This window comes from Oribacterium sp. C9, assembly GCF_002007235.1.
Lineage (GTDB): Bacteria > Bacillota > Clostridia > Lachnospirales > Lachnospiraceae > Oribacterium.
Genome location: NZ_MUHW01000026.1, coordinates 1 through 48,813, shown reverse-complemented (window position 1 = coordinate 48,813; position 48,813 = coordinate 1). Strand labels below are relative to the sequence as shown.

General features: G+C 43.2%; 33 protein-coding genes. 5 read left to right on the top strand and 28 right to left on the bottom strand.

Translation table 11 applies throughout. The features are described 5' to 3' along the window. From BXO88_RS16585 to BXO88_RS14110, 3 genes are all read left to right on the top strand, one after another. A partial coding sequence (locus BXO88_RS16585; protein WP_168171726.1) for a hypothetical protein occupies window positions 1–2,918 on the top strand: 2,918 nt, incomplete at its 5' end. Between the two features lie 1,195 nt (window positions 2,919–4,113). Then, a complete protein-coding gene (locus BXO88_RS14115; RefSeq protein WP_078038371.1) occupies window positions 4,114–4,863 on the top strand; it encodes a hypothetical protein in 750 nt (249 codons plus the stop codon). A 370-nt stretch (window positions 4,864–5,233) separates the two neighbouring features. After that, window positions 5,234–7,465, top strand: a complete 2,232-nt coding sequence (locus BXO88_RS14110) for a hypothetical protein (protein WP_168171725.1) — start codon at window positions 5,234–5,236, stop codon at window positions 7,463–7,465. Window positions 7,466–7,497: 32 nt separating this feature from the next. Here BXO88_RS14110 and BXO88_RS14105 read toward each other — a convergent pair whose 3' ends face one another. The 4 genes from BXO88_RS14105 to BXO88_RS14090 all read right to left on the bottom strand — a co-directional run bounded on the left by BXO88_RS14105 (window position 7,498) and on the right by BXO88_RS14090 (window position 9,324). Continuing rightward, window positions 7,498–7,899, bottom strand: a complete 402-nt coding sequence (locus BXO88_RS14105; RefSeq protein WP_078038369.1) for a PD-(D/E)XK nuclease domain-containing protein — start codon at window positions 7,897–7,899, stop codon at window positions 7,498–7,500. A 359-nt stretch (window positions 7,900–8,258) separates the two neighbouring features. Continuing rightward, on the bottom strand, window positions 8,259–8,666 hold the full coding sequence (locus BXO88_RS14100) for a GNAT family N-acetyltransferase (protein ID WP_078038368.1): 408 nt from the start codon (window positions 8,664–8,666) through the stop codon (window positions 8,259–8,261). A gap of 17 nt (window positions 8,667–8,683) precedes the next feature. Continuing rightward, complete coding sequence (locus tag BXO88_RS14095) at window positions 8,684–8,971, bottom strand: helix-turn-helix domain-containing protein (RefSeq protein WP_078038367.1); 288 nt, start codon at window positions 8,969–8,971, stop codon at window positions 8,684–8,686. After that, a complete protein-coding gene (locus tag BXO88_RS14090) occupies window positions 8,968–9,324 on the bottom strand; it encodes a type II toxin-antitoxin system RelE/ParE family toxin (RefSeq protein ID WP_078038366.1) in 357 nt (118 codons plus the stop codon). Before BXO88_RS14090 ends, BXO88_RS14095 begins: the two co-directional genes overlap by 4 nt. A gap of 720 nt (window positions 9,325–10,044) precedes the next feature. Here BXO88_RS14090 and BXO88_RS14085 point away from each other — a divergent pair. Beyond that, complete coding sequence (locus BXO88_RS14085) at window positions 10,045–11,799, top strand: ammonium transporter (RefSeq protein ID WP_078038365.1); 1,755 nt, start codon at window positions 10,045–10,047, stop codon at window positions 11,797–11,799. Window positions 11,800–11,930: 131 nt separating this feature from the next. Here the strand turns inward: BXO88_RS14085 and BXO88_RS14080 are convergent, their stop codons facing one another. The 24 genes from BXO88_RS14080 to BXO88_RS13955 all read right to left on the bottom strand — a co-directional run bounded on the left by BXO88_RS14080 (window position 11,931) and on the right by BXO88_RS13955 (window position 47,417). Continuing rightward, the gene (locus BXO88_RS14080; RefSeq protein WP_078038364.1) at window positions 11,931–12,785 is read right to left on the bottom strand and encodes a DUF5688 family protein; all 855 of its coding nucleotides are present in this window, start codon (window positions 12,783–12,785) and stop codon (window positions 11,931–11,933) included. A 708-nt stretch (window positions 12,786–13,493) separates the two neighbouring features. Then, complete coding sequence (gene lgt / locus BXO88_RS14070; RefSeq protein WP_078038374.1) at window positions 13,494–14,489, bottom strand: prolipoprotein diacylglyceryl transferase; 996 nt, start codon at window positions 14,487–14,489, stop codon at window positions 13,494–13,496. Window positions 14,490–14,509: 20 nt separating this feature from the next. After that, window positions 14,510–15,880 carry a hypothetical protein gene (locus BXO88_RS14065; RefSeq protein ID WP_078038362.1) on the bottom strand — a complete coding sequence of 457 codons (1,371 nt, stop codon included), beginning with the start codon at window positions 15,878–15,880 and terminating at the stop codon, window positions 14,510–14,512. Window positions 15,881–15,966: 86 nt separating this feature from the next. Beyond that, window positions 15,967–17,850, bottom strand: coding sequence for an MBOAT family O-acyltransferase (locus BXO88_RS14060; RefSeq protein ID WP_078038361.1), 1,884 nt, complete (start codon window positions 17,848–17,850; stop codon window positions 15,967–15,969). Window positions 17,851–17,947: 97 nt separating this feature from the next. Beyond that, window positions 17,948–19,963: an NAD-dependent DNA ligase LigA gene (gene ligA / locus BXO88_RS14055; RefSeq protein ID WP_242945234.1), complete on the bottom strand. Its 2,016-nt coding sequence runs from the start codon at window positions 19,961–19,963 to the stop codon at window positions 17,948–17,950. Window positions 19,964–20,034: 71 nt separating this feature from the next. Next, the gene (locus BXO88_RS14050; protein ID WP_078038360.1) at window positions 20,035–20,868 is read right to left on the bottom strand and encodes a pseudouridine synthase; all 834 of its coding nucleotides are present in this window, start codon (window positions 20,866–20,868) and stop codon (window positions 20,035–20,037) included. A 14-nt stretch (window positions 20,869–20,882) separates the two neighbouring features. After that, window positions 20,883–21,923, bottom strand: coding sequence for a tRNA preQ1(34) S-adenosylmethionine ribosyltransferase-isomerase QueA (gene queA, locus BXO88_RS14045; RefSeq protein WP_078038359.1), 1,041 nt, complete (start codon window positions 21,921–21,923; stop codon window positions 20,883–20,885). Window positions 21,924–22,244: 321 nt separating this feature from the next. After that, a complete protein-coding gene (locus BXO88_RS14040) occupies window positions 22,245–23,618 on the bottom strand; it encodes an HD-GYP domain-containing protein (RefSeq protein WP_078038358.1) in 1,374 nt (457 codons plus the stop codon). A 209-nt stretch (window positions 23,619–23,827) separates the two neighbouring features. After that, a complete protein-coding gene (locus BXO88_RS14035) occupies window positions 23,828–24,838 on the bottom strand; it encodes a hypothetical protein (protein ID WP_078038357.1) in 1,011 nt (336 codons plus the stop codon). Beyond that, on the bottom strand, window positions 24,831–25,841 hold the full coding sequence (locus BXO88_RS14030; RefSeq protein ID WP_078038356.1) for a hypothetical protein: 1,011 nt from the start codon (window positions 25,839–25,841) through the stop codon (window positions 24,831–24,833). The genes BXO88_RS14035 and BXO88_RS14030 overlap by 8 nt, the downstream gene beginning before the upstream one ends. Before the next feature lie 346 nt (window positions 25,842–26,187). Then, a complete protein-coding gene (gene tuf / locus BXO88_RS14025; protein ID WP_044995083.1) occupies window positions 26,188–27,381 on the bottom strand; it encodes an elongation factor Tu in 1,194 nt (397 codons plus the stop codon). A gap of 233 nt (window positions 27,382–27,614) precedes the next feature. Then, window positions 27,615–29,735: an elongation factor G gene (gene fusA, locus BXO88_RS14020; RefSeq protein WP_078038355.1), complete on the bottom strand. Its 2,121-nt coding sequence runs from the start codon at window positions 29,733–29,735 to the stop codon at window positions 27,615–27,617. Between the two features lie 15 nt (window positions 29,736–29,750). Next, window positions 29,751–30,221: a 30S ribosomal protein S7 gene (gene rpsG / locus BXO88_RS14015; protein WP_036608683.1), complete on the bottom strand. Its 471-nt coding sequence runs from the start codon at window positions 30,219–30,221 to the stop codon at window positions 29,751–29,753. Window positions 30,222–30,392: 171 nt separating this feature from the next. Continuing rightward, on the bottom strand, window positions 30,393–30,812 hold the full coding sequence (gene rpsL, locus BXO88_RS14010; protein WP_029200263.1) for a 30S ribosomal protein S12: 420 nt from the start codon (window positions 30,810–30,812) through the stop codon (window positions 30,393–30,395). Window positions 30,813–31,180: 368 nt separating this feature from the next. Next, window positions 31,181–34,861 (bottom strand): DNA-directed RNA polymerase subunit beta', encoded by a 3,681-nt coding sequence (rpoC, locus tag BXO88_RS14005; protein ID WP_078038354.1) that lies wholly within the window; start codon window positions 34,859–34,861, stop codon window positions 31,181–31,183. Window positions 34,862–34,876: 15 nt separating this feature from the next. Beyond that, window positions 34,877–38,998, bottom strand: coding sequence for a DNA-directed RNA polymerase subunit beta (gene rpoB / locus BXO88_RS14000; protein WP_139355605.1), 4,122 nt, complete (start codon window positions 38,996–38,998; stop codon window positions 34,877–34,879). A gap of 686 nt (window positions 38,999–39,684) precedes the next feature. Further along, complete coding sequence (locus BXO88_RS13990; RefSeq protein ID WP_078038353.1) at window positions 39,685–40,173, bottom strand: hypothetical protein; 489 nt, start codon at window positions 40,171–40,173, stop codon at window positions 39,685–39,687. A gap of 208 nt (window positions 40,174–40,381) precedes the next feature. Beyond that, window positions 40,382–40,792: a DUF1934 domain-containing protein gene (locus BXO88_RS13985; RefSeq protein ID WP_078038352.1), complete on the bottom strand. Its 411-nt coding sequence runs from the start codon at window positions 40,790–40,792 to the stop codon at window positions 40,382–40,384. Between the two features lie 2 nt (window positions 40,793–40,794). Continuing rightward, entirely contained in the window at window positions 40,795–41,883 is a 1,089-nt protein-coding gene (locus BXO88_RS13980) for a D-alanine--D-alanine ligase family protein (protein ID WP_078038351.1), read from the bottom strand. Between the two features lie 185 nt (window positions 41,884–42,068). After that, the gene (locus BXO88_RS13975) at window positions 42,069–43,634 is read right to left on the bottom strand and encodes an XRE family transcriptional regulator (protein WP_168171724.1); all 1,566 of its coding nucleotides are present in this window, start codon (window positions 43,632–43,634) and stop codon (window positions 42,069–42,071) included. Then, window positions 43,624–43,914 (bottom strand): preprotein translocase subunit YajC, encoded by a 291-nt coding sequence (gene yajC, locus BXO88_RS13970; RefSeq protein ID WP_078038349.1) that lies wholly within the window; start codon window positions 43,912–43,914, stop codon window positions 43,624–43,626. Before yajC ends, BXO88_RS13975 begins: the two co-directional genes overlap by 11 nt. Window positions 43,915–44,353: 439 nt before the next feature. Beyond that, entirely contained in the window at window positions 44,354–45,064 is a 711-nt protein-coding gene (locus BXO88_RS13965; protein WP_078038348.1) for a hypothetical protein, read from the bottom strand. A gap of 146 nt (window positions 45,065–45,210) precedes the next feature. Next, window positions 45,211–46,404, bottom strand: coding sequence for a UDP-galactopyranose/dTDP-fucopyranose mutase family protein (locus BXO88_RS13960; RefSeq protein WP_078038347.1), 1,194 nt, complete (start codon window positions 46,402–46,404; stop codon window positions 45,211–45,213). Window positions 46,405–46,628: 224 nt separating this feature from the next. Then, window positions 46,629–47,417 (bottom strand): hypothetical protein, encoded by a 789-nt coding sequence (locus tag BXO88_RS13955; RefSeq protein ID WP_078038346.1) that lies wholly within the window; start codon window positions 47,415–47,417, stop codon window positions 46,629–46,631. 266 nt (window positions 47,418–47,683) lie between these two features. Between BXO88_RS13955 and BXO88_RS13950 the strand changes: the two genes are divergently transcribed. Beyond that, a complete protein-coding gene (locus tag BXO88_RS13950; protein ID WP_078038345.1) occupies window positions 47,684–48,670 on the top strand; it encodes a diacylglycerol/lipid kinase family protein in 987 nt (328 codons plus the stop codon). Window positions 48,671–48,813 lie beyond the last annotated feature (143 nt).

Genomic DNA, 48,813 nt, shown 5'->3' with positions numbered 1-48,813 from the left:
TTAAATTTAATCAATTAGCAATGGTGGGGTTACCCACTATAAATGACGAAAGGCCCATTTTTTCTGTTACCAATGCAGCTAGATTCGTCAATATCATGGCATCCCCCAACGTATCCCAGGTCCTCCAGAATAATAAGAAGTATCGACTTAACGGAGTCGTTGGAAAGAACCACAAAAACATCAAGGTATATAATGATGCCGTTGGTTCAAATATTATTTATGACAAGCTTTATGAGGAAGTTTCGAAGATCTGCAAAGCTGAGACCAGAAATAACATTACTGATATGAGTAAAGTGCTCCTTGTAATAGATGAAGCTCATCAGCTCGTAGACGCTACTTACAGACAGGATATTATAGATGATGTCAAGAAAGCCTGCCGACTTGTAGCTGATAATGGCGGTATCGTTATTTATACAACTGCCACTCCTCTCCATATCTGTATGGAAGCTCCCAGCCGGACCGGCCGTATCCTTGTTGATGGAATTTTTGAAAGTGCGAGAGACTACTCTTCAATTATTGAATTCAGAAAAAATAACGATAAGCCCAACTTTGAGAATATAGAAGTTGAGCTTTTTAATGATATCCGGAATTTCCCTTATGAGATTCTGAAAGGTGTTGAAGCAGGAAAGTATTTCCTAATCCAGAACAACGACAAAGACTACAATCTCCACATCGTTAAATACCTTGAGGCAAACGGTATTGCTGCAGTAGCCATGTCTTCTGACGATACAAATTACAGCGTCAAGGCAGACAGTTACACAAACATTGCCTATAACGATATCGTTAAGGATGGCCTTGCTAACCTTGGTCCTGATGGAATAGGTTATCAGGTTATCCTTACTACTTGTCTCCTCAACAACGGAACATCTATTGATGGTCTTGTCTATGAAGATGAGGATGTCCGTAAAAACACGGAATGTGTTTTTGTCTGCAATAAAGCTGAAGATCTTAATATTGAAGATATGAACCAATTCTTTGTCCGTATCAGATACAATCATTCTCAGAACAGACTTTTCCTCCCTGTAAAGACTTTTGAAAAAGGCGAGGATAAGGCATATGTAACTCTGGAATCATTTGTCCATGGATTTATAGATGGTGATTTAAGACCTAAACATATCTCTGTCGAAGAGAAAAATATCCTTGTAAAGAAAGCTGGAGAAGCTTACTGCACAAGAATCTGTAAAAATGAAGACTACCTTGTAAGAGCCCTTAGGGAATATCTTAGGACTCCTGTTTCTGTTGTCCATAATTTAGATGAGCGTAAGAATGGAATTTACGACAGTGAGACCGTTGACTGGACATACAGTAAAAATGACGTTGACTCTATATGCTCTACCATCTTGTCATTAACATCTGATAAAAGCGAAGGGAAACTCTTCTCTTTTTGTAACTGGGAGGTAAATCCGGAAACCGGATATAACGAGACAAGAGAACAGATCAATGCAGTTGATCCGGCTCTGTCAAAGCATTTTGCAGATATCCTTACATTATATGTTGGTGGCTCTAACACTGTTAATACTACAGAGCTTAAAGATGATATACGAGGTGTATTTAAGACAGCTGACTATGAGTATAAAAATCTTCGGAAGTCTCTCTCTGCACTTGAAGACCGTTATAGAAAACTATTCTTTGTAAAAGCAAAGGATGATCTTATTATAAAAAAAGCTGTCGAGGATTACGGGATGATTGAGTCCTGCGCACAGAGAGCCAAGTTTAAAAATAGCCGTGGTAAGATATTTTTACGCTATAAAAACAATATCAGTACTATGATAAGTGATATCATGAACTCTAAGTTCTGTAAAAAACAGGGCTTATTTCTTCATGCCCAGGATCATAAAAATTTCTATCATAAGTGGCTTCAGCTCGTGTTCAACGACCGATTCATGCTCAGTTGGCTCGACTTCGTGGTTGCCGGAACTGGTAACGGATATGGTATCCTTATTTCCTGGGAGAGAAAGTGCCTTATCGGAGCTTTAATGTCTACAGTTGCCAGCATGGAATCTTTTACTGATTACATTAAGGTTAATACAGCTATTAATTTTACTGTTAACAGTATTGGCGACGGTCAGCATACAGACAGTCTGGTTTGGAAAATTGCCAATACACTGCTCCAGAAGCCTTTTGCTCAGATATTTGGAGCTTACGACGAATCAACAAATACTATTAGCTGGAAAAATACAAAGATCACATACGAAGGATGCACTGAAGCTGTTGGATTACTCAGATCCGAGTTGAAAGCTCAGGGGATCTTTATTCATGAAACCGATGAATGTCTCAGAAGAAAAATTCTGAGACTCTACGGCTATATGTTCACATACAAAGAAAGACCAAGAGCTCTCCGTATCAAGAGAGGTAATGGTACTGTGATGCATGTAGACGCAAATGATATCTACATTACCGGAATCCGTAAGGATACCTCATCTATCTACCCTATCTTCCTTTCTTTTGTTGCGAAAAATTTGAAGAAAAAGAAGAATGAATGTAAAACAGCTCTGGAAACTCTGAAGGAAGTATTTAAGGGCTCTTCTTCATCTGACAGCGATATTACAGAAACCGTGAAGCGTTCAAAATACGCTGGAATGGTAGTGACCTGTGATTTAGCAGGTCTGGGAACAACAAAGATGTACGACCTTGCAAAGATTGTAGCTGTAGATGGTTCTCTTGCTCCTTTCGTTGGAACAGTAGCTTTATACGATAAGATTCTCTTTAACGGACTTGAGCCGGTAGCTGTAGCATCTGTTGACTGTAATGGCGTCCTCGTGGGACCTATCAGAACGGTTTCTGATTTCAATGCTGATGCTTATACAAGTGAAAACTCTTCATGGCTCACTATCCCAAGCGGTAAGAGCTTATATAAGAATGTCAAAAATGGTCAGGTGGTCTTCGATACTTTAAAGATCCAGACACTTTTGAAATAAGGTCTGTTTAAAGCTTCTCTGGATTTAAATCTATGTGTGACCTCATAGTTACCTGTAACCTCACAGGTACCGTATACCTATATAAGAGTTTCCTATTCCAGAAGAAGCTTCTCTAATTCAATATCCAGCAGCTTTTTAAAATTCAAAAAAGCTGTTCTTATTAGGTTTCTTGTATACACAAGAGGCCTATTTGTCGTATGAGTTTTTATTTTTTATTAAAGAAGCTTCTGGGATTTAAAGAGGTTTTCGATGATAAGAGGCTTTATTTTATATAAAAAAGCTCTTAAATTCAGATACTTTTGTACCCACCTTATTAGGGAAGTTATATATAAATAAACACATGTGCTCACCCACCAAACATCAACTGCCGCAAGGCTCCGAAAGGTATCACTTTGTCTTGAAGGCTGTGGAATCCAGAACAGATTATTTCTTCCGGTAAAACCCATATTAACAGTGTATTAATTGTTAATTTTAACCTAAGGTAGCAAGACTCCCCCGCCTTTAGGCATGGGGAGTATCAAAAGCAATATAAAGAAAGCTATTGTTTTTTAAGTTGCCGGAGCAATGTTGGGGTTAATTTCAAAGTGTATTTGGGTCGAAACTGCGAGATTGTTCCACGCTCCCGCAGATCCAGGTCTATATAAACCTATCTGCTTCGCAACTATATTAGTGATTAGGTTTATAAAAATTCTCAGGAATGAAAGCCACTTTTCTTATAATATCTCGCCTAAAGATGCTAATAGTGCAATCAACATAAAAGAATAGGCTTAAGCTTACTCACAGAGCAAGTAACCTAAATCTTAAATGCACATATAGTAGAGCGGGCACACCCAAAATAGGCAAAAGCCTTACGCTTGTGGAGATCGACGAGAACACTGCTTATTTGGATAGGTGTGACAATAACCGTATTCCTTAAAGCAAGAATCACTGTAGCTTTAGCTTGTGGGAGTGTCAAAACTCTCTACTCCTAAAGCCACTGGTTCTAAAAACAGGTCAAGTATTACTTAAAATTATCACACATACATCATGTATTTACGTTGCATCTTAAAAAATGCACTTTTTTTGTTCCTAATTCCTCAGAATCTAAGGCAGACCAGTAATGGAACTGTTATAATGCTCGAAATGAGAAATGAAAGAAAGGATGCTTTCATTTCTGAAATTATTTTATATGTATTTATAAAGGAGAAAGAAAAGAATGAGAAAGACATTTTTCGCTGCATTTGTCGCAGCTTTATCTATATTTAGTGCTATACCTTCATATGCTAGAGTTTTAGAAGGTCTTTCAATAGATTTTCTTAGTGGAATTGATACAGTTGGATGGTACCATGATGGTACCGGATGGAAGTATCGAAATACATCAGGACAAGATACATATGGCTGGATATGGGTCAATGGAAGACTATATCATATCGATGAAAAAACACGTTACTGCGATCTCGACACCACAGTGATAGAAACCCGGAATAATCATGAAGGTCGTTTCACTGTTGATAAAACTGGAGCCTTAACTGAAAATGGGGTAGTTGTAGACTTAGGTCATAAAGATGGTGAATTTACCTTTTTGACATTTGACCTGAATCTAAATTCGGATCAGGGACCAATACTGGATAAAAACTATTTTCAGGAGCTCGAAAAAAAAGCACTCAAATATAGCCTCAGACCAACGGGCGAAAAGATTTATTGGGGTGAGGTTTCAGACTACAATTATCATGGATGGGTTATAGCAGGACCCGGTTTTGCAAATACTAGCTGTGTTACATTTTTCGATGAAACCGCATGCCGCGACACAACTTGGGGAAAAATGAAGGAGCACCCTGAACATACATACAGTCTCAAACTTATGGCCGTATTTGATGACCCCGGTTCTATGCGTTTGAACTTTTTCGGCGGTATTATATCACCTACATCATCGCTTGTTCCTGCCGGATATCTCCCCACTCCATAAATAACCATATTAATTGTGTCACAATAAACCGTGGATTTTCTGCGGTTTATTTTTTTGCATAAAAAATTAGCCCATATTACCAATATAAAGTATACCCCCTGCATTTATGCTTAACGGTTCCATTAAAACCGCAAACCATGAGTGCGGAACAATAAAATGAAAGGATGGTAATATGCGGAATAAAAAGAAAAACTTTTTAAGATGCGCAGCTCTTTCTTTATCTATATTATCAGGATTAAACACGATACCAATGCCTGTATATGCATATACATTTGGTAATGTCAAATCAATCAACAGGCTTAATGAGGTTAGTAGTAATAATGTCCCTATTTGGCAATCAATATTTTATGCAACTCCAGAAACCAATGAGGTGTATATCTGGGGAGCAAGGGAAATAAACCAATTACATTACACTGGAACCAATGGAAAGTTCGAACCACTTTCCGAAGACTACAAAGAGGATGAACAAGATGAAGAACTGTATAAACAATATTACGGTCTCAGCGTTAAATCAACAGCTTCAACTGCAGCCGGTACCAATCATAGATACGCCACCGTTGCATATGCGGTCACTTGCGGATACGAAACAGTAATTGTTGGTTTTGACCCGATTTTTGCTCCGGGACCAAACGGTGCTAAACAGAAGGAACTCAACTTTATCAAAAAGGAAGATCTTCGTAAAGCGGCAGAAAACCAGGGCGTTAAAGATCCTGATGATTTTGTGAGCATCGTTTTTGAGGAGAGACATAAGGATGGAACACCTATCAAAACATTCGTCAGTACACATGCTCTCTTTGTTGTCACCCACAACGGAACTCAGGGAATCAACAAAAGATATGCAAATGGCAGGATCACCTATAGCCCATCGGGAGAAACACTTGTGGATGGGGAACCACTTAAGGCACTTGTCATGGAAAAAGGTATAGAAGGTGCTAACAAGATTCTTAGCCTCACATTCCATGATCAGATTCTAACAGAAGAAATGAAGCAGTATGCTGGTGGTCAGATAGGTTTAAACACAACCAACACTCTTCCTCCATTATTGGCAGACGGCTTCAGCAGTACTGCCCAAAATGATATAAAAAGAAATGCGAACAGAGCAGCTAATCGTATCCGGACAACACAGGAAATTATCATTCCCCCTGTTCCTAAGCGCGGTGATCCCGGTATCTTCACAACATATCATACCTGGGACAACACAACTAAGGACAGAACTCAGGCGCATCCTTATTATGTTACCTATAATGATTCCCGTACTTACGAAGATGCTGATGGTCATCATGACGCATTTACAGAAGAGGATGGTCACGGAATCGTTATTCCTTCAGGAGAAAAACTGATAAACGGTGCAGAAAATGATGCATACTGGGGTTCTCTGTCATTTGAGATAAAAGAGAGCAGGAAAACATTCTCTGCTACCTACGAATATGACTGGACCTATATGTATTGGGAACCTCACCACGAGTGGGTCAGCACCAAAAATGGCGGTCACTGGCGCGGGGGATGGGAATATCAACTGATCACCAACAGTAAAGTTCCTACCTCTACAACAAGACAGGCGTATACTTATGCCCTTGCTGCACAGGACAGTGATCTTTATACATTCGAATCTACCAAGACATACAACGATGCTTTCACGGCTGGGTCAAAGATGTACACATCGAAGAATCATCACACAATAAACAGTCCTATTGCACCAAGCAACACAGGTCCTGTCAATGATGGAGTTACAACAACTGTTGAGCAGCCTCAGTACATCATGACAACCGGAAACATTACCTGGCAGGATGTAAATCCTAAAGGAAACGACCTTGAACTTGGACATATCGGTACATTCAAGAGAAATCCTTTATCTAAAGCTCGCGAATTAGCTGAGGAGAACATGATGTATCATGTAGGTGATGGTATAAACGAATCCCACCTCGGAGGAACCGATATCCCGGTACAGTCATTTGCATCAGTAACCACTGATAGAGCAAGCATCATATACGGAGGTCAGGAAAAGAACTTCCTCGAAGGTAAGACTACCTGGGCAAGATTCGATAATTCCAATTACACCTATAAAGATGTCTTTGGAAAAAACAACGCAGAACAGGTTCCATATCTGACACCTCTTTACCCTCCAAATAAATTCCTGGAGAGCACAGGCGGTGGTGTTGATGTGAATACCTTTGAAGCTTCTCCGGCTTTCAAGGATGAACAAATAAAAATACCTGAAAATCAGGCGAACGGTGACTACCCTACTTCAGTTGATGCAAAATATATAAGAGCTATCACAACAGGAAACGTAGTTCTCGGAAAGAACGACAAGAAGGATTTTGGAAAGGAAGGGAAAATCAAGGCTGACTACAAGCACAACGAGCCCGTCAGAGTACAGACCCCTGTTATTGCTCCTGTGGAAATATATAGAGACAATGGTGAGAATCTTGATAGTTCGAACCCTAAGGTTTCGTCTGCAGAACGTGATGCTGTTTATACTGGTGGTGCAGTAAATAAAAAGATCGGAACACAGCTTGTTGCCGGAAAAGAGCATTCGAATATCCCACAGCTCAGACTTGACGAGACTTATTGGTTTAAGTTCTCTACGAGATCACATGCCTAAAGGCAGAGGTATCACGCTACACATCGATATAATTAACGTTTTTTTATAAGAAGTTCTTTTCCTTTAAATGCAAAGGCAAGTTTTATTATCTTCTCTTTGGAGAATCCTGCTGTCAGCAGCTCAGTTTCGTACTTTTTATCTTCGATCTGTTTCAGTACCATATCACAAAGTTCCTCCAGAGTCCTACCATTATCGATCCGACGCTTGGACTTAAACTCGATAATTATAGCATTATCCTTTTTATCTTTCGGACGGAGCATGACATCATAACGGCCAAGGCCGCTCTCGCGATTTGACTTTATCTCATATCTGTCACGAAGCTCCACAATGAGCCCAATCACAAGACCGTGATAGAAGTTTTCCGGAGCTGCTTTACCACTTCCGTCAAAAGTACTGATCATACTTTCGCAGATTTCTGATAATGTATCAGTCATATCATCTATGTTGCCTTCCAGAAGTGCTTTTACGAAATAACTATAATGACTTATATCTGATATCAATATACTGAAAACCTAGCATTTATGTGGATTCAAAGTCCCGCCATTTCATGAAATATACGCACAACGGCAAATTACATATATTTTGCCGTTGTGCGTCAAGGTCTAAATCTATTTATCGCCACAAAAAAGCAACCAGGACTATTCCCGATTGCTTTGCCAAATATTTAATTTATCATCAAATTAGTCAGGTATAAAAGTGTACCACAGAACTTCTGAAGACATATCAAATGTAAGATCATTGCTAACATCCTTTATAAGAACTGCCTCCATATTATAACAATGTTTTTACTAATCTATAAAACCTTGAGCAACTGAACCAGTTTATGACCTTGCTCTCTTTCGGTCTCTCTGACATCAAACCGTTTAAAGCCATTTTTCTTTTCATAGAACTCGAGTACCTTTTCCTCATTTTCTGCCTCAAGAAAGCAAACCATTCCGCCTGCCATATACTGTAAGTCCTTTATCGTCTCTATAGCTGCCTGGAGTAACTGGGTTCCGGTTATTCTCTCATTAGCTCCATCCGTAAAGTTCTTACCAAGCTGAGCCACAAGATATGCTGATAATGTATAGGTATTGCTCTCCTCATCAAGTTGACTGACTCTGGCAATCCTTCTCTTTATTGTGTTACTGAACTTATCTGCACTCACATTTATGGGCTTAACCGCCAATGTAAAGTAGCCTACAAGGGAAATGTGATTCATTGGCTACGATAAGCCAATTATGCTCTTTGTTTCGGAACAAATTCTATTTTAAGAGCCATTCCCATGCCATCGGCAAGCCTCTTCAAAAGATTAAGCGATGGATTTCTGGTTCCATTCTCGATTTTGCTGATATCTGCCTGATTGATACCGGTGCGCTCAGCAAGTTCCTTCTGAGTAAGATTCTGTGAATTTCTGGCATCTACTATTGCCCTGATCACATCCATTTCAGGCTTAATAGCTTCATACTCTTTTCTAAATTCCTCATCTTGCATTTGTTTTTCAAGCATATCATTAAATGTTCTCATGATTTATTCATCCTTTCTATGTAATCTGATCTTCGCTGCTTTGCCAGCTCTATCTCACCCGGCGGTGTCTTCTGAGTCTTCTTTACAAATCCATTGGTAAGTATAATCTGTCCTTCATAATAAAAGAAATAAAGGACTCTGGTAATATTGCTTCCAACCTTACATCTAAGTTCAAATATTCCATCATCAAGATGTTTGCTATATGGTTCTCTGAGCTGATTACCTTTTTCCTGCAAAAGTCCGATCATACCATACATCTTAGCTCTCATCTTGACGTCTAGCGCATTTAAGAAATTCTCAACCGGAACTTCTCCATTTTCTTTCTCATATGCTATTACGGTAAATTCATTCATAGCTTTCCTCTTGCTTAAATTGTATGGCATATATGCCATATTGTCAAATGGTTCTAATTTGGGGATTCCTAACTTGCAAACTTAACGCTAGTTTCACAAAAATGGTGCCCGACCTCTATATTTCTAAAAATGAAATTATAATTTGCCATGAAATGGGCTTTCCAAACCGGGCACCATTTCGGGCACCAATTTTTTACAAAATATATGAATCTATAACAACTATTATCTGAGATGAATATACTGAGAACCCAGTATTTATGCGGTTTTAGAGAGTTTTAAGGATTTTTATGGAGATATATGAAAAAGGTACTCAAATAACGATTCCTAATTTCATTTTTTATATTTCTCCTTCTAAAAAGCTTGATCTTACGTGCTTTGTTTGACTCATAAATCATACCGGGCACCGCAACGGATACTACGATACAGAAATCGTTGCTACTATATCATATATTTCCGTAAGATAAAAGCATGTATAAGCTGACATTCTTTATGGTTATGTGAGTTTTTCCAAAATCGAAATTGACAAAGTTCTTAAAAGGGTATATATTTTCTGACCATAAGGGGCAAGGGTGCTTCGGTATGACAACCGAAGCACCTTTTTTCTTTACTAATACTTCTGCGCAAGGGTGCGTTTCTTTCGAGAAACGCGCTCTTTTTTTGGCGGTAAAACCACGCAGAATATAAAAAGGCAGGATGCCTAAAAGCTTAAGGGGGTAAAATATGACAACTGAAATTTTGGAAGCCATCCACAGTGAAGTGTATGGCGTTTGGTTCCTGATCGGTGCCGCACTGGTATTCTGGATGCAGGCAGGCTTTGCGATGTGTGAGGCAGGCTTCACCAGAGCAAAGAACTCTGGAAATATCATCATGAAGAACCTGATGGATTTCTGTATAGGTACCGTAATGTGGTTCATCTGCGGCGCATCTCTGATGCTTGGCGAGAACATGCTGGGCGGCTTTGCCGGAAAGTTCTCTTTTGACGTATTCAGCAATTACGGTAGCTTCGACTATTCAGGCTTCGTTTTCAACCTTGTATTCTGTGCCACAACAGCAACCATCGTTTCCGGTTCCATGGCAGAGAGAACAAAGTTCTCATCCTACTGTATCTACTCAGCAGTTATCTCCGCCATCATCTATCCTATCGAGGCTCACTGGACATGGGGTGGCGGATTCCTTGCACAGTGGGGCTTCCACGATTATGCCGGTTCAAACTGCATTCACATGGTCGGAGGCATTTGCGCCCTCATCGGTGCCTGGATGCTGGGACCACGTATCGGAAAGTTCGTAAAGGATAAGGATGGCAAGATCACCAAGGTCAACGCTTTCCCGGGACACAATCTCGTAATCGCCGCTCTCGGTGTATTCATCCTCTGGCTCGGCTGGTACGGCTTCAACGGTGCTGCTGCCACAGATGTAAGCACACTTGGCTCAGTTTTCCTTACAACTACAGTCGCCCCGGCAGTCGCAACCGTTGTTTGTATGATCTTCACATGGGTCAAGTATGGTAAGCCAGATGTTTCCATGTGTCTCAATGCTTCTCTCGCAGGTCTTGTGGCCATCACCGCACCTTGCGACGTAACAGACTGTGCAGGCGCAGCAATAATCGGTGTAGTTTCCGGAATGCTCGTAGTCTTCGGTGTATGGTTCTGTGATAATGTCATCCACGTTGACGATCCTGTCGGTGCCGTTGCAGTTCATATGTTCAACGGTATCTGGGGAACTCTTGCTGTAGGTCTTTTTGCAACAGCTTCAGCTCCGGGATTTGAACTTGCCGGTATCAAGGAAGGTCTTTTCTACGGCGGCGGATTCTATCAGCTCGGAAAGCAGATCGGCGGTATGGCAGTAACCATCGCATGGACAGTAGTTACTATCATCATTACTTATTCACTCATCAAAAAGTTCAACGGACTCAGAGTTTCCGAAGAGGAAGAGATCGTTGGTCTCGACCGTAAGGAGCATGGTCTCACAAGTGCTTATGCAGGTTTCTCCATCATGGATATTTCAAACACCATGACTATGGAAGTAAACGAGAACACAAGTCTCGGTTCAGATGATTATGAAGAAGCAAGCGACACTCTTAAAGATGCAGCCGTAAAGGTTGTCAATGCTTTCCCTGATACAGGAATAAGCAAGGTTGTAATCATCGCACGACTCTCACGTTATGACACTCTCCGTAAGGCCATGAATGACCTCGGTGTTACGGGTATGACTGTTACTCAGGTAATGGGCTGCGGCATCCAGAAGGGCGCCGGCGAGAAATATCGAGGCGTTGAAGTCGATGCTACTCTTCTTCCTAAGGTTAAGGTCGAAGTCGTAGTGGGAAATATCCCTGTAGAGTCAGTCATCGAAGCTGCGAAGAAGGCATTGTACACAGGTCATATAGGAGACGGAAAGATCTTCGTATACCCTGTTGAGAAGGTAGTCAAGATAAGAACAGGCGAAGAGGATCTCGCCGCCTTACAGGATGTAGAGTGATTCCAAGGGACATCCGTTAATAAAAGACCATATTAAAAAACATAAGACAGTAGCGTATATAAAAACTGTAAATCAATCCTCCCTGATTTAAAAGTTTGCCGGATAGCCGAAAAAGCTATCCGGCTTTTTTATCAGGCCGTCATCCTGTATGCTCTGTCCGTGAGCCTGTCTTCAGGAGAAACCATTGTCTCATTGATCTCCTTCACCATATCGCAGATAAGATTCAAATCGAACTCCACCCTGCCCGGTACCAGTATCATCTCATGCTTAGACGAAGGTATGACTATGAAATCCTTCACACCGCATTTTTCTGCCAGAGACTTAATATTCTCCCTGTCAAGAATGGCGCTGGCGCCATAATATTTCGCCTTATTTGTGATGACATACATAGCCCTGTCACTTTCTTCCATCATTTCCTGCCTTTTCTCTTCGCTGAGTAAAGGATCCCTGCCGGACTCCTTCATCAAATCACAAACCATATCATAGACAGGAGCGATAACAGTTTCTTTCCTAAGATTCTCTTCTGCCTTCTCCCAAACCTCGCTCTCAGACAGACCGGTGCGTTTCAGGATCATATCGCTTAGCTTAATGCTTCCTTCTGTACCTTCCACCTTCACTCTGAGATACAGATAACTCTCCAGTCCTTCAAATTCACAGTTTCTTTTTATGAGCTTTTCCGTGCTTTCCCTTTGAACAGCGATACATACATGAGACAGTATATATTCACGGGTCAAGGTATTTTCAATGTCAAAGTTCAAGCCGTCGTGCTGATCCGCAATACAGAGTATCTCATCTGTAATGGACTTGATATCCACTCCATTCTCCACATCCTTCATGAACTTATCCAGATAGATATTGGGAGAGCAATTGCCCTTTCCTCTTATGGCTATAGCCTTTCTTACAACACCGTTTTTAACGACATCGTTGAGCCTGGCATCGCGACCTCTCTTCACGATCTCCTCCAGTAACATTTCTTCAGTTGTCATAGTATTTCTCCTTTTGAAGTTATTACGAGCAACAGCCACCTTTTGGTATCCGATGTTTTTCCGAGAACTGCCATAATAGATGCAAACAGGGATAAAAAAATTTTCCTACTGCACTTTACGGTCTGTATAACATAAATTGATTTTGGAATAAAAATTGAACTTTTGAAAAAATTGAACTATTAAAAGACAGGACATCGAACGATGCCTCAGACCGGATTTACTGTTCCGAAAAATGTGTCACTTTATAGTCTGTACCTGCACACTACGTACTGAGTATCCGATATTCTCATCAGCCCGCTTACGAAACCTGAATAATACATGCATAATTTCGCTATGCTGATATAAATAATAAAATTGTTGGAATCCGCATCAGAAACCTGCGAAAATAAAAGATAATTCTCAAAGATAGATGTTGAAGATATATGAACCATCTTCATGATATGACGATCTGTTCCCTCAGATCGCATCAACTCGTAACTGCATTATACGTAATGATCCTTATTTCGGCAACCAAAAAATAAGAAAATCTGAAACTATTTAAAGTTGTGTCATAGCCTTTTCCACAGCATTTTCCTATACATCGATAAAAGGGGAATCCTTATCCGATAAAAAAGTCCGAGAGACAGATCGACTCCCGGACTTTTCCACATATTCTATAAAAAATTATACATATTAACCGTCTACTGTATCAACAGCAGAAACTTCGTCTTAGTCTACAGGACTTTCAACCACTTCTTCAGCAGTTGTCTCTGCAGCCTTCTCACCATTTTCCTGACGAAGCCCATCTGCATTCTTTGCTGCCAAGGCTTCAAGCTCCGCTTTAAGTGCCTCATCCGGTCCGTTCTTTCTCACCTTATTAAGGTTATAAATAATAAGTCCTGCACCCGCTACTGCAAGAAGTGCTGACAGTGCCTGAGATACAGCGATATTGGTACCCCAGAGATACAGAGAGTCGGTACGTAGTCCCTCTATCCAGAAACGACCAACTCCATAGAACAGGAGGTACTGGAAAAAAATCTGACCTGTAAACTTCTTTTTTGGTGCCATCAGGTAAAAGATGATCAACGTGCAGAGATTCCACATTGACTCATAGAAGAAGGTAGGATGGACCTGAATGAACAGATTCTCTCCGATCTTAAATGAGTTCATAAGAACCTCATCATTCAGCATATTTGGATTTACCAATGCTTCCTTTATACGCATGGCAAGGAATGAATCTGTAGGACCTCCAAAGGCTTCCGTATTAAAGAAATTGCCCCATCTTCCTACGCTCTGCCCTATGAGAAGTCCAAGAATGCCTGAATCCATCATGGAAAGAACATTGATCTTTTTCACTCGACAGAAGATCGTACAGCCTATGACACTCACGATGATTCCGCCGTAAATGGCGAGACCTCCCTGACGTATATTCAGTATTTCATCAAGATGCTGTGAATAGTAATCCCACTCAAATATGACGTAATAGGCTCTCGCTCCAAGTATGGCAAAAATCACCGTATAGAGTCCCATATCCTGGATATCGTCTACCTTCAGTCCTCTTCTCTTATAATCCATGCTTGCTATCAAAAATCCCAGCAGCATGCCGATTCCTATAATGATTCCATAGTACGCTATCCTAAAACCGAAAATAGAGATGCTGTTCTTAAGATGCTCTACCCCCACCCCAAGATGCGGAAAATAAATGTCAAAATTGTCAGTATTCATCCAAAAACTGTCCTTTCTATTTATGATATCCCTTTTGATGAGCAAAATACCTTATCCAAAACCACTTCACCATTGTCCCTGAGTTTCACTGTCATCCTGATAACAGGTACATCATGTTCCGTAATGACCACTCCTGGAGCCATGGGCTCACCATCCATATCGAAATTCACCCTGTCCTGAGCTATGCCCTGATCGATACTTTCTGCTTCCGTGATCTTCAGTCTGCTTCCGTGAAGCTTATAAAGCATTTCTGAGACCTCATCCGGTTCATAGTCCTTTGTCACAGTCATTTCTGTCTCATACTCCGGATATGACGCAAACATCAGCAGAGTTTTGAAATCCGTCTGTGCCGCCATTTCCGCAGAGATAACAGGAACATAATAATGTTTAAAATCTTCATTCCAGTTGCTGTACTCTGCATTTTCTCGCTTGTCAGTAAATCCATAGTACTGCTTTAAAAGAGCACCGAGATACATGGTGACCTTGTAAGCACCTACTGCATTGAGATGAGCATTGGCATCAACAAAATCCGTATTCCAATTGATGACCTTTGAGTCAAGCATCTTATCCAGCTCTGCTCCCCTCATAAGGTCAATGACTCTTACCCCAAGCTCCGAAGCCAGCCTCATGACCCTGTTCTCTGCCATCTGATTTTCCGGACATGCAGGATACGGCACTCTTATAAAACAAACTTCAACCCCTGCATCACGACAGGTACTGACAAAGTTTCTGATATAAGTATCCGCGCCCTCTGATCCCTCCATGGTTATCTCAGGATCGACTCTCTCATATTCGTGAGGAACAGCTACACCATATCTTATCTCAGAGCCGCAGTTTGAATTGAATATTTCAGTATCAAAGGCCGCCTTTGCGGACTCCTCAGTCACCTCATCCCATCTGCTGTGATAAACAGAAAATGGGAAAAACAGCTCTGCCTTTTCCGCTGTGCTCCGCCCCTTGAGAAGATCCTGTACCGCCATGAATTTGGTTACTCCCATAGGATAAGCATCCATGGAATAGTGCATGAAACTTATATCCATATATGGCTGATCATATGCATACATATCGTATATGTCGAGTATGGCGAGCTTAGGCTTATGGTAATTCAATGACTGTCGGAGAACCCAGTAGGACATTCCGATAGACGCTGCATGACCTCCCAGATTGAAGCTTGTGATACCGTAATTGTTCCATAGCTCCATAGGCTGTATGCCGCTGAGAACATGACTGGAGCCGTAGAATATCACATCATAATCCTTTTTTTCCTCAAAAAACTTCACATATTTTCTTTGACTCACTCCGCGAGTCGTAAGCTTGTCTCCGATATAGATCCCGCCTGCCACCATGACCAGAATCAACAGTACAGAGACTATTCTTTTCCATATTTTCATTTATTCATCCCACTCATCTGTAATCCTTTTTGTTTATATACCACATGCTACAAAGACATAATGTTTCACTTCCGACACTATGCTCCTTAATACTGAAAATATATAAAACTCGATGCATCGTAGGAATTTCCCCAGATACCAAAGATGAGGATCACCAGGATCGACACTGCTATGATAAACTCCCGGAGAAGCATTGGCCTCTGAAGTATCCATTTGCGAATGTTTCCACCGTGATATTTCACATAATCACTGAGAAAAAGTATGGCGATACAGATCAAAAGAAGCCAGAAATTTCTTTCATTAAGTCCAAGCTCATATACTTTAGACAGACTGATATCACTGAGCCCGAAATTTGTTCTGACTTTTTCTATCATCAAGACAGCATCGCTGAATCCTGCTGCTCTGAAAAAGAGCCACGAAAAATCGATCAGACAGAAGGTGATAAATATCCTTATGAGCTTAAGTATGCTCATTCTAATGCTTCTCAGATTAAGCTTTCCTTCTCCGATTCTAATTCCGAACACGCCGGTTCTAAGGTGTCCTCTTCTTGCCTCCTCGGTCTGCCAGGTAGCCATCCCAGAAGAAACTCTGAGGGATGCTCTTATATCCTCTGCAGAATAAGCATTATCATCACTTTCTTTTGAATTATCTTTATGCTCTTTTTTCTTTTTGTTAAGTGCCTTCTTTTCCCATGGAGTCACAACATCTGTTATGGGCGCGATAGAGGAATAGATCCTCATACTCCCTGCCATTGCAGGATTCTTTTTTAAACTGAGTACATTCCTGTCGAAGCCGAATATTCTGAGAAGCAAAGTTCTCACAGGTGTAAGTATCGCTCCGATTATCTGGTAAAGACCGTTAAGTCCTCCCCATACAACATAGCTCCACTGACTTCCATGCCAGAGCCCGCTGACAACGAAGACTACCAAAACATTAAAATAACGTCTCAGAAAATTGCAGCGGCTTCCACCCAGCGGAAAATAAAGATAATCTCTGAACCAGCCTGACAGGGAAATATGCCAGCGCCTCCAGAAATCCTGTACCGAAACACTGAAATACGGACAGTCAAAATTCTCCATAAAGGCAATGCCCAGCATATCGGCGGCCCCTGTAGCTATGATGGAATAACCGAAGAAATCACAGTAGATCTCAAAGGCATAGATCACGGTTGCGAGCACTATGGTCCAGCCGTAAAGCTCATGATAATTCTGATACACGAAATTCACGAGTATAGCTGCCCTGTCTGCTATTACAAGCTTCAGGAAAAAGCCCCAAAGCATCAGCATGAAGCCGGAGCTCACTCTGTTCCAGTCAAATTCCCTTGTTCTTACATACTGAGGGATCAGGGACGGCGCCCTTCCTATGGGACCTGCGAGAATGGATGGAAAGAAGCTGACGAACAGAGCATATCTCAAAAAGTTCTTTTCTGACGGAATCTCTTCCCTGTAAACATCTATGAGATATCCCGCCGCCTGAAAGGTGAAGAACGAGATACCAACAGGCATGACGATATCGAAACGGTCGATCTCTACAAAAAGATCCATCCGGTGAAGAAGCTCTTCTATATTGGCAATCAGAAATCCCGTGTATTTATAGAAACAGAGAAGGCCAAAAACTATCAAAAGAGCCACCGTAAGAACTGATCTTTTCTTTTTTTCCTTTCCGGATACTGCTGTTGTTTTAATGTTTCTGCGTCTCTTACTGACCTTGGAATCAAAGTCTGCAGAAATCCTGCCGTCCTCATCAGGATCCCCCCAGGTTGCATGGGAATCCTTTCCTATGATGAGACCTGCAATATATGTAAGGATGGTAACTCCCAAAAGCAGCAGCCCGTATTTCGGATTCCAGCTCATATAAAACCAGTAGCTCGATATAAGAAGCCAGAAATTACGAAGAATTTTCGGAACCACATAATATACCAAAAGTACTATTGGGAAGAATAAAAGAAATCCCAAAGAATTAAAAATCATAAATACCCCTAATTTTTATCAGGTCATCTTCAGCCTGACAAACCATCTTCAAGAGTCATTTCATCTTAAGATAACAACTTATCAATCTACAGGATGATCACTCCGTCTTTCCTTCCAGAATCTTTATGAAGTCCTCTTCAGTAACTATAGGAACTCCCAGTTCCTTGGCTTTTTTATTTTTACCCGAAGTCGAAGTGATATCATTGTTCACAAGATACGCTGTCTTCGCGGAAACAGATCCCGCTGCCCTTCCTCCGGCACGCTCTATAAGCTCCTGAAGTTCCTTGCGATTCGAGAAAATATTCAGACTTCCGGTTATAACTACAGACATGCCCTCCAGAGTCTTAGGAACGTCATCCGAAGTCTCCTGCTTTCTGATATCAAGCTCCTGAAGCAGTCCGCTGAGCTCAGTCATTTTCGCCTCATCCTTGAAGTACTTGACTATATTTTCGGCGAGAACCTGACCTATTCCATCGATCTCAAGAAGAGCATCCACATCCGCAGTTTTCAGACTCTCTATATCATCCGAAAAATAACGGCAAAGCATCTTGGCATTGGCGAGACCTATACCCGCTATTCCGAGCCCGTAGATCACTCTGTAAAGCTCGGTATGGCTCGATTTTTCAGCTGCCTGAATGAGATTCTCATAGCTCTTCTCACCGAAGCCATCCATGGCGATGATCTCGCTTCTGAATCTGTCCATATGGAAGATATCACTATACTTATGTATGAAACCGTGTCCTATGAATTTTTCCAATGTCTGCTCGCTGAGTCCGTCAACATTCAGCGCGTCACGGCTCACGAACAGTGAGAAATTCTTGAGCTTCTTGGCAGGACACTCAGGATTCGGACAATACAGGAACTTAGCCTCATTTTCCGACTTGATCTCAGTCTCATGTCCGCAGGCAGGGCACATCTTTGCCGGCTCAAGCTTTCCTGATCTTGTGAGATTGTCAGCGATCTGAGGGATGATCATATTGGCCTTGTAGACCGTGATTCTGTCTCCGATCCCCAACTCCATATCCTCACAATATGAAATATTGTGGAGGCTCGCTCTGGTAACTGTGGTACCCTCCAGCTCCACAGGCTCAAAAATAGCGACCGGATTTATGAGACCTGTACGGCTCGGCGACCATTCGACCTCAAGAAGCGTGGTCTCAGCCTGCTCATCACTCCACTTGAAGGCAATGGCATTTCTGGGGAACTTGGCTGTTCTTCCGAGACTGTTTCCGTATGCTATGTCATCATAAATGAGCACCAGCCCGTCAGATGGAAAATCGTTGGTCTTTATCTCCTCAGAGAACCACCTCACTGTTTCCTCGATGTTATCTTTATCCACACGCTTATAGTCAACGGTGTCAAAGCCCTGATCCTTCATGAAGAGGTACTGTGATTCGACGGAGTTGGAGAAATCCACAGACTCCCCATTCTCATCCACAGCACTGACCAGCGCAAACGCCATGAGATTCACATGCCTTGATTTCGTAACATTGGCATCGAGCTGACGAACAGAGCCCGAGCACAAATTTCTCGGATTCTTGTACTTGGCATCCGCATCGGAAATGGAGTCATTGATCTTTTGGAATTCGGAATAGGTGATGATAGCCTCACCTCTGAGAACCATCTCACCCTTAAAGCCGATCCTGGTCGGCACATTATCAAACGCCATGGCGTTCTGAGTGATGACCTCACCTATCTCACCGTTTCCTCTTGTGACAGCCTTCTGAAGCGCCCCGCCCTTATATGTGAGCACGACAGTAAGTCCGTCCATCTTCCAGCTTAATAGGCCTTCCTTATCCTGAAGCCATGCTGCAAGCTCCTCAACAGACTTTGTCTTATCGAGAGAAAGCATAGGGCTCTTATGACGCTCCTTGGGAAGCTCGGAAAGAACCTCAAAACCTACTCTCTGCGTTGGTGATCCGCTGAGGACTACTCCGGTCTCCTTCTCGAGAGCCTCAAGTTCATCATACAGGCGGTCATACTCGAAGTTGGACATGATCTCATTGCCCTCAACATAATAAACTCTGGCTGCCTCATTAAGAGTCTTCACCAGTTCCTTCATACGGGCTGTATCACTATTCTGATTATTATTCTGCTGATTCACTTCAGCCATACTTCACCTCTTGTTGCTTTTTGATCAAAGAATCCACTGAACTATCGGGCTTCCTTGTGATAAACAGGTAATTACAGATTCTCGGGATCATCTGTAAGCTCGCTTAACTCTATCTCCCTGTACTGTCCCGGCTTGAGTCCATGAAGAGTGAGATCCATGATCCTGATTCGTTTAAGCTTCTTAACGTTGTAGCCGTGAGCCGCGCACATCCTTCTTATCTGACGGTTAAGTCCCTGAGTGATAACTATATGAAACTCATGCTGCCTTCTACTTGGCGGCAATGTCATGTCCTGCCATACCTCACATGGTCGTGTTGTCACGTCAAGTTCCTTTAAGTAGACTCCATCAGCCAGCTTATCAAGGAATTCCTTTGTGAGGACCTTGTCTGTTGTAACCACATATTCCTTCTCATGATAGTTTCTCGCACGATTTATACGATTCACCAGATCTCCCTGATTTGTGAGAAGTATAAGTCCCTCAGATTCTTTATCCAGTCTTCCAACAGGATATATCCTGCAATGATACTTTATGGCATCAATTATGTTCGGCGCCCTGTCCTTATCCGAAGTGGTGCAGACAATTCCACGGGGCTTGTAGTAGGCGAGCAGTACCGGCTCAGGCTTATCATAATCTTTTCCGTCCTTCGAGATCTGCTCTCCATATCTTTGACTCATCTTTCTGGATTCTGTCTCCAGAAGATAATGCTCCTCGGGATTTTTTGCATTGGCGTTGAGCGCATGCGGATTCACACAGTTTCCGTCAAGTTCGATGGAATCAACTTCTGTTACCTGTTGTCCCATCTCCACTGGTTTTCCGTTCACGGTGATACGTCCGGCTTCCACCAGGCGGTCAGCCTCTCGACGGGAGCATACACCAAGCTCCGATAATCTTTTATTAATTCTCATTTCTATTTCCTATCTCAGTCATTTTTAAAATCCGCAAAGAAGCACGCATCACCGAAGCTGAAGAAACGATATTTTTCTCTCACAGCCGCGTTATAAGCATTAAGCACATGCTCCCTTCCGGCAAATGCTGACACCAGCATCACGAGTGTAGACTCAGGCAGATGGAAGTTTGTGATAAGCGCATCCATGCACTTGAACTTGTAGCCCGGATAAATAAAGATACTTGTCCATCCTGATGTTGCAGGAATGGTGCCGTCAGGAAGTGCCGCAGACTCGATTGTTCTGCAGGACGTCGTACCTGTACATATAACTCTTCCACCCTCAGCGTGAGCCTTATTTATCTTGTCAGCCTCAGACTGCTCGATGATGTAGAACTCACTGTGCATGTGATGCTCCTCGATCTTGTCAGCCTTAACAGGTCTGAAGGTTCCGAGACCGACATGAAGTGTTACATGAGCTATCTCAACACCCTTGTCCTTAACTGCCTGCAGAAGCTCCTTTGTCCAATGCAGACCTGCCGTAGGAGCTGCGGCTGAACCGTCATTTTTGGCATAAACTGTATTGTATCTCTCCCTCTCCTTAAGCTGATGATGAATATATGGAGGAATAGGCATCTCGCCAAGTTTATCCAGAACCTCTTCCCATATTCCCTCAAACTCAAAACGGATGATACGGTTTCCGTCATCTATAGTGTCGATGACCTCCCCCTTTAGAAGTCCCTCACCGAAACTTACTCTGGCACCGTTCCTCATCTTCTTTCCAGGCTTTACGAGACACTCCCAGTCAGTTGCCGACTTTCTCTGTAAAAGCAGCACCTCTATATGAGCCCCGGTCTCTTCCTTAACACCATGAAGCCTTGCAGGAATTACCTTCGTATCATTGATAACCAGACAGTCACCCTTATGCAGGTAATCGATAATGTTATAAAAATGCTTATGCTCTATATTGCCTGTAGTCTTGTCCACCAGAAGAAGCCTTGAATCTGAACGCTTCTCCAATGGATCCTGTGCAATAAGCTCTTCCGGTAAATCATAATAAAAATCTTTTGTTTCCATTTTATTTTTAAAATCTCCTCTGTTACAGTCGGTTTTTAGTCTTACAGGAACTGACTCACTAACGCCAGTCTGATCGCTTACCTTTTATCTGAATATACAATTTGCATCCTGAATTTCTTCTTTAAAAATACCGGAGCATCGTAATATATGTCATTTTGCTTCTTAGCAAATACTGTTTATTATATAACACTTATCATTTTCTTTCCATATATATGTCTACCATAAAAAATACCCATCTGCATCTCTGCAAATGGGTATTTTATCATGTCTGTAAAGTTTGTATCTTCCCGACAAACTTCATAAAACATATATTTATGTAAGCTAATCCTCAATATCAAGTTTATTGCCTTTTATAAGATTCAGCATGATATCCGCGATCTTAGGATCAAACTGTTTTCCTTTTCCGTTTTCTATTTCTTCGATTATGTGCTCTGGTGAAAGCCTTTTTCTGTAGACTCTGTCTGAGTTCATGGCATCATAGGAATCTGCAACACATATTATTCTGGCAATAAGCGGTATATCCTCTCCTGCTCTGCCCTCAGGATAACCTCTGCCATCATACCTTTCATGATGATATAAGGCTCCTTCTTCAACGTTTTTCAGACTCTTGAAATGTCTAAGAATAGCTCCCCCTCGCTCAGTATGAGACTTAATAACCTTGAATTCATCATCTGTCAGCTTGTCAGGTTTTCCAAGAATGCTGTCAGGAACGCCTATCTTTCCGCAATCATGCAGAAGTGCTACATAATAGATCTGATCCAATTCCTCTTCATTGTAGCCCAGCTCCTCTGCTATACGCCTTGTATATTGTGCAACTCGAATCGAATGACCGTTCGTATATGAGTCCTTGGCATCTATGAAACCTATGAAGGTCTCGATTGATTCATTGATGATCTCATTATCCCTCTCATGACGTTCCTTATACTTCCTGATCTGCATTGAAGTAATGATATAGATCAACAGAGTAATGAGCCAGATTATGGCTATGGACACTGCCACCCAGAACAACGGCTCCTTGATCAGACGTCTGTGAAATGAATAGTCAAGTCTCACCGTCATTTCATCTTCCAGATTCTTTCCTATTCCGAAATACATGATGATACCCGGAGTTGTGGCTTTAAAAGGTTCGATGGGCATCTCAACCGCATTGACTGAAGAGCTGGGAGTATAGATGAGATAGTCTCCGGGATTCATGACAACAAGCGAATCTCCATCTGTATAGTAGGTTTCCAGCACATGGTCTTCAGGAACAAATTCACGAAGATCCATGACCTCATCCACTATTTCACCCTTATCCGTATGCTGGTGAAATTCCAAATGTCCATTCCATGCAGACAGGAGAAAAGCTTTATCCTGAAAATCTATCCTGAATTTATAGTCCTGTACGTTATCCTTTGTATTATTTGATACAGTAAAATCTACCGTGTATGCCTGATAATTCGCCTCTTCAATTCCTTCATTATCAAGGTCAAACACCTTAGTCCAGGTACTACCGCGGGGAACAGCAACTATACTGACTTTATTATCTCTGGACCCTTGTACAGAAAACAACTCAGCCCCGGAAAAAACAGCCTCATGTCGAAGCGCATTATACGAATTTGTCTTCATGACACTGATGATCAGGACAATTATTGCAACAACAAATGTCACGATAAATTTTGCAGCAACGTGTTTATGGTTGTTCATGTACTTCATACTCTTTTCCCTTTATTGCCAAATCTTATTCCATTATCTGATAATTAAATATCCATTTCAAGAAGCTCCTATCGATACCGCAAGAGTAATTCTTACGGTACATACTTTGGTTTATCGAACAAATATATACCTCTTTCCTTTCAAATTAATAAAAAAAAGACGTATGAAAAAACGTGAATTTTCTCATACGTCCTTTAAAACATACTGCTTTATGCTGCTGTGTTATCTGTTGTCGGATTTCCCGGATCTACTGTACTCTCCTGTGAACTTTCTGCAGGAGTCTCAGAAATGCTAACTTCTGCACTTGCTGAAGAAGTATCTACAGTTGTTTCAGCTGCAGTTACATCCGTTCCATCAACCTGTATCAGTGAAACCTGGCTGTCTATGTTTTCCTGCGTATCTGTATAGATTCGTCCGCTCTGGAAAGCATCATATATTACAGCAAGACGTGCATCACTGGAAATCGCCTGCAAAAGCTTAGAATTACTGCTGTTTATAAGCTCCTTAACCTCTTCATGTCCTGTCACATATTCATTGACAAATTTGGTCTGATCCGGATTCAGATTCTCAATTATCTCGAAATTGTTCTGATCGTTAACCTTAACGTAGCAGTACATGATACCCGGAGCCGCCGTCTCCACTCTTCTGAACTTAACATCATAAGTAACAAAAACCAGCTTCGAATTCTCCTCAAGCGCATTTACAGCAAACTGCTTGATATTGGTATATCCTTCTATATATCCGGACTGAGTTTTTAACTGTGACTGCAGAAGTGCCTTCTGCTCTTCAGTCTGATTTGTAACTCCTGTAAGCTCATAAAGCTTATCTACATCCGCCTGCAGTCTCGCATCGAAATACTGCTGCAGGAATGAAGTGAGATACTCATCATAGTACTCCCTCACTATAGTAGGATCCTCAGTTTCCTTCTCGGCTTCTGTCTCTTCCGGAGCCTGGGTCTCAACTGCAACGGTTTCTGTCACAGTCACTGCCGGCTCAGTTATCTCGGCCGGTTCCTTATCAAGTACAACTATAATTATCATCAGAATGATAACTATGACAGGAATGGTGAGCAGCCCTCTAAGCTCATCAAAATTCATGCCTCCCGTCCTATGCATCGCTGTCTGGCGCCGTCCGACTCTTCTACGCTCCATGACCTCTTCGACCGGTGGTTCTTTAAGTGCCTTGTTAACGTCATCAAGGTCTCTAAGCTTTTTATCCATTAGTTAATGCTCCGTCCGCTCCAAAATAATTTCCATCGATAATAGCGTTTTCCTCTCTTGCGCCATTCTTACCGATATAATAATACTTTCCGTCAACCGTGATAAGTCCAGGTCCCTGAAGCTCTCCACTGGTCATACTGAAGTAGTACCACTTACCCAGGATCTGCTTCCAGCCCTTAACCATCTTGGCATCAGCGCCTACATATCTCCACTTCTGATTGGATTCAAGTACCCAGGTGTTGACCTCAAGATAACCTGACGGGTTAAAATGATAGAATGCACCATCGATTGATTTCCAGGTGCTGACAGGATATGTTCCATCAGAATTAAGATACCACATACCATTGCTTTCAAACTGCCATCCGTCATGAGAATAGGTATTGGCCGTTACTCTCATTGAATTTACAACACTTGAAGATGAGCTGTAAACTCCGTCTGTAGTTGGATTCATAGCATTTGGATCACTTAAGGTAGTAAGTCCGGTGTTGGCAAGATTTCCTACTGTAGGTCCATATGTCCTAGTATTGTATGTTGTCCCGTTGTAATTGTAAGAAGAATTTCCACCTGTATAGTTCTGTGTGTAATTTACAGCAGCCTGACCTGTTGAACTGCTATGCGTTCCGGAAGAAACATCCTCAGATTTAACAGTAACGGTATTGGAATTCTGCGACCATTTATGCCACTTATTATTAACATCCTTTGCTCTTACCTTGGCATAATAATATCCCTTGCTTGAAACAGTAAAATCAACTGAATTTTCTTCCGAATCTACAATTGTTGATTTCGTTGAAGAGTCTTTACCTCCTGTGGTTGAAGCCTGCTTCATGAGCTGAACCTGATACTTGTCCACTCCGTCAAAATCAGCACCTGACCAGCTTACTATCAGATCCGATCCACTCTGTTCTATAGTAACATTCGTCGGTACGTCTCCGGCAAATGCAGACAACGCAAAGGTCACAGACATGGCAACTGCAGCCATAAAAGCTTTGCTTAATATCTTCATGGGTCCCCCTTTTTGATAATACTAATTTAACTCGAAGTAAAATGAAGACTTCCCTGATAAAAGGTATAGTCATACATATATATTTTACAATATGCAACTTGAAGAAAAAAGTAACAATGAGCTCAGTTCTTTAACATATACTTAGCATTTTATATCAATTTAATGAAGATTTTAATTTACCGGTATACATATCTGCATCCTGATAATTCTTTCTAAAACAACTTCAAACACTGTGATGAATACTTTGGTGCATTCATTTTATGCGTACCTTATACAAAAAATAAGCACTGAGACGAATCTCAGTGCTTATAGTAACTATATCAAATATAATCCGGAATAGTCAGAATTACTCAATGATAGAGATAACTCTTCCTGATCCTACAGTTCTACCACCCTCACGGATAGCGAAACGAAGACCCTCTTCCATAGCTACTGGGTGGATGAGCTCTACAGTCATCTCTGTGTTATCACCAGGCATGCACATCTCTGTACCATCTGGAAGGTGGCAAACACCAGTAACGTCAGTTGTTCTGAAATAGAACTGTGGTCTGTAGTTTGTGAAGAAAGGAGTATGACGTCCACCTTCATCCTTTGTAAGAACGTAAACCTGAGCCTGGAACTTGCTGTGGCACTTTACAGAACCTGGCTTACAAAGAACCTGACCTCTCTCGATCTGGTCACGGTTGATACCACGAAGGAGAAGACCTACGTTATCACCAGCCTCAGCGTCATCAAGAGTCTTACGGAACATCTCGATACCTGTTACGACTGTCTTCTGAGTCTCCTCAGAGATACCTACTACTTCTACTTCATCGTTAAGGTGAAGAACACCACGCTCTACACGGCCTGTAGCAACTGTACCACGACCTGTGATTGTGAATACGTCCTCAACTGGCATAAGGAAAGGCTTATCTGTCTCACGAGCTGGAGCTGGGATGTAAGAATCAACCTGATCCATGAGCTCAAGAATCTTGTCGCCCCACTCACACTTAGGATCCTCAAGTGCCTTAAGAGCTGAACCACGAACAACTGGGATGTCGTCGCCTGGGAACTCGTACTCGTTAAGAAGGTCTCTAACCTCCATCTCTACGAGCTCAAGAAGCTCTGGGTCATCAACCATATCACACTTGTTAAGGAATACAACGATAGCAGGAACACCTACCTGACGAGCAAGAAGGATGTGCTCTCTTGTCTGAGCCATAACACCATCAGTAGCAGCAACAACGAGGATAGCACCATCCATCTGTGCAGCACCAGTGATCATGTTCTTTACATAGTCAGCGTGGCCCGGGCAGTCAACGTGAGCATAGTGACGGTTTGTTGTCTCATACTCAACGTGTGCAGAGTTGATAGTGATTCCTCTTTCTCTCTCCTCTGGTGCCTTATCGATCTGATCGAAAGGAACAGCTGGATCAAGTCCAAGTCTGTCAGCGAGAACTGCTGTGATAGCAGCTGTAAGAGTTGTTTTACCATGGTCAACGTGACCGATAGTACCGATGTTAACATGTGGCTTAGTTCTTTCGAAATGTGCCTTTGCCATTTTTAAAATCCCTCCTGGAAAATGTAATACAACGAAAATCATGTCAAGCACCATGCATGCGCTCGCATGCTCCGTGCAGTACATACTGCAAAACTGCTCAGAGTATCCTCTAAGCAATCAGCATTCATGATTTTAACATTGTTAGATTATTTTATCAAGTATTTTTGGGCAATCAGATATGATTCCGAGCCCAAAAATACTGACTTTTTTATAATTTTTAGAAGAAGTGGTAATTACTTACCGTTTCTCTCCTTGAGAACTGCGTCCTGAACGCTCTTAGGGCACTTCTCATAGTGATCAAAGAACATTGAGTAGTTTGCACGACCCTGTGTCTTTGAACGAAGGTCTGTTGCATATCCGAACATCTCTGCAAGAGGAACGAAACCGTTAACCTGCTTACCTGATGGGATGTCTTCCATGCTCTCGATACGTCCACGACGAGAGTTTACATCGCCGATAACGTTACCCATGTACTCCTCAGGAGTTACGATCTCAACCTTCATGATAGGCTCAAGAAGAACTGGATCTGCCTTCTCCATAGCTGTCTTAAATGCGATTGATCCGGCAAACTCGAATGCACGCTCGTTAGAATCGACATCATGGTATGAACCGTCGTAAACGTTAGCGTGGATACCAAGTACAGGATATCCTGCGAGGATACCTGACTGAGCAGCGTTTCTGATACCCTTCTCGATAGCAGGGATGTACTCCTTAGGGATAGATCCGCCGACAACAGTTGACTCAAACTTGAAGGTCTCTTCAGCGTTTGCGTCCATAGGCTCGAACTTAACCTTACAATCACCGTACATACCAGAACCACCGGACTGGTGAACATAACGGCCCTGTACATCAACAGCCTTTGTAAATGTCTCCTTATAAGCAACCTGAGGAGCACCTACGTTAGCCTCTACGTGGAACTCACGAAGGAGACGATCAACGATGATCTCAAGGTGAAGCTCACCCATACCAGAAATAATTGTCTGGCCTGTCTCTTCATCAGTTCTTACACGGAATGTAGGATCCTCTTCAGCAAGCTTTGCAAGAGCATCTGTCATCTTACCCTGTGAAGCCTTAGTCTTAGGCTCGATAGCAACAGAGATAACAGGCTCTGGGAATTCCATAGACTCAAGAATGATAGGATGCTGATCATCACAGATTGTATCACCTGTTGTTGTAGTCTTGAAACCTACAGCAGCTGCGATATCACCTGAGAATACCTCATCAAGCTCCTGTCTCTTGTTTGCATGCATCTGGAGAAGACGTCCAACTCTCTCCTTCTTATCCTTTGTAGAGTTCAGTACATAAGAACCTGTCTTAAGTGTACCTGAATATACACGGAAATATGCAAGCTTTCCTACAAATGGGTCTGTCATGATCTTGAATGCAAGAGCTGAGAATGGAGCATCATCAGATGATGGTCTTGTATCCTCGTTGCCTTCCATATCTGTACCTGTAACATCAGGAACATCTGTAGGAGCTGGGAGATAATCGATAACAGCGTCAAGAAGCTTCTGAACACCCTTGTTTCTGTAAGCTGTACCACAGAGACATGGAATAGCGTCTCCAGCGATAGTAGCCTTACGAAGAGCCTTCTTCATCTCCTCGATAGTGAGCTCCTCACCGCCGAGATACTTCTCCATGAGTTCATCATCGAGCTCAGCGATCTGCTCTACCATCTTTGTGTGGTACTCTTCAGCCTCATCAGCCATATCAGCAGGAACATCAGTGATCTCGATGTCCTCGCCCTTATCATCCTTATAATAGTAAGCCTTCATCTCCATAAGGTCGATGAGACCTACATATGTGTCCTCACGTCCGATAGGAATCTGCACCATAACGCAGTTCTTACCAAGACGATCAACAATAGTCTGAACAGAATGGAAGAAGTCAGCACCTACGATATCCATCTTGTTGATGAATGCCATTCTAGGTACGTGATATGTATCAGCCTGTCTCCAAACGTTCTCTGACTGTGGCTCTACACCTGACTTAGCATCAAATACACCTACAGCACCATCAAGTACTCTAAGTGAACGCTCAACCTCAACTGTGAAGTCTACGTGACCCGGAGTATCGATAATGTTGATTCTGTACTCTGGAGCGCCAGGAATCTTCTTGTGCTGGAACTCCTGTGTCCAGTGACATGTAGTAGCAGCGGATGTGATAGTGATACCACGCTCCTGCTCCTGCTCCATCCAGTCCATTGTTGCTGTACCTTCATGTGTATCACCAATCTTGTGATTAACACCTGTATAGAAGAGGATACGCTCTGTCAGTGTAGTCTTACCGGCATCGATATGTGCCATAATACCAATATTTCTTGTATGATCAAGTGAATATTCTCTGGTAGCCAAAGTGTTTCCCTCCTATTAGAATCTGTAGTGCGCGAATGCCTTGTTAGCCTCAGCCATTCTATGCATCTCTTCCTTACGCTTAACAGCTGCACCTGTGTTGTTTGCAGCATCCATGATCTCGTTAGCGAGTCTCTCAGCCTGAGTCTTCTCAGATCTCTTACGTGAGAACTCTGTAAGCCAACGAAGGCCAAGTGTCTGACGTCTCTCAGGCTTAACCTCCATAGGTACCTGATATGTGGCACCACCGATACGCTTAGCCTTAACTTCAAGAACAGGCATGATGTTGTTCATAGCCTCTTCAAATACTTCTGTAGCTTCCTTGCCGCTCTTCTCTGCGACAATTTCGAATGCACCATAAACGATCTTCTGTGCAACACCCTTCTTACCATCAAGCATGATGGAGTTAACAAGCTTTGTTACAATCTTTGAATTGTACATTGGGTCTGCGAGAACGTCTCTGTGCAGAGTATGTCCTTTACGTGGCACGTTACTTCCCTCCTTAAAAATTTGTTTTTAGATCATCGGTACTCTACGCAACTGCTACCTTTAGTAGTGTTTTGCGAGTTCATGCGGACAAGGACACATCTTATTATATAAATAATGAGTTCCATTATCCGTCATTTTAACCATGTCTTTGTTACTTAATGTGGTAAGAAATTACTTCTTAGCCTTAGGTCTCTTTGCACCGTACTTTGAACGAGCCTGCATTCTGTTTGCTACGCCGGCTGTATCCAGTGTTCCACGGATGATGTGGTATCTTGTACCAGGAAGATCCTTAACACGGCCGCCACGAATCATAACAACAGAGTGCTCCTGCAGGTTGTGTCCCTCTCCTGGAATGTATGATGTAACTTCGAAACCGTTTGAAAGTCTTACTCTGGCGATCTTACGAAGAGCTGAGTTAGGCTTCTTAGGTGTAGCTGTCTTAACAGCTGTACATACACCACGCTTCTGAGGAGCGGAAATGTTAGTTGCCACCTTCTTTAAAGAGTTGAATCCTTTCTGAAGTGCAGGTGCGGTAGACTTCTTCTTCTGAGAAGTTCTGCCCTTTCTTACTAACTGGTTAAATGTAGGCATTTGGTTCTCCTTTCGTTAGGTTTGTAATATGTATATTTTTTATCCTGAAATATCAAAACAGGACACGCTTTCACGCATGCTTAGCTACTATACTTCAATCGATTTTTGTTGTCAATTGAATTTATATATTTTTTATGGAATGGAAAGGACCGATGGATCTATGTCCATCGGTCCTTTGGTTAATATCTCAGTTCATTTGTAAAAGTACGGATTGCTTCGCACTTCGTGCTCCCGCAATCCTAAGCAGTATTCGGAAATCGCTCCACTCATTTCATTCGTGTAGCTTTTTCCTCATACCTGCTTTGGTTCTGCAATGACCATTCGAGCCAGCAAGCAAGCTTGCGCTCGATGGTCACAGCAGAACACTTTTACAGAATGTTGTTCTTCTGGTTCTCGATTCTGTGTCGAGCTGCGATTCTCTCTACGCCCTCAGCATCAATGTCGAATGCCTCATCAGGTGTGAAGAGCTGCTCTGTCTCATCCTCGATATCTTCCATATCCTGAGAAAGTTCAACGTTTCTGTAACGCTTCATACCTGTACCTGCAGGAATGAGCTTACCGATGATAACGTTCTCCTTGAGTCCAACGAGGTTATCTCTCTTTCCGTTGATAGCAGCCTCGGTAAGAACCTTGGTTGTTTCCTGGAATGAAGCAGCTGACAGGAAGGAATCTGTTGCAAGAGATGCCTTGGTGATACCAAGCATGATTCTTGTTCCCTCTGCCGGCTTCTTGCCCTCAGCGATAAGTCTCTCGTTCTCATCCTCGAAGTCAAGGCGGTCAACTGTTGTTCCAGGGATAAAGTTAGAATCACCTGACTCGTTGATACGCTCCTTCTTCATCATCTGATGAACGATCATCTCGATATGTCTATCCTGGATCTCAACACCCTGCAGACGGTATACTCTCTGAACTTCAGAGATCATGTAATCCTGTACTGCCTTTGTGCCCTTGATCTTCAGGAGATCATGAGGATTGATTGAACCCTCTGTAAGTACATCACCGGCCTCAAGAACCTGACCGTTCTGTACCTTAAGTCTGGAACCGTAAGGGATAAGGTATGTCTTTGACTGAGCACTCTGTGCATCAGTTACAACAACCTCTCTCTTCTTGGCTGTTTCCTTGATTTCAACAACGCCAGGAATCTCTGTAAGTATCGCAAGACCCTTTGGCTTACGAGCCTCGAAAAGCTCCTCGACTCTAGGAAGACCCTGTGTGATATCTCCACCCGCTACACCACCGGTATGGAAGGTTCTCATGGTAAGCTGTGTACCAGGCTCACCGATTGACTGAGCAGCGATGATACCAACTGCCTCACCGATCTGAACAGGCTGTCCTGTTGCAAGGTTGGAACCGTAGCACTTAGCACAAACACCGTTCTTTGAACGGCATGTGAGGACTGTTCTGATCTTAACAGTCTTACGTCCCATCTTGTTAAGAGCATTGATAACACGTGGAGCACGCTTAGGTGTAACCATGTGATCAGCCTTAACGATAACCTTTCCTGTCTCAGGATCAGCGATATCCTCAGCGATGTAACGACCTGTGATACGATCCTGAAGTGACTCGATCTTCTCCTGCCCATCAGAAAGCTCTGAAATCTCAAGATAAGGAATCTTGTCCTTCTCAGCTGCACAGTCAAGCTCACGGATGATGAGATCCTGTGTAACGTCAACCATTCGACGTGTAAGGTATCCGGAATCGGCTGTACGGAGCGCTGTATCTGAAAGTCCCTTACGAGCACCGTGTGCGGAGATGAAGTACTCGAGTACGTCAAGACCTTCACGGAAGTTTGACTTGATAGGGAGCTCGATAGTACGTCCTGTTGTATCTGCCATGAGTCCACGCATACCTGCAAGCTGTTTGATCTGCTTATCAGATCCACGGGCTCCGGAATCCGCCATCATGAAGATGTTGTTGTACTTATCAAGACCGGAAAGCAGATCATGTGTAAGCTGATCATCGGTCTTCTTCCATGTATCGATAACTTCCTGATATCTCTCTTCCTCAGTTACGAGACCACGTCTGTAGTTACGCGCGATCTTATCAACTGTCTTCTGAGCTTCATCAAGGAGCTGCTGCTTGGATGCAGGAACTGTCATATCTGAAATTGAAACGGTCATAGCTGCGATGGTTGACTGACGGTAACCCATAGCCTTGATATCATCGAGGCTTAATGCTGTCTGAGTTGCACCATGTACATCCATGATCTTCTCAAGTATCTTCTTAAGGTTCTTCTTCTTTACGATCTCATCGATCTCAGGAAGGATCTCGTTTCCAGGGATGGAACGGTCTACAAATCCAAGATCCTGAGGAATGATCTCATTAAAGATAAGACGACCTACAGTTGTATTGATGACACCTTCAACAATTCTCTCTGTGCCATCCTCATTCTTAAGAGCCTTCTTGATACGGCACTTGATCCTTGTATGCATGGTGATATAACCATTTTCCTTGGCAAGGATAGCTTCGTTGATGCTCTTGAAGAACATACCCTCATTAGGCTCTCCCGGTCTCTCCTGTGTGATGTAGTAGATACCGAGTACCATATCCTGTGAAGGAACGGCAACAACACCACCGTCTGAAGGCTTGAGCAGGTTGTTAGGAGCGAGCAGCATGAATCTGCACTCTGCCTGAGCTTCCTGTGTAAGTGGAAGGTGGATAGCCATCTGGTCTCCATCGAAGTCCGCGTTGAACGCAGCACATACGAGTGGGTGAAGTCTGATAGCCTTACCTTCTACCAGTGTAGGCTCGAATGCCTGGATACCAAGTCTGTGAAGTGTCGGGGCACGGTTCAGCATAACAGGGTGACCCTTGATGACACCCTCAAGGATGTCCCAAACCTGAGGATCAAGTCTCTCAACCATCTTCTTGGCATTCTTAATGTTATGAGCCTTACCTGTGTTCACAAGCTCCTTCATTACGAAAGGCTTGAAAAGCTCGAGAGCCATCTCCTTAGGTACACCACACTGGTAGATCTTAAGATCCGGTCCTACGACGATAACAGAACGTCCTGAATAGTCAACACGCTTACCGAGAAGGTTCTGTCTGAAACGACCCTGCTTACCCTTTAACATATCTGAAAGTGACTTCAGAGCTCTGTTTCCAGGACCTGTTACAGGACGTCCACGACGACCGTTGTCGATAAGAGCATCAACAGCTTCCTGAAGCATACGCTTCTCGTTACGAACGATGATCTCAGGTGCGCCAAGCTCGAGAAGACGGGCAAGACGGTTATTTCTGTTAATGATTCTTCTGTAAAGGTCATTAAGGTCTGATGTAGCAAAACGTCCACCGTCAAGCTGTACCATAGGGCGGAGATCAGGCGGGATAACAGGAAGCTGTGTAAGGATCATCCACTCAGGAAGGTTTCCTGATGAACGGAATGCCTCAACAACTTCAAGTCTCTTAACTATTCTTGTTCTCTTCTGTCCGGAAGCATTATCAAGCTCCTGACGAAGATCTGCGTACTCCTTCTCAAGATCGATGCCGCGAAGAAGCTCAAGAACAGCCTCGGCACCCATTCCTGCACGGAATGAGCCATAGCCGTACTGCTCAACAGCGTCTCTGTACTCCTTCTCAGAAAGTACCTGCTTGTACTCAAGCTGAGTCTCGCCCTTATCAAGTACGATATAACTTGCAAAATAGAGAACTCTCTCAAGGATCCTTGGGCTGATATCAAGTATCAGACCCATCCTTGAAGGAATACCCTTAAAATACCAGATGTGTGAAACAGGAGCTGCAAGAGCGATATGTCCCATTCTCTCACGTCTTACGGAGGACTTAGTTACCTCAACACCGCAGCGGTCACATACAACACCCTTATAACGGATCTTCTTGTACTTTCCGCAGTGGCACTCCCAGTCTTTAACCGGTCCAAAAATACGCTCACAGAAAAGTCCGTCCTTCTCAGGCTTCAGAGTTCTGTAGTTGATAGTCTCAGGCTTTTTTACTTCGCCATGAGACCACTCCAGGATCTTCTCCGGAGAGGCGAGGCCGATCTTGATTGAATCAAACTGAACAGGCTCATTTATTTTATCAAGCTGTGCCATGTATTCCTCCTAATATTATTCATCATCACCGTCTGAGAAGTCATCTGACTCTGAAACGGCGTCACTCTCTGCAAAATAATCATCAGATGAAGCATCTTCATCATAATCATCATCCACAAGGTCAGCAGCGATAGCAGACTCAAGTTCATCATCTTCGCTAAAAAGCTCAACGCCCTGAGCAGCTGCCACAGCATCGTCAGCATTAACAAGCTCACCGTTCTTGAACTCCTGAGTCTCATAACCATACTGGCCATAGTTCTCATTCTTCTCATAACGGCTGTCTCCGCCTGAAAGCAGACGGTGCATATCCTGATTTGCATCGTAGAGCTCTTCCTTGATCTCAATCTCATTCTGATTCTCATCGAGAACACGAACATCGAGACAGAGAGCCTCAAGCTCCTTAAGCATAACCTTGAAAGACTCAGGAACACCAGGTGCAGGAATATTCTGTCCCTTGATGATTGCTTCGTAAGTCTTAACACGTCCTGTAACGTCATCGGACTTCATGGTCAGAATTTCCTGAAGTGTATAAGCTGCGCCATACGCCTCAAGGGCCCAAACTTCCATCTCTCCGAAACGCTGTCCACCGAACTGTGCCTTACCACCGAGTGGCTGCTGTGTAACAAGTGAGTACGGACCTGTTGAACGTGCGTGGATCTTATCGTCTACGAGGTGGTGGAGCTTCAGGTAATGCATGAATCCGATAGATGTCTTGCCATCGAATGGAAGACCTGTACGGCCATCACGAAGCTGAACCTTACCATCTGTACCGATAGGAACGCCCTTCCACTCAGCTCTGTGATCGAGGTGAGCTCCAAGGTACTCATAAACCTCCGGGTCAAGCTCATCCTTATGTAACTCAGTGAACTCTTCCCATGACTTGTTAACGTAATCGTTTGCAAGTATAAGGGTCTGACGGATATCAGGCTCGGTAGCACCATCAAAGATAGGTGTTGAAACGTCGATACCCAGAACCTTTGCAGCAAGAGAAAGGTGTAACTCGAGGACCTGACCGATGTTCATTCGGGAAGGAACGCCGAGAGGGTTAAGAACGATATCAAGAGGACGACCGTTTGGAAGATATGGAAGATCTTCTACAGGAAGAACTCTTGAGCATACACCCTTGTTACCGTGACGACCGGCCATCTTATCACCGACACCGATTTTTCTCTTCTGTGCTATATAAATACGAACTGACTCTGAAACGCCAGGAGCAAGCTCGTCTGAATTTTCTCTTGTAAATACCTTCGCATCTACAACTACACCATAAGCTCCGTGTGGAAGCTTAAGTGATGTATCACGAACCTCACGTGCTTTCTCACCGAAGATGGCACGAAGAAGTCTTTCCTCAGCTGTAAGCTCTGTCTCTCCCTTAGGAGTAACCTTACCAACGAGGATATCACCGGCACGAACCTCGGCACCGATACGGATGATTCCGCGCTCATCAAGATTCTTGAGTGCATCCTCACCTACACCCGGAACATCCGAAGTAATCTCTTCAGGTCCAAGCTTTGTATCACGAGCCTCACACTCGTACTCTTCGATATGGATAGATGTATAAACATCGTTCTGAACCAGCTTCTCAGAAAGGAGAACAGCATCCTCGTAATTGTAACCTTCCCATGTCATGAAACCGATGAGAGGGTTCTTTCCTAATGCTATCTCACCCTGACATGTTGAAGGACCGTCAGCGATAACATCGCCAGCCTTAACATGATCGCCCGCAAAGACGATAGGCTTCTGGTTGTAGCAGTTAGACTGGTTGGATCTCATGAACTTTGTAAGCTTATACTCATCACGAGTTCCGTCTGAATCACGGCGTACAACGATCTTGTTGGATGCTGAGATCTCAACGATACCGTCATACTTCGCTACGCAGCATACACCTGAGTCAACGGCAGCCTTCGCAGAGATACCTGTATCAACTGCTGCTCTCTCAGTAACCATAAGAGGCACGGCCTGACGCTGCATGTTTGATCCCATGAGGGCACGGTTCGCGTCATCGTTCTGAAGGAACGGAATCATGGATGTAGCAACTGAGAATACCATCTTAGGTGATACGTCCATAAGATCGATGGAAGCCTTAGGGAATGCCTGAGTAGCCTCTCTGAAACGGCCGGAAACATTGTCATGAACAAAGTGTCCTTCCTCGTCAAGCGGCTCGTTCGCCTGAGCTACTACATAGTTATCCTCTTCGTCAGCTGCAAGATACTCAACTTCTCTTGTAACCTTAGGGTTCTTAGGATCTTCCTTGTCTACCTTACGGTAAGGAGACTCGATGAATCCGTACTCATTGATTCTTGCGTATGATGCCAGAGAGTTGATAAGACCGATGTTAGGTCCCTCAGGTGTCTCGATAGGACACATACGTCCATAGTGTGTATAGTGTACATCTCGAACCTCGAATCCGGCACGGTCTCTGGAAAGACCACCAGGTCCAAGAGCTGAAAGTCTACGCTTGTGTGTAAGCTCTGACAGAGGGTTGTTCTGATCCATGAACTGTGAAAGCTGTGATGAACCGAAGAACTCCTTAACAGAAGCTGTTACAGGCTTAATGTTTATGAGGCTCTGAGGTGTGATCTCATCGATATCCTGTGTTGCCATACGCTCACGAACAACACGCTCCATACGTGAAAGGCCGATACGGTACTGGTTCTGGAGAAGCTCTCCGACAGCACGAATACGACGGTTTCCGAGATGGTCGATATCATCCTTTGTACCGATCTCCTCCTCAAGGTGCATGCAGTAGTTGATGGAGGCAAAAATGTCTTCCTTTGTGATGTGCTTAGGAACAAGCTCATGCATATCCTTCATGATAGCGATACGGAGAGCTCTCTGATCATCAGCATGCTCCTCCATGAGTCTTGCAAGCTCAGGATAGTAAACCAGCTCATCAGGCTTGTCCTGATCAACGAGGTTCTGCTTCTCCTCGAGAGAAAGGTCATTCCAAAGCTTCTTCTCTGCATCAGCGCTGAGCATAGAGTTTGTACGATCAGCCTGCTTCTGGAAGTACTCTCTTACATGCTCGTACTCCTTAGCCTCTTCGTAATCAATCTCTGCAGCATCGAATGAAACGTACTTGTCAAGGTTTACTTCCAGAGCTGAAAGAACCTTTACCTTACGTGTAGGACCATCGATCCATACATATGGTACTGCTGCATCCTGAATCTCTATAGCCTTTGCATATGAGATCTGCTCGCCTGCTGTAGCGATAACCTCACCTGTTGTCTCATCGATAACATCCTCAGCAAGAGTATGTCCCTTGATACGGTTCTTGAAGTGAAGCTTCTTATTGAACTTGTAACGTCCAACCTTAGCAAGATCATAACGACGAGGGTCGAAGAACATACCATTAAGAAGAGAACTTGCTGAGTCTACTGAAAGAGGCTCGCCAGGTCTGATCTTTCTGTAAAGTTCAAGGAGACCGCCCTCATAGTTCTGTGCCTCCGGCTGCTCCTTTTCGAAAGATGCGATGAGCTTTGGCTCTTCACCGAAAAGGTCAATGATCTCAGCATTGCTGCCGATACCAAGGGCACGAATAAATACGGAAACAGGAACCTTACGGGTTCTGTCTACACGTACGAAAAATACGTCATTAGAATCGGTCTCGTACTCGATCCATGCACCACGGTTAGGAATAACCGTACATGAATAAAGCTCCTTACCGATCTTATCGTGGTCTAATCCATAGTAGATACCCGGAGAACGAACGAGCTGTGATACGATAACTCGCTCTGCACCGTTAATAACAAATGAGCCTGTATCTGTCATAAGAGGCAGATCGCCCATAAATATCTCATGTTCGTTAATCTCTTCCTTATCCTTGTTGATAAGACGAACCTTCACCTTAAGAGGGGCAGCATATGTAGCATCTCGCTCCTTGCACTCCTCAATAGAATACTTCTTCTCACCCTCGCAGAGCTTGTAGCCTACGAACTCAAGGGAAAGGTGTCCAGCAAAATCCTGGATCGGAGAGATGTCATCAAATGCCTCGCGGAGGCCGTCTGAAAGGAACCACTTGTAGGAATCCTTCTGGACTTCAATCAGGTTTGGCATCTCAAGCACTTCTTCGTGCTGCGCAAATGTCATTCTGACGTTCTTGCCGTTTTTAACGACACGCATCTTGCTTTTTTCCATTGACCGTTCACCCCATTGCGGGTTGACACCCGCTTGATCGTTGTGATTCATAGAAAGATGTGGATTTTCTCAAAATGTGCATTCATCGTTACGAGCATTGTATTTCGATGTATCAACATTTCAATGAATCTGGTTATATGTTGCTAATATTTTGCAAGTCAAAAAAAGGGCGCACTGAGCCCACGACTCCAAAATAAGTAAAAGACATTTTACCTCATGGTGATTCTTCAGTCAATAGAATGATGGGATTTTGCAAAAAAAATTTGTAATAAAATTAATTAAATTCTGTGACACTTTTGTGACACTATCAATGATAACCTATGTACATAGAACAAAAGAAATTACATTTCAGAAGTTCTTAGAAAAAAGCCCATTAAGTGCTTAGGCATTTAAATAAACAAATCTCATAATTACTTCCTTTCAAAAACTTCCGTCTCACTGCAATGGGACGGAAGTTTTTTGATGTAACTCATTAATTATTATTGTATAAGTCCTCCGCATTGCTCCGCTGACGCTATCGCAATGCTACAGAAAGCTCGAATCCGCGCTATTGCACTACTTCTCGATTCCTGTTGTCGTGTCAGATGGCTATGCATCTTCGCAAGTAAACTTGCAGGATGCATAGCCGCCTGACACCGGACTTATACACTAAAAAAGGCACGGTTCAAATGAACCGCGCCTTAAAATCACTTATTTGTCTGAAGCTTGCTACGAAGACCTGCCAAAAATCCCTTTTTCTCAGGAGCCTTTGGAATAGCACCGCCGCGAACCGAAAGAATCTTACGGATATAGATTCCGGCAACAGCAACCTTGCACTCCTTGTGTAAAGGAAGCTGCTCAAAGATGCTTGGATCAGCCATAAGAGTCATGATCTGCGGACCAACCTTCGCCTTTACTACAGGAAGCTTGCTGAGCTTAAGATAGAAAGGAGTCTGCTCCTGCACCTGCTTAGGAAGACCAGCTGCAACCGCCTCTTTTATAGACATCTTCTTTTTATCGATGATAAGCAATGTTACGTTCTGTGTGTTGGCATCGATCATAGGCTGCTGTTCAGCCTGCTGCTGACTCATCTTGCGTCCGAAGTAGTAAAGAACGCCCATAAGGATGAGCAGTATGATCGCGATAACAAGCAGTACGCTACCCACAGAGCTCAAATTCATCGCCATTAATTCCATATATAAATCCTCAACTTTCAAAAAATTACACGGTTCCCCTTAGACCGCCGAACCTAATATTACTATCTGCATCCCCAAAATGCAACAAAAAACGATTTTGCCGCCACGGCGAAGTTCATATCCCGCATCTCATGCAATTATGAGGGTACCATACCGGCACTTGTCAGCACTCACAAATCCGAAAAACCACAACAGTCAACTTATGATCTCAGATTTTCGTAAGTCTGATCCTTATCTCATTTTCAGAGACCGGCTTGCCATATTGGGTCACATCATAAATCAGCAGAATATTCATGACTGAATCCGCATGAATCCTGTCTATCTCCACATACTTCGTATCGAAGCCAAGCTCCATATATCCCATCGGAGTTTCATAGTTCATGACATGATGAACCTTTTCCTTATAGTGGAAGGCATTTTCCTGCTTCCAGTTCCTGATCACAATGATTTCTTTGCCCGCCATATCAACACGCATTTCATTGTGAACTCCGTCCTGAAAATAGGTGATGATCTGAGTTCCGTCCCCGACTTCTCTAAGGATCCCCTCAGAAACCACGTCAATGATATCCGTATCCCCGTCTATGGTCTGACGGGTATTCATTTCTATTCTTACTTTCATAATCAACCTAATGAAGCCAAAGTGGTAGGACGTGTATAGGCTGTATCGATGAGGCTCTGAACCAGCTTCGCCTTATCTACCCCCTTCACCTCCCAAAGCATAGGATACATGGAAATCGCTGTAAATCCCGGAAGTGTATTAAGCTCGTTAAATACAGGACCATCCTCTGTAAGGAAGAAATCGATTCTTGCCAGAGAGAAACCATCTACTGCAGCGAACACGGTCTTTGCAGCCTTGCGAATGAGCTCCGCATCCTCTTCCTTTATGTCCGGATCAGTATCAGTCTCCGACTGAGGATTGTTGTACTTCGCATCATAATCATAGAAATCGGCAGCCGCCCTGATCTCGCCTATGCCGCTGGCCTTGATCTCTCCGTCACAATCCTTAAACACAGCACACTCAACTTCTCTGCCTGTGATGGTCTCCTCTATGAGGATCTTGTAATCAACATCGTATGCCTTCTTAAGTCCATCTATAAGCTCACCGCGATCATGAGCCTTGGTGACGCCGCAGCTTGAGCCTGCATTGGAAGGCTTTACAAAAACAGGGTATGAAAATGCCTCTTCAACGCGGCGAATGCAGGAATCCATATCCTTTATCTCATTGCCGACAACCGAAACATACTTTGCCTGACGGACTCCTATGTTCCTAAGCGGTTCATCACATATGATCTTTGTGTAAAGCTTATCCATGGAAACCGCACTTGCAAGTACTCCACAGCCCACATAAGGGATCTGCGCCATCTCGAAAAGTCCCTGAATGGTTCCGTCCTCACCATTCTTTCCGTGAAGAGCCGGGAAGATAACATCGATTTTCCTAAGAGAAGTGCTTCCCTTTTCATCAGTTACCATAAGAGACTTGAGACCGGCATCCGGAAGGAGACAAGCTCTGGTTTTCGATTCATACCATTTACCGCTAACCACATCCTCGAGGCTATCCGCAAGAAGCCACTCTCCCTGTTTGGTAATGCCCACAAGCACAATATCATATTTATCTATATTTATATTTTTTACAATGTTTACCACCGACTTGCATGAAACCTCATGTTCTGTTGATCTTCCGCCGAATACAGCAAGTAGAGTCTCTTTCATATACGCTCCTAATTATTCAAAAGATTTTCCGTTTGATTTTACTACAATGGTGCATTATTGCAAGTCAGGATTTTTAGCCCCATCTTTCATAACAAAAAGTGCCGAAGCCATCGCTATACAGCGACAACTTCGGCACCATGAGAAAAAGAGGCTTATAAACTATTATGTAAGTGTAAAAAACGGTGTCAAACACCCTTCAGCCAGTTCATATCGCCACGTTTGAGTTTAAAGATCATGTCCTTTTTACGTTCATAGATCTGTACGAGGATCCTGATCTCCTCAGGGGTTCTGTTAGAGCTTGCCAGCACCTGACTAAGCTCATCCTTTGTGATAAGCCTGTCGAGGTCAAGTATGGACGGATCCTTCACCAGCCTTATAAGACCGACTTCATTATCAGCAAAGCTCTTGACCGGTATGTTGTTGAGCTCCAGAGTTCCATGGCTCATATTGAGATCATAGAACATAGAATTACCGGAATCGAAAATCGGAGCCATCTTCACGAACTCCAGAGTATGAACATCTCTTAAAACTCCGAAATTCTCATAACTTCTGTCCGTGTTGGTCATAACAAAATCCGTAAGTATCTGGTAATCCAAAAATCTCTGAACTTCGTCTCTGTCGAGTCCACCGTTCACACATGCATCCACAAACAGCTCATAATCCGAGGCTCCACTGTGGACAAGCTTATTTGCTCTTATAAGCTCTTCTGCCGAAATGAACTCCAGGTCCTCATTTGTAAAAGCTTCAGCACTTACGCCTATCTGCTTTCCATGGCCATAGTCAATGGTATAGAACTCATAATTCACAAATTCAAACTGATTTTGTCTCCTGTGAATGAAGGAGCCGACAACCTCATTAAAGATCTGCTGAGTATTTCCCTTCTCAACGCCTTTAACCAGATATCTCTTATCTTCTATACAGATCCACGCCTTAGGGACATCCCCTCTGGTAGAACCGCTCGGAAGTCTCATATCCGTATTCCCGAAATCAGCGTTTCCGTCAAATCCGGCGAAATGTCCGGCACCGACCACGTCTTCGAAGTCGTTGGAGAAAAGACTCACATCATTCCATGAAAGCTTCTCACCCAAAGGTCTCACCCAGTAGCAGTCAGAAAGTGACAGTCCCAGATTCCTGAGAAGATATGCCTGCGGTGTAAGAAAACCGATTTCTTCCAGAAGCGAGGCGATATTGCCCTGAGTCACCGGAACAGCCCTTCTGTACCACCAGCCCTTCAGAAGTTCATCAGGTCCTGTGGTACCTATGGGGAGCAATGTCTCCGTATATACAGCGATAACAGAAACAAGTGCACCTGACACCGGTTCAAAGATAAGCTCTGCAACCTCATCATCCCGATGCATCAAAGAATAATGCTTCAGATCATCGGCCTTGATAGCAATATGCGAAGAAAAATCATCCGTACGCGCTTTAAAGCCTGCATCGCTTTTTCTTTCTATATGCTCATCCGATACTGATGGCAACTCATCTGATGAGACGCCAAAAGCACCTGCATCGTTTGATGCATGTGCTTCAAGTTCACTCGGTCTCACAGAGCTCAAATCCCTGTCAGAGATCAGATCCTCCATACTGCACTGAAGAGCCTTTGCCATCTTTAAGATAGTCTCCGCCTTTGCTGCGGAGAGATCCTTGTGTCCCTGCTCATAATCCTGAATGGATCTGAAAGATACCCCTGTGAGCTCCCCGAGAGCCTTACGGCTTATTCCTTTAAGTTCTCTAAGTGTCTTAAGATTCATGTGACGCGCTGTTATTAGCCTTCTCAAGCTGCGCGATAGCAGTCTTCTGCATAGGGATACGGCAGTTCTTGTTGTTACCGAACTCAACGATAACAGTATCATCTGTCATATCGATGATCACTCCATAGAATCCTGAAGTAGTAAGCACTGTATCACCTACTGCTACTGATGCAAGAAGTTCCTGCTGCTTCTGACGCTCCTTCTGAGAAGGTCTGATACCTATAAAATAAAACATTGCAACGATTGCAACCAGATATACGACCCAGCCAATTGTACTCATAAATGTTCCTCCGTAGAAAAATATATCCTTGTGCTTTTTGTCTATTTTCTTTAATAAAAACAAATCTCACACCGAAAAATTCTAACATAGAGACCATTAAATATCCAGTGATATTTATTTTGAAATCTGTGACACTATTGTGATGGTTCATGATGTATAGTGATGCCATAAAGAAAATGATTCAACTCCTATTCATAAAAAAAGAAGCAACGAAATGTGCCCACCAATTTTCGTTGCTTCTTTTTGTTTCTGAAAATTTATATCGCCACACGGTCTCAAACCTGCTCCTCACTATAATAGTTTATTTCAACAAAAAATGACTCTCCGCTTTTTCGCAAGAGAGCCATTTCAAATTAATCATATGATGAGCATTTCACGAAACACTTATCCGGCTTTTGTATAAATACAAATACCAGCCAGTCTTAAAGCTCTTGTATCATCAGTCTGTAAGTGGATCAACAGTTCCATCAGGTCCTACAACGCCGATGGTTGTTGTATCTGTAAGAGGTGCTGCTGATGACTGACCTGCACCTGCCGGTACGCTTGGACCGTTTGTGTCGAAGCTTGTCTGGCTCATATCAGGTCCTGAAGTGTCCTTGTTTCCACCCTCTGATGTAGTTCTCTTAACTGAATGCTTGCTAGTAACGATCTCGCTTGTAGAAACATTAGATGTTGTATGAACCTTGACCTGCATGGTTGTGTCCTTAGAAGTTACACCGTAAACAGTCTCTGTTACACCGTTAATAGAATTGATCTTGTTAAGGTACTGATCCTTGGTAAGCTCTGAATTGTTTGCAACTGATGCAGTAATCGCATTATCAGAAAGATCGCCGGTTGCATCACGAAGAACCTTTGTGCCATTCTTGACCCATGCACCCTCAGCATCTGTTGTATATCCGTCAGGTGTTGTTGTGCTTACATATGCATATCCGTTCTCGTCGAATGCATAGCACTCATACTTTCCGTCTCCGTCTTTATCGATCCACTTCCATACGCTCTTAGGATATGACTGATCATCATTCTCATACCAGATACCCTTTTCATTAGACTTGAAGCCTGCTGCAATTGCTGTACCTGCGAGCATAGACACGCTAAGAGCTGCCACTGTACCTGTTGCTACTATTCTTTTGATTAAATTCATCTTCTTCATTTTTCTCTCCATATAATAGGTTCCATATACTAGGTTTGCGTTTCGATAACCTTTGTGTAGTCATACTATAGCACTATATAAAATAAAGTGTATGACTTTTTCCCTTGTAAAAATATTAAAATTTTTGGTAGAAGTTTATGTGTAATTTACAAATTCTCTTTCTCACACATCTGAAGAGCAGAATCTATCACCTTGTCCATGTCATAATACTTGTATTCACCGAGGCGTCCTCCAAAGATGACATTCTCCTCACATTGAGCCAGTTTCTTATACTCTTCATACAGCTTTCCGTTCTTCTCATCATTAACAGGATAGTACGGCTCATCTCCCGGCTTCCACTCGCTTGAAAACTCTCTGGAGATAACTGTCTTAGGAATATCATTTCCTTCATCATCCTTACCGAACTCGAACCACTTATGTTCGATGATCCTGGTCCATGGTGTCTCGCTGTCTGTATAGTTAACAGCAGCATTACCCTGGAAATTCGGCTTATCGAGAAGCTCTGTCTCAAATCTAACAGAACGATACTCAAGGTATCCGAGCTTATATCTAAAATATGCATCTATAGCACCCGTGTACACCACCTTATCTGCAAGAGCCTTAAGGTCTTCCCTCGGAGCCCCTTCCGAATCAAAGAAATCAACGCCCACATGAACCTCGATAGAGCCGGAAGCCACAGAAACCGCTCCCTTTCCGAAATCCTCTCCTGTCTGAGCCTGTGCGCCGCCAAGCATATTGGCAACCATACCGGTGTAGCCCCCGACTGGTATACCCTGATAAAGAGCATTGAAATAATTGTTGTCGAAGGTAAGTCTCACAGGAAGTCTCTTAATGATAAACGCCGGAAGTTCTGTGCAAGGACGTCCCCACTGCTTCTCCGTATAGCCCTTTATGAGCTTTTCGTAAATATCAGTTCCAACAAGAGATATAGCCTGCTCCTCCAGATTCTTCGGCTCACTGATACCAGCCTCGCGTCGCTGCTCCTCGATCTTTTCACTGGCTTCCTCAGGTGTAACCACGCCCCACATCCTGTTAAAGGTATACATGTTGAAAGGAAGTGAATACAGCTCTCCACGGAAATTCGCCACCGGGGAATTGGTAAATCTATTGAATGTAGCGAAACGCTGAACATAATCCCACACCTTCTTGTCATTGGTATGGAAAATATGAGCGCCGTACTTATGTACATGTATCTTTTCAATGTCTTCGGTATAAACATTGCCGGCGATATTCGGACGACGGTCGATAACCAGAACATTCTTCCCTGCTCTGGCCGCCTCCTGTGCAAATACTGCACCGTAAAGACCGGCACCAACTATAAGATAATCATATTTTGACATAATGCCCTCCACTCACCGATGGTCAAATCCGCCTCCATCGGAAAATCACAACTACGAGTATATCATACTAAAAGCCTGTAATCTATCATATAGAGGACCTCCCCCTGATCCTCTGCCACAGCAATAGTATAATTTCCAAATAAAAAATGCAGCTGCAAGAAGTGATCAATCACTCTCGCAACTACACTTTTATAGCTCAGCATAAATCTAATCAGAAGATTCCATCAATCCTGATCTTCGTCCTCTTCACCATCTCTCTCGATGAATCCGCTGCCCTTAGGAGCAGAGACATTTTCAGTGCTCTGATCTGTCACAGGTCTCACTGTCTGAGATGAATACCCGCTCGGAATATCGGCTCCTGGTCCCACCTTGTCATAGCTTGTGTTCTCCACATCAGGTCCCGGATTGGAATTCGTCTTTGCAGCACTTGAAGAATTTGTAGTTTCATCTGTCTTAGCCGTTGAATACTTAGATGTGACTATGTCAGATTTAGTCACCACCTGACTGGTATTTGAGCTTTTACTTGTACCTGACTTACTGCTCGTACTGCTGCCGCTGCTACTCTTTGTACTTGTGACCGGAGTCTTTATGCTCGTATACTTTCTGGTCACAATAGGAGTCCCGTCAGCCGTGAAAGCACGCTGATACTCTACCTGCCTCTTGGGAACAGAGATCTCTACCGGCGCAATGTAAGCATTGTGGAAGAAAACTCTGCTCACGGGCTGAGCATTTTCATACCATGCCCCATCCGCTCCCACATAATATCCATCAGGGGTCACGGAGTTCAGATATAAATATCCGTTTTCATCAAATGCATAGCACTGATATATGCCGTCTCCGTCAGCATCTATCCATTCCCATGAGTATACGGGATAGGAACCGTCATCATGAACAAACCAGAATCCTATTTCATCAGACCGCCACTGTCCTGCCATGACCTGCAAAGACGCTGCCGCACTTAATATAAGTCCCGATATAAGCACAACAAGCTTTTTCAAACTTCTTCTCTTCATCTTACTCACCCCAGATCGATCAATCTTTCCATACCTTCTTATATAAAAATCCCGCGCATCGGATCCTACAGTTAATATAGCATTTAGTTGGAAACCAGACTTAAACTTTTATTTACGAATACAAATAATTCTGATAAAGCAGATATTAAAAATTTAAAAAATCTTACTGCCTCAAAAAACAAAAAGCAGGTCACTCTTTGACTATTTTTAATATCGGCATATTATAATGTTTATTAAGGGAATAATTTTAAAACAGGAGCCATGATATGGAACATAATGATAAAAATATCGATCATATAAATCACACAGAATCTGCTGGCGAAGTCTGGTCAAAACCGAAAAAAACAGCTCTGCTTCTTGTAAATCATCATGCAGGCACAGGGACCGCCAAAGAAAAGGTATTCCTCCTCATCGCAGAGCTTGCAAAGCTCGGATATGAAGTCATCACCTATCCTATCATCCCTTCGGCAGGCATAACTTCTGAGCAGGTTATAAAAGAGTATCTTACGGATAAACTCGGACTTGTTGCATGCATAGGCGGAGACGGCACTCTGAATCATGTTGTTAATGCTTTGATCCTTTCAGACAACGCAGAACCGTCAAAGATCCCTATAGTCTATCTGCCGAGCGGTACCACAAACGACTACGCAAGGACCCTTGGCCTTAACGGTGACGTGGAAAAGCTTATCGATTCCATACGCAAAGGAATGGTATACCGTCTTGATGTGGGTGATTTCGCCGGTCAGAAATTCAACTATGTGGCGGCATTCGGTGCCTTTACAAATGTCAGCTATGAGACTCCGCAGGACCAGAAAAATTTCCTCGGATATTTTGCATATGTTCTTAATGCCATCGCCGCGGCGCCTTCATCTCTCCAGACCAGATATCACCTCCGGGTGGAGCATGACGATGAAACCGAGGAAGGCAACTTTATCTTCGGAGCAGTTTCCAATGCAACATCAGTTGCCGGATTCAAAACCCAGGCTCTTTCCGAAGCCTCTCTAAGCGACGGTCTCTTCGAGGTAATGCTGATAAAGGCCCCGGATGACCTTATGGATGTAGGCGAGATAATCCGATCCGCAATGGATGGAAATTTCGATAACCCGTATATACGTATGTTTCAGGCAAAGGAAGTCAGCTTCCATTCTGAGGAGGACATCAGCTGGACTCTGGACGGAGAATTCGGCGGCAGTCTTTCTGATGTAAACGTAAAGGTACTGTCAAAGGCAGTAAAGATATATACGGAAGCATGATATCAATTTGGATGTAAATCAACTCCCGCTCATCTGCATATATTCATCAAGCTGTTCCTTAATGCAAAAAGGGGCTGTCGCACTAAAATTGATATGCTCCCCCCAAGTAGGACACTGAAATATAAAACCTACTTGGGGGAATT

Coding starts and splice junctions, on each gene's coding strand:
- BXO88_RS14115 (WP_078038371.1), top strand. CDS start 4,114: ATGAGAAAGACATTTTTCGCTGCATTTGTCGCAGCTTTATCTATATTT.
- BXO88_RS14105 (WP_078038369.1), bottom strand. CDS start 7,899: ATGACTGATACATTATCAGAAATCTGCGAAAGTATGATCAGTACTTTT.
- BXO88_RS14100 (WP_078038368.1), bottom strand. CDS start 8,666: ATGAATCACATTTCCCTTGTAGGCTACTTTACATTGGCGGTTAAGCCC.
- BXO88_RS14095 (WP_078038367.1), bottom strand. CDS start 8,971: ATGAGAACATTTAATGATATGCTTGAAAAACAAATGCAAGATGAGGAA.
- BXO88_RS14090 (WP_078038366.1), bottom strand. CDS start 9,324: ATGAATGAATTTACCGTAATAGCATATGAGAAAGAAAATGGAGAAGTT.
- BXO88_RS14085 (WP_078038365.1), top strand. CDS start 10,045: ATGACAACTGAAATTTTGGAAGCCATCCACAGTGAAGTGTATGGCGTT.
- BXO88_RS14080 (WP_078038364.1), bottom strand. CDS start 12,785: ATGACAACTGAAGAAATGTTACTGGAGGAGATCGTGAAGAGAGGTCGC.
- lgt (WP_078038374.1), bottom strand. CDS start 14,489: ATGAATACTGACAATTTTGACATTTATTTTCCGCATCTTGGGGTGGGG.
- BXO88_RS14065 (WP_078038362.1), bottom strand. CDS start 15,880: ATGAAAATATGGAAAAGAATAGTCTCTGTACTGTTGATTCTGGTCATG.
- BXO88_RS14060 (WP_078038361.1), bottom strand. CDS start 17,850: ATGATTTTTAATTCTTTGGGATTTCTTTTATTCTTCCCAATAGTACTT.
- ligA (WP_242945234.1), bottom strand. CDS start 19,963: ATGGCTGAAGTGAATCAGCAGAATAATAATCAGAATAGTGATACAGCC.
- BXO88_RS14050 (WP_078038360.1), bottom strand. CDS start 20,868: ATGAGAATTAATAAAAGATTATCGGAGCTTGGTGTATGCTCCCGTCGA.
- queA (WP_078038359.1), bottom strand. CDS start 21,923: ATGGAAACAAAAGATTTTTATTATGATTTACCGGAAGAGCTTATTGCA.
- BXO88_RS14040 (WP_078038358.1), bottom strand. CDS start 23,618: ATGAAGTACATGAACAACCATAAACACGTTGCTGCAAAATTTATCGTG.
- BXO88_RS14035 (WP_078038357.1), bottom strand. CDS start 24,838: ATGGATAAAAAGCTTAGAGACCTTGATGACGTTAACAAGGCACTTAAA.
- BXO88_RS14030 (WP_078038356.1), bottom strand. CDS start 25,841: ATGAAGATATTAAGCAAAGCTTTTATGGCTGCAGTTGCCATGTCTGTG.
- tuf (WP_044995083.1), bottom strand. CDS start 27,381: ATGGCAAAGGCACATTTCGAAAGAACTAAGCCACATGTTAACATCGGT.
- rpsL (WP_029200263.1), bottom strand. CDS start 30,812: ATGCCTACATTTAACCAGTTAGTAAGAAAGGGCAGAACTTCTCAGAAG.
- rpoC (WP_078038354.1), bottom strand. CDS start 34,861: ATGGCACAGCTTGATAAAATAAATGAGCCTGTTCAGTTTGATTCAATC.
- rpoB (WP_139355605.1), bottom strand. CDS start 38,998: ATGGAAAAAAGCAAGATGCGTGTCGTTAAAAACGGCAAGAACGTCAGA.
- BXO88_RS13990 (WP_078038353.1), bottom strand. CDS start 40,173: ATGGAATTAATGGCGATGAATTTGAGCTCTGTGGGTAGCGTACTGCTT.
- BXO88_RS13985 (WP_078038352.1), bottom strand. CDS start 40,792: ATGAAAGTAAGAATAGAAATGAATACCCGTCAGACCATAGACGGGGAT.
- BXO88_RS13980 (WP_078038351.1), bottom strand. CDS start 41,883: ATGAAAGAGACTCTACTTGCTGTATTCGGCGGAAGATCAACAGAACAT.
- BXO88_RS13975 (WP_168171724.1), bottom strand. CDS start 43,634: ATGAATCTTAAGACACTTAGAGAACTTAAAGGAATAAGCCGTAAGGCT.
- yajC (WP_078038349.1), bottom strand. CDS start 43,914: ATGAGTACAATTGGCTGGGTCGTATATCTGGTTGCAATCGTTGCAATG.
- BXO88_RS13965 (WP_078038348.1), bottom strand. CDS start 45,064: ATGAAGAAGATGAATTTAATCAAAAGAATAGTAGCAACAGGTACAGTG.
- BXO88_RS13960 (WP_078038347.1), bottom strand. CDS start 46,404: ATGTCAAAATATGATTATCTTATAGTTGGTGCCGGTCTTTACGGTGCA.
- BXO88_RS13955 (WP_078038346.1), bottom strand. CDS start 47,417: ATGAAGAGAAGAAGTTTGAAAAAGCTTGTTGTGCTTATATCGGGACTT.
- BXO88_RS13950 (WP_078038345.1), top strand. CDS start 47,684: ATGGAACATAATGATAAAAATATCGATCATATAAATCACACAGAATCT.